Source organism: Rhodococcus sp. OK302, from assembly GCF_002245895.1.
GTDB lineage: Bacteria > Actinomycetota > Actinomycetes > Mycobacteriales > Mycobacteriaceae > Rhodococcus_F.
Genome location: NZ_NPJZ01000001.1, coordinates 1 through 56,759, shown reverse-complemented (window position 1 = coordinate 56,759; position 56,759 = coordinate 1). Strand labels below are relative to the sequence as shown.

Genomic DNA, 56,759 nt, shown 5'->3' with positions numbered 1-56,759 from the left:
ATGTGAAGCACGTTCGAGGAAGCCGAACGGATTTTGTGTCAGGTCGTACTTGGTGTCGGCTGTGATCAGCCCGGGTGCCTGAAGAAAGGTGAGAAGAAACGCTACAACGGAGGCGCCGAACAGCCACCGCTTGGACAGAGGCTCCGCCGACGGCACTGCGTCGGCGGAAGAACGGGAACTCGCGAGGCTTGCGCTCTCAGCGGCTGCCGTACTCAACCTGGTTCAGGATGGAAGAATTTGCGTTTCCGCTGCGGTCGATCTCGGGACGAGTGTTGTCCGAAGCTGCGGCCGTTGCGCCGAATATGGCGGCGGCACCCAGAACGACGCCGGCGACAGCGCTAACCACGCCGGGGACAAGGAACTTCGTCATCGCGGATCTCCCAATAGGTCGTGGGTCGGTCGGCCGGAACTTACCGGTCCGTACGAACTGTTCGGGTCAAGGTATCACCCGTTCTCGAGAATTCGGACGATTGGCCCCAGTACGTGTGGATTAGTTTGTTTTTCGAACACCAAGCGCGGTGAGTAGAGTCCGCAATTTCGTGGTTGTCTCGTCCAATTCGTCCTGGGGGTCCGATTCGGCGACGATTCCGCCGCCCGCGCTAGCCCAGGCAGTGAGCCCGTCGGCACTGATCTCGGCGCAGCGAATCGCAACCACCCAATCGCCGTCGCCGTCGCCGTCGCACCATCCGACGGCGCCGCCGTAGAACCGTCTCGGCTCTTCGATGTCCCGGATGACGTCCAAGGCAGCATCGGTGGGCGTTCCGCAGAGCGCGGGTGTCGGATGGAGGGCTATCGCAAGGCCGAGTGCGGAGGTGGTGGGGTCCCTCAGAATGCCGCGAATCGGGCTGGCAAGGTGCCAGACCTCATGGGTGCTGGTCAGCTCGGGCGTCGTCGGCACCGAAAGGTCGGAGCACAGCGGTTCCAGAATTTCCCGAATCCAAGCAGTGACAAACGCATGCTCGGCCAGGTTCTTCGTGGAATGCAGAAGGCTTGTGCCGGCGTCGCGATCAGACTCGGGTGACGTGCCTCTCCGCGCAGTCCCAGCGAGGGGGCGGCATGTCACGACCGTTCCCCGCCGACTCACCAACACTTCGGGGGTGGCGCCCACCAGGCTGTGTCCCACGAAACCGGCTCCCGCGGCGCTGAGATCAACGGAGAAAGTGGTGGCGGCGGGATTGAGCGCAGCCATCCGGGCAGCGAGTGCTGTTGGAGAGATGGGAGATTCGGCAAGAAGTTCGACGGTCCGGGCCGAGACCACCTTGTCGAGTTCACGGTTGCGTAGGCGATCGATCAGTTTTTCCACCCGCAGCAGATGCTCCGCCGACGACGGGATTTCGCGAACCGCCCGCGTGACCGGCAAGTCGCCGACGGTTTCCGGACTCCACGGACCGTTGGTGACGGTGGCGTGGGCAGGTTCGTACAGAGCCGTCGGCGCCGACGGGTCGAAGGGCAGTGCCCCGACGATCAGACGCGCAGAACCGTCCGACAACGCGTCGGCCGCTGCGCGTGCGCAGTCGAAGCTGCGTCGTACGCCGCGAGTGAGCACACTGTGATCGGGCCGAGAGAGAACAAAACCGTCCATGGTGGCTAACACATTAGTCGGCTACCCGGGCGGGTCACTTACCTGGAGGGACGATCAACACCGGTCGATGACTGTGACGCAGAACATGATCCGCGACGCTGCTCTGCAATAACGAGCGCAAACCGGTGGTGCCGCGTGTGCCCGTGACGATGATGTCGACATCCAACTCGTCAGCAGTTTCGACGATCGCCGACCAAATGGCCGACGTGCATTCGGCGCTACGACCTTCCACAGTTAAACCGGCGGCCTCAGCCAACGCGACGCCCTCGGCCAGCGTGCTCTTGGCATCGGTGTACGCGATGTCCTCGACGTCGTCGTCCGGTATCCACTCGGGTTGCATCACGCCCGAGAGGCCGGACATCCGGGCAGCTTGGCGAACCATCGGCTCCCACGCGGTGACAAGAATTGCGCGATTAGCGGCAAGAAAACGCCCCGCGTAGGTGATAGCGCGTCGAGCGTTGTCGGAACCGTCGTACGCGATGAGCATCAATCCTTGTGGCATCACGACCTCCTCGTTGGCGGGGAATCGGTTCACGTCCAGGCTACCGTCCCAAGGCGCCCGTGAGGGAGTGTAAGGGCATCGGGTCCGTTACGGTCGGAGTATGCGGATCAAGTTTGCAAAAACGGCGACCACCCTTGCGCTCTGCGGAGGGTTGGTAGCGGGATGCTCGACCGACGGCGGGGACGTCGCAGCGCCCGAGACGTCGACATCCTCGACCCTGGCGACCACTACATCCGAGATGGCGTCGGCGCCGGTGGCTTCCAGTACGGTGCCGGCACCGGCCACGTGCGGCAGCGATCTTCTCGCGTCCTTGTCGCTGCGGCAGAAGCTTGCGCAACTTCTCAACGTCGGAGTCACCGGAACCGCCGACGCCCGGGCGATCGTGGACAGCGAGCAGATCGGCGGCATCTTCGTCGGCAGTTGGACCGATCAGTCGATGTTGACCAACCATGAAGTACCGCAAGTAACTTCGGCGTCGAATCTGCCGTTGATGGTCACGATCGACGAGGAGGGTGGACGCGTTTCTCGGGTCGCGGGCATCCTCGGACCCGATCCGTCGGCACGGGAAACTGCCGAGACGATGACGGTGGAACAGACGTACCAAATGGCGCTCGAGCGTGGTCGCGGACTGAAGGACCTGGGAATCACGGTCAATTACGCACCTGACGTCGACGTGAGTTCTCAGCCCGCCGATTCGGTGATCGGCGATCGTTCGTACTCGGATGATCCCGAGGTCGTTGTCGCTTATGCCGGCGCCTACGCGCAGGGAATGCGTGATGCCGGCATTTTCCCGGTGATCAAACACTTCCCGGGCCACGGCAGTGCATCCGGAGATTCGCACACCGGCGCGGTCACGACGCCGCCAATCGAGAATCTCATCGCGTCGGATCTCATTCCCTTTCGTGAGTTGGCGAACACCGGCGTCGGCGTGATGATGGGCCATCTGGAGGTTCCGGGTCTGACCGAACCGGGCGTCCCGGCCAGTATCAGCCCGTCGGCGGTTGCGTTCTTGCGTGCCGGAACCGGTTACGGCGCAGCACCGTTCACGGGACCGGTCTTCACCGATGACCTCAGTGGCATGCAGGCCATCACCGACCGATACGATATTGCCGACGCCGTGCAGGCCGCACTGGTGGCAGGCGTGGACCAGGCTTTGTGGCTGACAACCAAGGACGTGCCGCGGGTGCTCGATCATCTCGAAGAGGCTGTTGCGTCAGGCGCTCTGCCGCAGTCTCGTGTTGACCAGGCCGTGGTGACTGTGGCGCAGACCAAGGGCGCAATCACCTGCTGAGTCGACGGTATATCTTACCGTAGAGTAAGATCGAAATTTACCCCTGTGGTTGGAGGAAGCATGGCCGGCGGCACAAAGCGACTGCCACGCGCGGTGCGTGAGCAGCAGATGCTCGACGCGGCCGTGGACGTGTTCTCGGACAGGGGATTCCACGAAACCTCGATGGATGCCATTGCAGCCAAAGCTGAGATCTCGAAGCCGATGCTGTACCTGTACTACGGCTCCAAAGAAGAACTCTTTGCCGCATGCATCCACCGTGAGGGTCTGCGCTTTCTCGAGGCACTTGCCCCGGCCGGTGCACCCAATCTGACACCGCGTGAGCAACTGCGCGCTGCCCTCGAAGGGTTCCTCGGATTCGTGGGGGCCAACCGAAAGTCGTGGATGGTGCTCTACCGTCAGGCCGTCGGGCAGCAGGCTTTTGCGGGAACCGTGCAGTCCAGTCGCGACAGGTTGATCGAACTGACCGCGCATCTGCTCGAGTCCAGCACCAAGGATCCGGATGCTGCCCACGACTACGGGATCATCGCAATTGCACTCGTCGGGGCCGGTGAGGCTGTTGCCGACCGTGTTGCCGGCGGCGAAATCGAAGTGGACGAGGCGGCGGATCTGCTCGAGTCCCTGGCGTGGCGCGGTCTGTCGGGCAAGAAAAAGCCCGAATAGTCCCACCCCCTCTCCCGGGTGAACGTATCGCTCCCCTTGTTGGATAAGGGAAGCGATACGTTCACGCGGTCCAGAGTGGGGGGAAACCAGCTCAGCGCAGCGTCGCAGTGACGTGCGGGTAGCCCTTCTTCGGGTGGCGCAGAGCCAAATCCCAACCGCCGTCGACGCGATCTGCGTAGGCGTTCAGTGTTGCCGGCAAGAGAATTGGCTTGCCGAAGCGCACGCTGTACGTGACCTTGTCGGCAATGGAACCTTCCACTGTCCGCAAGAGTGCTGCGGCGCTCCACATTCCGTGAGCGATGGTCTTCGGAAATCCGAAAGCCTTGGCACCCAAGGATGAAACGTGGATGGGATTGCGGTCGCCGGAGACGGCGGCGTATTTGCTGATCATGGTCTGGTCGACGCGGATGGTGCTCATCGGCATCGGTGGAACCTCGTCGGCCTTGGGTTCAGGCCGAACCTCACCCGACAGTGAGGTCTTCTGCTGGTTGAGGAACGACGACGTCTGTCGCCACACCAGCTCGCGCCCCACCCGAATTTCGGTGACGACGTCGATCAGCAGGCCCTTGCGATGCTCGCGCAGATTCTCGGCGTGAACCGAGAGATCCAGCGGTTCGCTGACCGAGATGGGGCGCAATGATTCGATGACGTTCTCGGCGTGCACGGAACCGACTGCGGGGAAGGGAAATTCCTTCGAGACCATCAGCTTCATCACGGTCGGGAATGCCAACGTGAACGGGTAGGTGATCGGCAGGGTATCGCCGAATCGGAGGCCCGTGACACGGCAGTACGCAGCCAGGTTGTCGGTGTCTACCTTCAGCCCGGTGAGGGTGTAGACGGTCGACGGTACCGAGCGTGAACCGGATTTGTTCCACGGCATCAGTCCCAGTACAGCTCGGGAGTAGATGTCGGCGGTCTTGGGCTGCTCGGTCAGGGCAACGGTTTTGGTTGCCATCATGCGCCCAGGAGGCTCTGGCCGCAGACGCGAACTACCTGCGCCGTAACAGCATTGGATGCGGGGCTGGCGAAGTAGGCGACGGTCTCGGCGACGTCGACGGTCTGGCCGCCCTGCAGGAGGGAGCTCATGCGGCGACCGGCTTCGCGGGTGGCGAAGGGGATGGCTGCAGTCATGGCGGTTTCGATGAAGCCCGGTGCGACGGCATTGATGGTGATGTTCTTCTTTGCCAGGACAGGGGCTTCGGCGTGGACGAGGCCGATGACGCCGGCCTTGGAGGTGCCGTAGTTCGTCTGGCCGCGGTTGCCCGCGATGCCGGCGATGGAGGACACGTCGACGACGCGGCCACCCTCCTTGAGGGCGCCCTTCTCGACGAGGTGTTCGGTGATCTTCTGCGGTGCAAGGAGATTGACGTTCATGACCATGTTCCAGCGGCCCTCGTCCATGTTGGCGAGAGTCTTGTCGCGGGTGATGCCGGCGTTGTGGACGATGATGTCTGCTCCGCCGTGACGCTCGAGCAGATGGGCAGCGAGAACCTCGGCTGCGTCGGCTGCAGTGACGTCGAGAGCCAGTGACGTGCCGCCGACTTTGTTGGCGGTAGCCGAAAGTTCTGCTCCCGCAGAGGGAATGTCGGCGCAGATCACATGTGCGCCGTCGCGGGCCAGAACCTCGGCGATGGTGGCGCCGATGCCGCGGGCTGCTCCGGTGACAACGGCGACCTTGCCGTCGAGGGGCTTGTCCCAGTTGGCCGGTGCTACGGAATCTTGCGCTCCGACGACGATGACCTGGCCGTCGACAAATGCCGACTTGGCCGAAAGAAGAAAGCGCAGAGTCGATTCGACGCCCGAGAGGCCGGTGGATGCATTGGCCGAGACGTAGACGAGCTGAGCAGTGGAGCCGCGCTTGATCTCCTTGCCGACGCTGCGGGTGAATCCTTCGAGAGCGCGCTGCGCAACATGCTCGTCGACGCTGGACGTCTCTTCGGGCGTCGTGCCGAGGACGACGACGCGAGCGGACGGTGCGAGGTTGCGGATCACGGGCTGGAAGAACTCGAACAGCTGCTCGAGTTCGGTGACCTGTGTGATTCCGGTGGCGTCGAATACCAGTCCGCCGAAGCTGGTGTCATGTGCCTGTGCGGCGGGGTAGTCGGAGAGCAGGACACGCAACGGTTCTGCGAGCCGGCCGTTGCCGCCGATGAGGATCGGTCCGGCGAGCGGGGGTTCGCCGGCCTTGTAACGGCGCAGGTTCTCGGGCCTGGGAAGGCCGGCCTTCGACGCGATGAACGCGCCGGGGGCGGACGAGAGGAACTGTGAATAGAGGTCGGGAGCTCCCTTGCTGGCTGCCACGGTCCTACCTTCTGTTGTGTTTCGGCATGTCGGGCACCGGGCGTTCGAATTGAACGCGGCGATAGACAAGTAACTTACTACTGAGTAAGAATAGTCTTCAACAGGTAATCGCACCATCCTTGGAGACGCAAGTGACCAGCAAAGCCCGTTCAAACGCAAAGCCCCGCGCGACTGGCGCCACAACCGCCGCGCCTTCCACCGCCGCTGCCAAGTCTGCAGGTCAGCGCCGCCGCGTCGCCATCGTCGGTGGCAATCGCATTCCTTTTGCCCGCTCGGACAGGGCATACGCGCAGGCGTCCAACCAAGACATGTTCACCGCTACGCTCGACGGCCTGGTGAGTCGCTTCAACTTGCAGGACGAGCAGCTCGGCCTGGTCGTCGGTGGCGCCGTTCTCAAGCACAGTCGTGATTTCAATCTCATCCGCGAGTCGGTTCTCGGTAGCGCACTGAGCCCGTACACGCCGGCCTACGACCTCCAGCAGGCCTGTGGAACCGGCTTGCAGTCGATCATCGCTGTCAGCGACGCCATTTCGGCGGGCCGCATCGATTCCGGTATCGGCGGCGGTACGGACACCACGTCGGACGCCCCCATCGGCGTCAACGACCAGGCTCGTGAGTTCCTGCTCTCCCTCAACCGTGCAAAGTCGACGGGCGATCGCATCAAGCTCCTCGGCAACGTCCGCGCGGGCATGCTCGGCCTCGAGATTCCGCGCAACGGCGAGCCTCGCACCGGCAAGTCGATGGGCGATCACGCTGCCATCACCGCCAAGGAATTCGGCGTCAAGCGCGAGGACCAGGACGAAATGGCCGCCGCCAGCCACAAGAACATGGCTGCCGCCTACGACCGCGGATTCTTCGACGACCTCGTCACGCCGTTCCTCGGTCTGACCCGCGACGACAACTTGCGTCCCGGTTCCACGGTGGAGAAGCTCTCCACCCTCAAGCCGGTATTCGGCACCAAGCTCGGCGACGCCACCATGACGGCCGGCAACTCGACGCCGCTCACCGACGGTGCGTCGGCGGTACTGCTCTCGACGGACGAGTGGGCTGCGGAACGCAATCTTCCGGTCCTCGCTCACCTGGTCGATTCCGAGACCGCAGCCGTCGATTACGTCCACGGCAAGGACGGTCTGTTGATGGCCCCGACGTACGCGATCCCGCGTTTGCTGGCACGCAACGGGCTCACGCTGCAGGACTTCGATTACTACGAGATTCACGAAGCATTTGCATCGGTTGTTCTCGCGACGTTGCAGGCCTTCGAGTCGGACGAGTACTGCAAGGAGCGTCTGGGTCTCGACGGCGCTCTCGGTTCGATCGATCGCAGCAAACTCAACGTCAACGGTTCGTCGTTGGCTGCAGGTCATCCGTTTGCTGCGACGGGTGGACGCATTGTGGCGTCACTCGCAAAGATGCTCGCGGAGAAGGGTTCAGGCCGCGGCCTTATCTCGATCTGCGCAGCCGGCGGACAGGGTGTCACCGCGATCATCGAGCGGTAAGGCTTGGGCGTTGAAAACTGTGCTCACCTGCAGTGATCATCGCCATTGGAGGAGATTTCGAGGATCCGGCGGCGAGGGGTGGTCGGATCCTCGAAATCTTTCACAAATATTTTTTGCCGCGGGTGTAACGCTGACGGATAGCTACCGATAATCAAGACAGCCCCGTGCTGCTGCCTGACCCCCGACCTGGCAGCAGCGCGGGGCTCTCGTATGTCCAGATAGTCTGTAAGGCAGTTGTCGGTATGCGCCGCAGCCCGGTCGATGCAGCGAGGAGTCAACGAGTGAGTGACACAGACGGTTCGCCACCCGAAGCAACAAACGGTGTGGACGGATCTGAAACAGGCTCTGACTCAACGGCAGATTCGCCGAATGCAGCCGGGGGTTCCGAGACTAGCTCCGCGGATGCCGCGGATGCCGCGGATGCCGCCGATGTCGCCGATGTCGCCGCGGAGGAGTCCGCCGATTTCACAGCGGACGAATCGGCCAACGAAATCACGACGGTCATCCCCGCGGTGCCGGCCTATGTTCAGCAGTTCGAGCCGACCGAGCAGTTCACCCCGACACAGCACTTCGAGCCGGTCGTTCGAGATCCTGAGCCCGTTCCCGAAACGCCGACGGCGCCCTCACGACCCTGGGTCAAACCGGCGCTGATCCTTGCCGGAATTTTTGCGATCGGTGTTCTTGCCTACGGGTTGGACGTGTTCACGTCTTCCGGAAATACGCCCCGGGGAACTCAGGTCGCCGGCATCGATATCGGTAACCTCTCGCCGGCCGATGCCGAGATCGTCCTGCGGTCTGAGCTCGGTCCACGACTCGTTGAACCGGTCGCGGTCAGTGCCGACGGTTCCGATTCCCAGATCATCCCGGCGTCGGCTGGAATCGACGTGGACTGGTCGGCGACGTTGGCGGGAGTGAATGCGCAACCACTCAATCCGATCACTCGGATCACGTCGTTCTTCACCTCGCGTGAGGTGCCGGTTGTTTCGACCGTCGACGAGGCGGCGTTGAATGCGTCGATGACTGTTGTTGCAGCTAACAGTGACCGGGCTCCGGTCGAAGGTGCGATTGTCATCTCCGACGGTCAGGCATCAGGCGTGTCGCCCGTGGTGGGCCGTGCACTCGATCTTCCGGGCGCGGCATCGACGTTCACGAAGGAATGGTCCGACGGCAGTATCGTCGTCTTGCCGGTCGATGACATTCCGGTGACGGTGACGCAGGCCGGCGTTGACAGCGCCCTCAAAGATGTTGCTCAGCCGGCAGTCTCCGGCGAGATCGTCGTCAATGGGCGCGACGGCAAGGAAGCGAGTATCGGCGTCGAGCAGATCGGCGAGATCCTGTCGTTCACTCCCGACGGTTCGGGAGGATTGACGCCGCAGTACAACACGGACGCGGCGATCAAGATCCTGGCGCCGCAGCTGGTGTCGACGGAAGTTCAGCCCAAGGATGCATCGATCACTCTCGCGGGCGGGAAGCCGACCGTTGTCCCCGGAGTTGTCGGTGACCTGATCAACTGGCCCGAAACCGTCAAGGACCTTCCGGTTCTCCTGAGCAGCACAGCTTCTCGGGCAACTCCGGCGGTGTACGGTGCGGTTCCGCCGGCTCTCACCACCGAGGCTGCAGAGGGTCTCGGTATCAAGGAAGTGATCAGTGAATACACCACTGGAGGCTTCGAATACGCGTCCGGTGTGAACATCGCTCTGGCGGCATCGGTCATCAACGGCGCGATAGTCAAGCCGGGAGACACGTTCTCGTTCAACGAGTTCACGGGTCCGCGCGGAGCAGCACAGGGATATGTGGAATCGGGCATCATCAACAACGGTCGCCCGGACAAGGCAGTCGGCGGCGGTATCAGCCAGCTGGCGACGACGCTCTACAACGCCACCTATTTTGCCGGGATGGACGATATCGCCCATACCGAGCACAGCTACTACATCTCGCGGTACCCGGCGGCGCGTGAGGCGACGATCTTCGACGGAGCCATCGATCTGCAGTTCCGCAATCCTTCGAAGACCGGTGTGATGATCGAAACCATCACGACGTCTTCGCAAGTGACGGTTCGGATCTGGGGAACCAAAACCGTCGACGTGGAGTCGATTACCGGTCCGCGTACGTCACCCACTTCACCGAACACCGTGGTGTTGCCCAAGGGGCCGGGGTGTGTGCCGTCCAGTGGCGCGCCCGGCTTCACGACGAGCGATACCCGTGTGATCACCGATCACGCCACCGGCGCAGAGATTTCCCGAAACACTCGCACCGTCAAATACGATCCGGTTCCGATCGTGAAGTGCGAGTAGGAAACTGCTACTTGCCCACTAGCGGTCCGAGCGTGCGGCCCGCGAGGTCCACGATGCCCGGCTCGTCGCCATTGGTGATGAGGTTGATGACGACGCCGTCGATGCCGTGGTCGAGGATGCGCGTCTGAACCTGCTCGGCAACGTCGTCGGGGCTGCCGACGAAGTGGCGTTCGGTGGCCTTCGCGACTACGTCCGCCGGCGCGGTCGTGATGTCGAGTCCGCGCTCGGCCATGAATGCGGCCTGCTGCGCGCGGGCCTTGTCGCCGTCCTCGTCGATCATCATGAAGGTCAGGAAGCTGGTTTCGAGGGTGGCGCGGTCGCGTCCCACCTCGTCGCATCGGGCCGCGAGGGCTTCCATCTTGCGAGGCAGTTCCGACGGATCACAAATGATGTTGAGGTGGTCAGCGAACCGCGCAGCCAAACCGAAGGTCTTCTTCTCACCGCCGCCGCCGAGCATGATCGGGAGGTCGTCGCGCACTCGTGGCTCGTTGATGGCGTCTTTGACGTGGTACCACTTGCCGTCGAAAGTGGGGCGTTGTCCGCGGAGCATCGGTTGAATGATCTGGAGAGCTTCGTCGAGTTTCTGGAAGCGTTCGGTGAAGGTGCCGAATTCGTAGCCGAAGGAGTTGTGCTCGAGTTCGAACCAGCCCGCGCCGATGCCGAGAATGGCGCGCCCGCCGCTCACCACGTCGAGAGTGGTGACGGTTTTTGCGAGCATCGGCGGGTTTCGGTAGGTATTGCCCGTGACCAGCGCGGACAGCTGAATCGTGTCGGTAGCCGTGGCCAATGCGGAGAGGGCCGAGTAGGCCTCGAGCATCGGGGCGTCGGGGGCACCGATTCCGGGGAGTTGGTAGAAGTGATCCATGACGAAGGCGGTGTCGAAACCTGCGGCTTCGGCTTCGCGGGCCTGCGCTATGACGGTGGGAAACAGGTCCTTGACCGATCCGCCGTAGCTGAAATTGGGCATCTGGTATCCGAGGCGTGTGCTCACCGGTTCGACGGTACTCGCGATCCCGTGACCTGGCACGACTTTACCAACTCTATGGATTCTGTTGTCCCGCCCGAACTTCGAGGTGAGCTCAGAGGACTTCCTCGGCCTCGTCGCGTCGTTTGCTGCGCTGCTGGCGATGCTTGACGGCCGCGATCGCCATACCAGCGCCGACGAGGCCACCGGCTAGTGCGCCGAGCCAGGTGGACGATTCCTGGAAGGTATCGAACTTCAGTTGCACCATAATTCCCACTACGGCGAGAAGATAAAGGGCCATGCTGAGCACGACTCGCGGGCGCTTGTAGTTGGACAGCAAGTATGCGTCGACGTCGCGACCGATTGCGTAGACGATCGTGAGCACCGAGCCGAATAGTGCAGTGATCAACAGTGCCAGTGAAATCCAGGCTCCGGTCTGGCCGGCAACCCAGGGGAGAATCGCTGAGCTCACAAAAACAGCCCAGAAGACACCTTGCAGCCCCACTGCGGACGCTTCGTTCCACACGTCGCGTTGGTGTTCGTCCTGGTAGAAGTCGTCATCCAAATCTCCGACGAATCGCATTGCCTTCATCATGGTGCTCACGCTGACTCCTCGACATGTTCCGGTAGCGGAAAGAGTGTTTCGACAGTTGTGCCCAGTGCTGAGGCCAGGCGTAGTGCCAGGTAGACGCTGGGTGCGTAGTCGCCACGTTCGACGGAGACGATGCTCTGCCGACTCACCTGCCCGGCCGTGGCTAGCTGCGCCTGTGTGAGTCCGACAAGGCGTCGGTGCTCACGAACTCGGTTGTCTCCGGCTTTCCCAGGCATGGGAAAAGTAAAGTTTACTTGTCATTTTTTGTCAAGGCGGCCTGATCGTGAAGGATTTCGCTCGCTGAGCGGACAAAATCCTTCACAATCGGAACCCTTAAACCTCGATCGGCGGGTGCAACCGGTCCATCGTCCACTGTCGATTACGCCGAGCGGCAAGGGAACTGACTGCCAGGGACGCAACCAGCAGTCCGCTGAGTACCGCTATTGACACCCAGAGTCTCGAGTCGATGCCGCCGACGGTGAGTTGCCGCAATCCGTTGACGGCGTAGGTCATCGGGTCGAATGGGTGGATTATCTGGAACGGTTTTGCGGTTGTTTCCACGGGATAGATGCCGCCCGCCGAAACCAGTTGCAGCATCAGGAATGCCAGGGTGACGACGCGTCCGACGGACACCCCGAAGATCGCGTTGAATGCTTGGATCAAGGCCATATAGGTGGCAGTGATCAAGATCAGGAAGCCGACGGTACCCGCCGTGTGGGTGGGGTGCAGGCCCACCCCGAAGTGCACGACCAAGTACATGACGAGCACCTGGCAGATGCCGATCAACAGTGCCGGCCAGTACGACGAGAGGACAACGCGCAGCGCGCCCAACCCGTTGGCGATGGGCCGGTTCTGCAGCGGTTTGAGGAGCATCCAGGTGATGATGCCGCCGACGAAGAGTGCGAGAGGTAGGAAGAACGGGGCAAACCCCGTACCGAATGTGCTGGCTCGGTTTTCGTAGGTTTCCTGCAATTCGACGGGGCTGGAGAGTGTTTGGGCTGTGGCGGTTCGCTGCTGATCGGTCCAATTGGGGATCTGTCCGGCGCCTTCGGTCAGCTTGCTTGCCAGTTCGGCGGAACCGGCCTGCAATTGTTGGGTGCCGCCTGCGAGTGTGGCTGCGCCGGCAGAGAGTTCGATGCTGCCGTCGGTGAGTTGAACCAGGCCGCTGCTGAGAGTTTGAGCTCCGGCATTGACCTCTCGGCCACCGTCGCGGAGTTGGACGAGCCCGTTGCGTAGTTCTCCGCCGCCGCCCACTGCGGCGTTCAAACCGGCGCGGAAGGTGCTCGACGGATCGCCGAGTTGGTAGGCGAGTTGTTGTGCGCCACCTTTGAGTTCGGCCAGTTGACCCATCGTGGCTTCGCCGAACCCTTGGTTGCGGAGGATGTCTTGCGCGGGAGCCAGGGCATTGGCGATCTGTTGGGAAAGGGGATCGGGGTTCATTCGTAGGGTGGCCACCGCTTGGTTGACCAGCTGGGTCGCCTGAGCTTGTGTGTTGCCCAGAACGCTGAGCTGATCGACAACTTGGGTGACACCACCACTGAGTTGTGTTGCACCGTCGCCCAGTTGGCCGGCACCGAGATTGAGCTGGCCCAATCCATCTGTCAGGGCGAGGATTCCGCCGGTGGCAGTGTCAATCCCTGCTGAGAGTTGAGCAGTGCCACCGGCCAGGGTGGCGGCGCCGTCTCTGGCGGTAACCATGTTGTCGGCCAAAGTCTTCGAGCCACTGGCAAGTTGGCCTGCCCCGTCATTGGCCGTCGTCATTCCGGTCGAGAGTTGCTGGGCTCCGTCGGCGGCCTGTTTCAACCCGGCACCGGCGTCGGTGAGTCCGAGAAGCACCGTTTCGACTGACTGGGCGCCGATCGTGGCGCCTACCTGATTGAGGATCTGCTGGGCAGCATTTTGGCCGATGATGGTGCCGAGATAGTTGTTCACGTCGTTGAATGCGAACTGCAACTGGGCTTTATGCGGATTGGCGGAAGTGGGAGACGCTACGGCTTCGCTGAAGTTCTCGGGCAGGGTCAGAGAGAAGTAGAAGGTGCCGTCCGAAACGCCTTGTGCTGCTTCCGTAGGGGAGACGAGGTGTAGGTCGAGTTCGCCGGAGTCCAGGAGCGCCTGGCTTACCTGGTCGCCGGCGTTGAGTTTCTGCCCTTGGACCATGGCGCCGCGGTCGATGTTTACCAAGGCGACCGGGACCTTGTTGACCTCACCGAACGGATTCCAGAACGCCCACAAGTACATTGCGCCGTAGAGAAGCGGCATCAGGATGATGGTGACGAGTGCGATTCGGGGCATGGCTCCCCGGGAGAACCGCTTGAGTTCGGTTCCGAGTGACATTCCTGCGAGCATCGCGGTTACCTCGCCCCTTCTTGTTCGGGATTGGTGACATCGTCGAGCAGCGTGACGGATTCGGCGGGTGATCCGTCGGGAAGGGGGTTCACGGTTGAGCAGACGATGGTCTGGTGTTGCCCTAGATCGGCGAGGCGTTCCAGCAGATAGGCGCGCTCGGAATCGCGCCGGACCTGTTCGAGGTCATCGATGACGAGTACCGCCGGCTTCTTGGTGTTCGCGACGGCGATGCGCAGCAGGGTGGCTTCGAGTTCGCCGAGGTCGCTGACGTACTGGCCGAGTCGAGGCAAGGGGTGATCACCGAACACCGGAGCGCACACTGCGGAGAGTTCCGGCTTGCCGGCGCGGCCCATCAGCTTGTACCAGGGTGCGTCCCAACGGATCTGCTCGGTGATGAGGTCGCGAACGGTGACGGATTCCGCCAGTTCGTCGATGCCCTCGAAACCGGCGATGGAGCAGATCTTGAAGATGTCACGAGGGCGGGTGCGTCCGAATACGTTGAGCGAACCGGAACTTGGCTTCAACCTGCCGCTGAGTGCAAGGAGCAGTGAGGTGCGTCCGGATCCGCTCGAGCCTTCGACGACAGTGACTCCGCCCGCTCCGATATCGAGATTGATCGGACCGAACACCGGGCCCCAGGGGCCGTCCAGCGTCAAGTCTCGTGCCACTAATGCCAAGCCGGGAGCGGTCACAGCGTTCACCTCGTCTGTCGGATTCGGCAACTTCGGTTCAGCCAACCACAATCAGCGGGACACGCGCCGATCGTGAAGGATTTCACTCGCTCAGCGAGCGAAATCCTTCACGATCAGGACGCAGAACAGGTCCGGCCGCTAAGGGGAACCCTCAGCGGCCGGACCTGTTCTGCAGAAACTCAGAACGCAGCTTCGTCGATCTCCATGATGTCGTTGTCCGTGTTCGCGATGATCTCGCGTGACGCGGTGAGCTCAGGCAGGACGTTCTTGGCGAAGAAGGACGCGATGGCGACCTTGCCCTCGTAGAACGCCTTGTCCTTGTCGGATGCTCCGTTGTCGAGAGCTGCGAGCGCAACCTCCGACTGGCGAAGCAGCTGCCAACCGATGATCAGGTCGCCCACGGACATCAGGAAGCGCACGGAGCCGAGGCCGACCTTGTACAGCTCGGACGGCTGTTCCTGGGCACCCATGAGGAACCCGGTGAGCGTGGCAGCCATGGCCTGGACATCTTCGAGGGCGGTGGCGAGCAGTGCGCGCTCCGCCTTGAGACGGCCGTTGCCGGCTTCGCTGTCGATGAAGGTCTTGACCTGTCCGGCAACGTGAGCGAGTGCGACGCCGCGGTCACGGGCGATCTTGCGGAAGAAGAAGTCCTGCGCCTGGATGGCGGTGGTGCCTTCGTACAGCGAGTCGATCTTGGAGTCGCGGATGTACTGCTCGATCGGGTAGTCCTGCAGGAAGCCGGAGCCGCCGAGGGTCTGCAGGCTGTCCGTCAGGTACTGGTACGCACGCTCGGAGCCGACGCCCTTGACGATGGGGAGCAACAGGTCGTTGACGCGGAACGCGGTGTCCTTGTCAGCGCCCGAAACGTGCTGGGCGACAACCTCGTCCTGGTGCGCTGCGGTGTAGAGGTATACAGCGCGCAGACCTTCGGCGTATGCCTTCTGCATTGCGAGGCTGCGACGCACGTCGGGGTGGTGCGTGATGGTGACGCGCGGTGCGGCCTTGTTGCTCATCTGGGTGAGATCGGCACCCTGGACGCGCTGCTTGGCGTAGTCGAGAGCATTGAGGTAACCGGTGGAGAGTGTGGAGATCGCCTTGGTGCCCACCATCATTCGAGCGTGCTCGATGACGTCGAACATCTGCGCGATGCCGTTGTGGACGTCGCCGACCAGCCAGCCCTGTGCGGGGATTCCGTGGCCACCGAAGGTGAGCTCACAGGTGGTGGACGCTTTGAGGCCCATCTTGTGCTCGACGTTGGTGACGAAGACGCCGTTGCGCTCGCCGAGTGTGTCGGTCTCGAAGTCGAAATGCGTCTTCGGGACGAAGAACAGGCTCAGGCCCTTGGTGCCCGGTCCGGCGCCTTCGGGGCGAGCGAGAACAAGGTGGAAGATGTTCTCGAACAGGTCGTCCGAGGTTGCGGAGGTGATGAAGCGCTTCACACCCTCGATGTGCCAGGAGCCGTCGTCCTGCGCGATGGCCTTGGTGCGGCCGGCGCCGACGTCGGAGCCGGCGTCGGGCTCGGTGAGGACCATGGTGGCGCCCCATCCGCGTTCGACAGCGGTGGCTGCCCACTTCTTCTGCTCTTCGGTGCCGTTGTTGAACATCACGTCAGCGAAGGAGGGGCCTGCCTGGTACATGAAGGCTGCAGGCTGTGCGCCGAGCATCATTTCTCCGATGGCCCAGACGACCGTGCGAGGGACGGGTACGCCGCCGATCTCTTCACTCAGCCCCATGCGGAACCATTCGGCGTCCCACATGGCTTTGAAGGACTTCTTGAACGACTCGGGCAGAGTCGCCTCGTGGGTCTCGGGGTCGAAGACAGGCGGGTTGCGGTCGGCGTCGGCAAATGCCTCGCCAAGGGGTCCCTCGGCCAGACGTGCGACCTCGGCCAGCATGTTGCGGACGGTGTCGGCATCCAGATCGCTCCAAGCGCCTTCGCCCAGTAGCTTTTCAAGTCCGAGTACCTCGAAGAGGTTGAACTCGAGGTCTCGAACGTTGCTCTTGTAATGGCCCATGTCTTCTGCTTCTCCCAGTGAGGTGGTGCGGTCCAGCACTCCTAGTACCGCCCGAAGTTTATTACTCGTCGGTAACTTAATACATGTTACTAGTCGTTCTTTCAACTGCCAACATCTAATTTTCGGCCGATGACAAGAGCGTCGATCGCGATTCCCGTTTCGGTGTGTCGGTGAGGATTTCCGGCGATCTCGAACTTCAGTCTCGGGCCGAATTCTTCCATCAAATCCTCTGGGGTATAAAGGATTTCGGTATTTTGTGGTCCGCCGACGCCGTAGTCGACGTTGCTTCGGTCGTGACCCAAAATCATGAGGATTCCATCAGGTTTCAGGGAATTTATGGCACGGTTCACAACCGAAATGAGCTCCGGGGCGGGGAGATGGAGGTAGAGAACGAGCGCGAGGTCGTATCCGGAGCCGTACTCGACGGTTCTGACATCACCGCATCGGTAGTCGAGTCGCTCCACTACCGAGCGTGGTGATCGGGCCGCGATCGCCCGTGCCTTCTCGATCGCAACGGGTGAGAAGTCGATGCCTGTCACCGCCCAGCCGCGCGTTGCCAGCCACAACGCATTGCGGCCCTCGCCGCATGCCAGGTCCAGAGCCTGGCCGTAGGGGAGGGCTGTCGCGTATTCCACCAGAAGTTCGTTGGGAGGAACGCCCCGGGCGAGTTCCGTTTGTTCGTATTTCTTGTCCCAGGCGGCGGCGTCCATGACTGAGAACGCTAGTGCCATTGCGTTCTCGGGCGCTCCGTCCGGCGGCTTCATTCGCACTCCGGCTCACGAGAGCCGGAGGTGTGGGGATTGATGGTGGAGTGCTTGGGAAATCGGTAAATCGTGCAAAACGCGCAACTAGTGGCTCTATTGTGATCAAGCGCATAGGAAATTTATTCGCAAACTCGGCCTGTCGACTTCCGGTGTCGGGCGTTTTCGTGTTCCTGCAGTTCCAGCTCATATTGCGGGAGTGAGACTGCATCTGGACGAATGACCTAACTGGAGCGTAATGTGAGCCAGCCTCATGTTGTTGTCGTGATCGAACGGTGACCTGAGAGGCGAGGGCCTGCGTCCGCTACGTAACGTGTGATGTCGGATACGAGTCATCACCAGAAACAACGAGGAGATCGATCAATGGGAAAGCCGATTGCCAGTGTGGCCGGAGGTCGGCAGTCCGTCCTCCTCGGGCTCGGCGTTCACCGCCCCGAGCGGGTTGTGACCAACGACGAGATCTGCGAGACGATCGATTCCACCGACGAGTGGATTCAGACTCGTACCGGCATCAAGTCGCGCCGTTTCGCCGGTGAAGGTGAAAGCGTCGTCGCGATGTCTCTCAATGCAGCACGTGGTGCATTGGCTGCCAGCGGTATCTCGCCCGAACAGGTCGGCGTTGTCATTATCGCCACCTCGACATACGAGCTGCAGACGCCGCAGGCCGCATCCGTAATTGCCCACGAACTCGGTATGAAAGGCCCGGCTGCCTTCGACCTGGCTGCTGGTTGTGCCGGATTCAGTACCGCTCTCGGCGTGGCAAGCGATCTGATCCGTGGCGGAACCGCCGATTACGCACTTGTTGTCGGCGTTGACCGCATGAGTGACACCACCGAGCCTACGGACCGCAGCGTGCGCTTCATCTTCGGTGACGGCGCCGGCGCAGTCATCGTCGGTGTGAGCGATACCGTCGGTGTTGGTCCCGTCGAGTGGGGTTCGGACGGAAGTCAGTCCGACGCCATCAAGCAGGAGCCGAGTTGGCTTGATTTCGTCGCCAATCCCGTCGGCGCTCGCCCGTGGATCAAAATGGCCGGAACATCCGTATTCCGTTGGGCTGCCTTCGAAATGGGCAAGGTTGCCACTCGCACCCTCGAAAAGTCCGGTTTGTCGATCGAAGACATCGACGCTTTTGTACCGCATCAGGCCAACCAGCGCATCAACGATGTCATCGCCCGCAGCATGAAGCTGCCCGAGGGCTTCCCGATCTCCGACGACATCGTCGAGACGGGTAACACGTCCGCTGCTTCGGTCCCGCTGGCGATGGAGCAGATGCTCCGTGACGGCCAGGCCAAGCCGGGTGACAAGGCTCTGCTGTTGGGCTTCGGTGCCGGTCTGTCCTATGCCGGTCAGGTAGTCATCCTGCCGCCGCTGGGAACAGCTGCCGCAGTCTGATCTTTCCCGATACGAGGGCCCGCGAACTTTTCACGTTCGTGGGCCCTCGCTCGTTACCGGTCGACCTAGTGCGGTTGTGACGAGAGCAATGGAACCATCAGTTCGTCCGACGTGAGTGCGCCGTGCTGGCCGGGTAGGCCGGACAGGCCCGATTCCACTGTTCGGCGAACCACCGCGATGTCGTCGGTGGCGATGGCGATCACATCGCCGATTCGCCCTTGGTAGGCGGAATGCACTGAGGGTCCGAACAATCCGGCCACTATGCCCTCGGCTCTGGTGCCGATCCACATCCGGTCGCCGAGTTCGGCGCGCCACCGCTCGGCCACGTCGGGTGCTGCGCCGTCGCGGGTGTGGATGTGCCGGCACCGCGGTTCGCCGGCGAGAGCCACGACGTCCTCGGACAGAATCGCCGAGTCGTCGTAGTCGATCTTGTTGGCATCGGCGATCTCGACCATCCCGTGGTCGGCGGTCACGATCAGCGTCACATCCGGTCCGAGTGCGGTGGCCAGTTGTTCAACAAGACGATCGACCAGCGCGAGTTGATGAAGCCACGGCTCGGATTCGGGTCCGTACACATGCCCGAGGGCGTCGATCTCACTGACGTAGCAGTAAGTGAACGTGCGCTCGGCGGATTTCGACGCTGCAACCGTGTGGGCGAGGAGATCACCGTACGCCTGGATGCCGGCAAAATTAGCTCCGCGCATACCGGCGCGGGTGAGTCCGCTGCCGTCGAACTTGGACGGGACAACCGTGGTGGCCGTGATACCGGCAGCCTGCGCCCGATCGAAAGTGGTGGGCTGAGGTTGGAGGATCTCGGGAACTATCGAATCGGCGTACGAATCCTTCTTGCCGCTGGGGTGCCAGCCGAGCCAGTTGAACACCGAATCGGCTTCTTCGACGTATGACTGGTAGCCGGTGATTCCGTGCGCGCCCGACGGTAGGCCTGTTCCCAAGGACACGATGCTGGTGGCTGTTGTGGTGGGAAAGCCGGCGCGAATGGGGGAGCCGACCAGTGAGTTCAGATACGGAGCATGCTCCACGTTGCGTGTGAGCAAGTTTGCCCCCATGCCATCTACCAGCAGAATCACTGTTCGTTTGCTGGGTGGCAGGTTCAGTCGATTGGCTTCGCCGTTTACCCCCAGTGACGCGAGAACTGACGGCGCAAGGGTCGACAGAGTTGGCTGCGAGTACACATCGAGGAGAGGTGCGGGGACGGGCATTCCATGAGATTAGGCGTTGGAAGGCCAAAACTGCACACCTTCTGGGCGAGCGTTCAGCTGATGGGAGCCGACGGACGGCACTTGAGCAGCAGTTCAGGTGCCTTCCGTCGGCGAATATTCATTCCATGATTGTCGATATCTGGAAGGTCGCGCCCAAGGGATCTGCGACGGATGCGAGGCGGCCGAACGGGGTGTCCTCCGGAGCCCGCAGGACGCTGCCACCGAACTCGACGATCTTGGCGACGGTGGCATCGGTGTCATCTGCCCCGAAATACACCTGCCAGAACGACGGCACCTCGGCGGGCAGGAATGAACTGGCGTCCATGATCCCGGCAACGGCGGTCTCGCCCAGCTTGGCCTGCGAATAGCGGAACTCGTCGGTGTCGCCCATCGCCTGGAACTCCCAGCCGAACACGTCCGAGTAGAACGGCAATACGGCGCCGTAGTTCTTGGACATGGTCTCGTGCCACACCGGTACATCGGCTTCGCCGACCAGTCCGAATCCCTGATGCTGGTCTGCCTGCCAGATGCCGATGACAGCGCCGGCGGGATCTCCGACGATTGCCATGCTGCCCTGCGGGCCGACCTGCATCGACGGCATCATGATCATGCCGCCGGCCGCTTCGGCTTTGGCTGCGGATGCAGCCGCGTCGGGGGAGGAGAGGTACGTGGTCCAGACGTTGCCGTAGGGATTTCCTTCTTGCTGCGGACCGAGGCCGGCGATGGGCTGACCGTCCTTACTGAAGATGGAGTATCCGCCGTACTGCGGATCGTCATTAGTGTCGGCCTGCCAGCCGAACACGTTGGCGTAGAAGTTCTTGGCGACGGCGGTGTCGGAACTGGTGAGGTCGATCCAACAGGGTGCTCCGTCGAGCGGGGTGCGTGCGGGCATCTGAAAACTCTCCTCCTGCAGATGTAACTGGTCGGTGCCTGGGGAACTGATGGCACGGCTCCAACCTACGCGTGACCGCCGACACATTCTCGGTTGTCAGGGACGCCGCAGAAGGCGGGCACGGAGATCGGAATCGCTCGCACAGTCGATGGCAGTCCAGGCCATTCCCAAAGCGCCGTCCAGGACGGCCTTGTCTCCGGTTTCGGATCGGCAGTACGGAGTGAACTCCGCTTGGTGATTGCCGGCGCCGTTGCATTCGATCCCGATGATGGGGTGGATCGTCGGGATGCGATGCGAGACGTTGCCCATGTCCGTGGAACCCGCGGCCGGGCCACCGTACTCGAAGAACGTACGACCGAGCGCTTCGACGTTCTCCTGGTACAGAACGCTCAATTGCGCGTCCCAACGTGATTCTGCGTAAGCGGGCGACGGCGACGTCATCGCGATATCGCAGCCAGTAGCAATCGCACCGGCGGTAAAGCACTGTTCCACTTTGGGTTTGGCAGCGATAACACCGTCGAGGGTTTCGGCTCGAACCGCGTATTCTCCGTGCGAACTGCCGGGAATGACATTTGGCGCGATTCCGGCGTTACTGACGTAGCCGTGCACCTGAACGTCCTTCGGAAGATGTTGCCGCAGTAGACCGATGCCCACCTGCGCGACGGTGAAGGCGTCGGCGGCATTGACGGCTCCCACAGCGAAGGACGCGTGCGAGGACACGCCCGTGTACTGGACGTCGAGGTGCGAGATGGCAAGCATGTTGGGTGATCGCAGATCGCCGGCACCGGGATGAACCATCATGGCGCAGTGCAGTGAATCGAAGATGCCCTCGTCGAGCATCACTACCTTGCCGCCGCCACCTTCTTCCGCCGGAGTGCCGAAGACAGCCACGGTGATGCCCAATTCGTCGGCCAACGGTGCGAGGAGGAGGCCCGCCGTCACCGCTGCCGACGCAATGATGTTGTGGCCGCACGCATGTCCGATGTCGGGTAACGCGTCGTACTCGGCAAACAGTCCGATCACCAGTTCGCCGGTGCCGTAGGTAGCGCTGAGTGCGGTCGGCAGTCCGGCGACACCGCGTTCGACGCTGAAGCCGGCACCTTCGAGCATGTCAGCGACGGCGGCCGACGCATTGTGCTCGGCAAACGCGAGTTCGGGGTCTTCGTGGATCTGGTGGCTCAGTGCGAGGGCGGCGTCGGAAATGGTGTCGAGATGCTTGGCAGCGCGTTCCTTCGTGGTCATTCTTCGAGGGTGCGTTCTCAATGGGATCGGCGACGCACAATGCAGCATTCATGCCGTAATTTACTGATCTATGCAGGAATCGACACACCTGGACGAGATCGATCTGCGAATCGTCCATGCCATGCAGGTCCAACCGCGTGCCTCGTGGGCGTTGATCGGTAGCGTCGTCGGGGTTGATCCGGTTACGGCCGCGCGTCGATGGAAAGCGTTGACCGACTCCGGCGCAGCGTGGATTGCTGCGTATCCGGCCGCCGACGCAGCGTCAGTGCTGGCTTTCCTCGATATCCGGTGTGAACCTCGGAAGAGGGCGAACATCGTCGCGCATCTGTCGGCGCAGCCTCACGTGATGAGTCTGAACGTTCATTCCGGAGGCTCCTCCGTAGTGGCCGAGGCACTGTTTGCCGGCCTCGACGCGTTGGCTCGGTACGTGCTCGACGAAATCCATCTGCTCGATGGGGTTATCGACATCGGGGTGCATCCTGTCACCAGGGTGTTCACCGAGGGAAGTCGTTGGCGGCTGGGAACTCTCGAACCGGCAGGTGTTCGGACGTTGCGTGAATCCGGGGTGGTCCCACCCCCGTTGGGTCGCCGGAATCCGCTGGATTCGAATACTGCTGCCGTGATCGATGTCCTCGGCCGGGTGCCGCGCATCTCGTTCACAGAATTGGCATACGAACTCGGAATCAGTGTCACAGCCGCACGTCGACGGCTCGGTAAGGCACTCTCGCATCACACCCTGTTGCGTTGCGAACTCGCAAGATTCGCAACCGGAAGGCCGATTCGGGTGCTGTTCTTCGCACAATGTCCGGTGCGGGACGTCGACAATGCAGCACGAATCTTGCGGGTACTACCGGAGATTCGCCTTGTGGCCACAGTGGCCGGCCCGGAAAACCTGTTTTTCTCGGGTTGGTTCCGATCGCTGTCCGATATTGCGGTGCTCGAATCGGAAGTGTCCGCGCGGGCGCCGACGATGCGCGTCGTCGATCGACGCATTGTCTTGGATACGCCGAAACTGATGGGGCACTTGCTTGATCGGGACGGGCGTTCGGTAGCTGTGATTCCGGTGCGCGTCAGTTCTTGATCAGATCCGTGTGCGAAAGCCAGGCCAGCGCATGACGGTTGAACTCGTCCGGCACCTCGAGCTGAGGGGTGTGCCCGGTATCGCCGAGAATGATCGTGGTCCAATGCGGATGGGATGCGGCGGCGCAGTGTGCTGCTGCAACGGATACCAGGCGGTCACGCTCTCCGTGTATCAGGAGAGTGGGAACTGTGATGTTGCGCAGCGCTTTTCGGTATTCGCGAGGGCGCGCCAGGGTGGTGAGCAAAGACCGTGCGGCTTGCAGGAACTCCGAATCCTGACCGGGAAAGTTACGCCGGATCGTCGACAGTGCGGCGCCGGCGGCCAGGACCTCGGTATCGGCTCGGGTGGGATCGGAGAAGCAGAGGTTTGTCATCTGTTCGGACAGTTCCTGATCCGTCATCGCGCGTCGGCCTAGTCTTAGTGCTTGTTCGCCGAGGTATGGCAGCGAGTAGACGAGGAACTGTGCTGCCACTACCGGATCCGGGATTCGAATCGGTAGCGGCAGTGCGGGGTCGACCAGCACCAGTCCGGCGACCGAATCGGGTCGCGCGTGCGTGGCGAGCGCCGACACCATCCCACCCATCGAATTACCGAACAGGATCACCGGTCTTCCCACAACCGTGTCGATAAACGCGTTCAGCAGCGCGGTATTGGCGGGAATGCCCGTGTGGCGGCCGTTGGCCTGAGTAAGTCCGAAACCTGCCAGATCCAGGGCGTAGACGCGTGTGTGCTGCGCGAGCAGTGGGGCTACCTGCACCCAATTCAGATGCGAACCACCGAGTCCGTGGACCAACACGATCGGTGTGGCATCTGCGGGTCCGCCGAAATCGACCCAGTGAACGTCTCCGTCGAGATCAGCGATATTGCTGGTTCCACCCCAGGGCGCGCTGAGTGAGCTACCGACTGATTCGAGAAGGGTACGAGGAGATTCCATCCCTCAAGGATGCACGGAATCGCACTGATCGGTGAGCATGATGTGCCCTCGATCACGTGGCGGGTTCGGAATTAGGGGACAAAAAGGGTCAGTTGAACTGCGGCAGAGAATGTTTCGCAGTTGTCCGGATTCTCCGGTTGAAAGGTCGACGCGTGCCGAAATAGTTGAGAGTTCAGGCATACTGGAGACCATGTGGTGGATGGTCGGACTAATCATTCTGGCTGCCCTGGGCCTGTCGTCCGCATTGGTGGCTTTTGTTTTCCGCCGATCAACGGCGGAGGACAGGACTTTGTTAGGTGAACGCAGCGATGGAACGGACCTGAACCGGCAATAGGCCCAGGTCCGCACACACGCATTCCCACCGAGCCCCTCTCAGCCCCAGCGTGACTGTCCGCCGTCGAGTGGAATGGTGGCACCGGTCAGGTAGCCGGCATCGGGTCCGACCAGAAATGCCACCGCGACGCCGATATCCGTTTCGCAATCGCCGACGCGGCGCAGGGGAATACCTGCCACGAACTCTGCAGCTTCTTCCGGGCGGGCATCTGCCCATCGCTGCAGTGCGGGCGAGGATGCGTGTGGCGCGACAGCGTTGACTCGGATGCCGTCGACGCCCCATTCGCAGGCTGCGGCGCGAGTGAGTGCTCGGACGCTCTCTTTGACGGCTGCGTAGCCGCCGTAGCCGCTGGCGTCCCACCGGACAGCTACGGAGCTGACCATGTTGATGATCGAGCCGCCTCCGCGAGCCTTCATCGACGGATAGCACGCCTGCATCGTGCGCAGCGTTGCCACCGGGCCGGATTCGAGGCCCTCGGACAAACGTTCAGGAGTCAAGTCCAGAATGTTCCCGAGAGGGTTGAGGCTGGCGTTATTGACCAGAATGTCAATTCCGCCGAACAGTTCGATGGTTCGTGCCACCGCTGCGGTAATGGACTCGCCGTCGCTGATATCGGCGAGTACGGCCTCGGCGCGGCCTCCACGATCAGCGATTTCTTTGCAGGTGTCGACGAGTTTCGACTCAGTGCGTCCGACGACGGCAATGGACGCACCTTCCTTGGCCAGGGCAAATGCGACACCCTGTCCGACCCCTTGGCCGGCGCCTGTGACGAGCGCCACCTTCTTGTCCAATTTGCCCATTGCTGTTCTCCTGCTCGTCATTTAATGGTTGCCAAATGGTTGTCCGCTACGTGAAGTATCTGTTTCAGCGTCCTGTTGGGCGGGATGTGATTTCCATCCCACTCAGTGGAACCATTTTTAAAAATGGGTGTCTTACAGATAATGTGAGCGCCGTTACATACCCGGCGCGAGGCACGCGCACACATTCCATGATGAGGAGATAGACATGGTTGGCAGCATTGACGCACCCACGATGAAGTTGCTCGGCGACCTGGCGAAGTTCGCTTCGCCCATCGCAGGCCTTATCGGCGGCATTGGCGCCATTATCGGAATCGCGGGACTGGTTAACGCCGGTACGGGCTCTGCATAACTGGTTCTGGCTTCTGACTCGCTTTCGCGTTCAGTAGTTCTTCCGGCCCGCGTTCTCGCATTCACTTGCTGAGGATGCGGGCCGGAGGTCTATCAAGACCGCGAATATCTGTGTCTGGCAGAAACATTCACTTCGATCTGCTGTCCGTAGGTCGGGGAACTTCCAGGCTGTCGTCGTGCGACTGCGGCCCGTAGTTGACTCTCGGGGTGAAATCGAGCGCCGCGCCATTGCCTCGGTAATGGTGGAACGAATAGAGAGCTCGATCCGGCCGTATCAAGGTGTCGGGTTCGGTGGTCTTCCAGAGCCAGTGGACATCGGCCCGCGAGGCCTCACGCAGCTTGATTATGTTTTTGCAACCATTCGTCTGAAGTCCAATGCATTTCAGCCTCTGAAGCTCCCGTGGCCGTCCGCTCGGTGTCCAACGCGATTCGTAGGCCAATGCGTCGAGGAGGACACGATGGCACTCCTGTTCCGCTGCTCGGTGCAGTAGGTCGTCCCAGTCCAATCCCGGTGCGCACTGCAGGTATTCGTCGGCGTCGATGAAAGCTGTCCACGTGACGGTGTCGCGGAATTTGGTGATGTAGTCGACGTAGGCCTCGACTTGGCCGTGCACGATGCGGCCCTCGCGGTCGCGCGGTTGCCACTCGAAGATGGTGACCGGTAAGTCCCTTAGTTCGTCGCGCAAGGCTTCTTGAACTTCGCGGTCGGTCAGCGTCTCCGTAAATTTGCCATAGGAATTGCCGCGCTTGTCCTCGTTGCGGCCATGCCAACGATTGAGACTGAAGGCGCTGGTTCGCCGAGTTGATCCGACCGACCCGGTGTTGTCATAGAGCGCAATTTCCCAGCCCTGTTTGATGTGGTGCAAGCACCAGTCGCGGATGAAGGGGAGATGTTCCCGGGGGAGTAGTACGGCGACTACTGTGCGTTTTCCTGCCGGAGTGGTGATCGGATCCGCGGTCATTCGAACACGATAGTGCCGGCGGCCACGTGAACCATTGACACATTGGCACTTTTGTCTCATAGTCGAGCCATGACTGCATCCGTGTCACATTCACCAGTGTTTGTCCCTTCGTCCGGGGAGTCGTGGCGCTCGCCCTGGGCCATGTACGACGCGTTGCGCGAGCACGATCCCGTACATCGTGTGGTTCCGGAGGAGGCGCCGGGCGACGACTACTGGGTCCTGACGCGCCATGAAGACGTGTACAACGCTGCCCGTGACTACGAGACTTTCTCGTCAGCCAAGGGGCTGACCACCGTCTACGGTGAGTTGGAACAAATCGGGATGCAGGACAATCCGCCGTTCGTGATGCAGGATCCGCCGGCGCAGTCGGAGTTCCGTCGCATGGTGTCCAAGGGGTTCACTCCGCGTCAGGTATCCGCGGTCGAGCCGATGGTCCGGGAGTTTGTCGTCGAGCGTCTCGAGGCATTGAAAGCGCGCGGTAGTGGTGACATCGTCGTAGAACTGTTCAAGCCGCTGCCTTCGATGGTTGTTGCGCATTATCTGGGTGTGCCGGAGTCGGATCGTGATCAGTTCGACGGCTGGACCGACGCGATTGTGTCCGCGAGCTCGGCGGGTGGTGTGGCCGCGGCTGCGACGACAGCGCAGGAGGCTACCGGCCAGCTGATGATGTATTTCGCTTCGCTGATCGAGCGTCGCAAGGTGGAGCCGGGCGACGATACGATCTCCCACCTTCTGGCTGCTGGTCTCGGCGAAGAGGGCGACATGACTGGGCTGTTGTCGATTCTCGGTTTTGCGTTCACCATGGTCGCCGGCGGAAACGACACCACGACAGGGATGTTGGGCGGTTCGGCGGCGATGCTGACCGAAAACCCGGACCAGCGTCAAATCCTCATCGATGATCCGGAATTGATCACCGACGCGGTCGACGAACTCCTGCGCCTCACGTCTCCGGTGCAAGGTTTGGCGCGCACCACGACGCGAGATGTGGAATTGGGCGGCAAGGTTATTCCCGCGGGACGCAAAGTGCGGCTGATGTACGGCGCCGCCAATCGTGATCCTGAAAAGTACGGTCCGGATGCCAACGAGTTGGATGTATTGCGCCATCCCCAGAAGATCCTGACGTTCAGTCACGGTGCCCATCACTGTCTGGGAGCGTCGGCTGCGCGTATGCAGGCGCGAGTTGCCTTGGAGGAGTTGCTGGCTCGTATTCCCGATTTTCACGTCGACGCCGATGCCATGGCGTGGGCGCCCGGAAATTACGTGCGCCGGCCGCTGAGCGCTCCGATGACGGTGAGCCGACCGTGAGTGGCGACTGGCTCGGTGACGGCCGTGCGTTGGCGGCGGCCGAGAAGATTCTCGACAGTGCGGCGCAGCTGTTTGTGGAGAAGGGTGTCAATGCTGTCGGGATGTCGGAAATAGCTTCTGCTGCAGGATGTTCCCGCGCCACCCTGTATCGGTATTTCGAGAACCGGCAAGCACTGCACATTGCGTTTGTCCACCGTGAAGCGCGCACGCTGGGTGCGGCCATCGCGGAATCTGTTGCGGCGATCAGTGATCCACGAGAACGGCTCGAAACTGCAATTCTGTCATCGATATCCACAGTGCGAAGTACTCCGACGCTCGCAGCGTGGTTTACTCCCGGGGACGCGAGTCTCGCTGGTGAGCTGGCTAATTCATCCGACGTCATCAACGGGTTGGGTACGGCGATGCTCGGAGAGGTCGACGGTGCCAGTGTCTCGCGGGCAAAGTGGATCGTCCGGGTGATCCTGTCGCTTCTCATGGTGCCCGGCGCCGACGAGAAGGACGAGCGCGCGTTGGTGCGGGAGTTCGTTACCGCAGTGTTGGCGCGTGACCCGGCTGGTTCGTCCTGACAGTTCGGGGATGGAGCAGCGCGGGCAGGACGATCGAGTCGATGAGATGCTCGACAAAACTGCGATCGACAGGCTGGGCCATGATCGAGATTCGGTGAAAGATGATGGCAGGTATGGCGGTTCCGACGAGTTCGAAGTCGGAGCCGCCGTCGATATCCCCGCGTCGCAGTGCTGCGTCGATCACCGCGTGGAACGCGGCACCGCGCGGAGCAGCCACTGCATCGAGGACTGCGACGCGTAAGGAGTCGTCGTGATTCATTGCGGTGAGAAGTCCGCTGACCACGCGGTCGCGTCGTGAATCGGGATCGAGCCAGGCTGCGGCCATGAGAATCAAGTCGTTTCGAAGATCTCCGGTGTCCGGAGCCTCGTCGACCTCGTGCAGTTGTGTGATAGCTGCAGTCACCAATTCGGCTTTGCCAGGCCATCTTCGGTACACCGTAGTTTTGGCTGCGCCGCATTTAGCGGCGACTGCATCGATGGTCAGGCGGTCGTAGCCAACCTCGGCCAGCAGGTCTTGCGTTGCGATCAACAGATCACGCTCACGAGTGATGCTGCGAGGGCGACCAGCCTTCGGTGTCGGCGTTGTCATGGTCTCCCTCGCAGCATCAGTAGTCTCAGATCTTTTCTCTATCTTGTCATTGCCACCTATCCGACGTGTACGGGCGCATCTTTGGCTGTGTGGGGTTTCGCGTTGATCGTGGTCATCGTGACTGCGGCGCCCACTATCAACAGTCCGGCCGCGACAACAAACGCGGAGGTGAATCCGTCGGTCATCGCTGCAGAAGCTTGCGTCAGCAGCGATTGATCGCCGGTGCCCAGCGCTTCGAAGTAGGCACTGTCGGCGTCCGGCAATGTGGAGTTTGCCGAGTTGGTCGCCACGGTTGACAGAATCGCCAATCCCATTGCGCCACCGATCTGTTGAGCGGTGCTGAGCAACGCTGACGCGATTCCGGCGTCGGAGTTGCTGACGCCGGAGACAGCGCCGAGTGTCATCGGCAGGAAGCTGATACCCAGACCGGCGGCGGTGACGAACATGGCCGGCATCAGGTGGGTGAGGTACGACGAATCAGGTTCGAGGAAAGCGAACCAGGTCATGCCTGCAGCGGCGACGATCATGCCGGGCCCGGCCAACATGCGAGGTGCGACGCGACCGGCGAGTGCTGAACCCAAACCTGTTGCGAGACCCATGCCGAGGCTGAACGGCAGGTAGGCGAGACCCGTCTGGATCGGTGAGAAGCCTAATACCTGCTGCATGAACAGTGAGAGGAAGTAGAACATCGCGAACATTGCCGCGCCGATGATCAACATCGATGCGTACGAACCGGATCGGTTGCGGTCGGCAAGAATTCGCAACGGCATCATCGGGTGATCCGATCGACGCTGCACTGCGATGAAGGCGATCAGAAGGGCCACGGCTAGTCCGAACCACATCAGTGTGGACGGGGTTGTCCAACCGTGTTCGCCGCCGCGGGTGATGCCGTAGACCAAGGACACCAGTCCGAGTGTTCCGGTGATTGCTCCGGGGATGTCGAGGCGTCCGCGGGCGCGTTCACCGGCGGGGAGAATCTTGGTGCCGATCAGCAGGGCGATGCCGATGGGGATGTTGACGAAGAAAATCCAGCGCCAGTCGAGGTAGTCGGTGAGGACGCCGCCCAGGAGGAGGCCGATCGTCGATCCGATACCCGACATTGCGGCGTAGACACCCATCGCTTTGTTGCGTGGTCCGCCCTCGGGGAAGGTGGTTGCAATCAGTGAGAGTGCAGTGGGTGCGGCGATGGCCGCGCCGACGCCTTGCAGGATGCGAGCTGCGATCAGCAGTTCAGCGTTGGGGGCCAGGCCGCCGAGCAGTGACGCGAGGGTAAAGATGGCGATGCCTACCCGGAACATCCGTCGTCGGCCGAAGAGGTCGCCGGAACGTCCGCCGAGGAGGAGTAATCCACCGAAGGCCAGTACGTAGGAATTGACGATCCAGGCCAGGCCGGAAGCAGATATGCCCAGGTCAGCTTGGATGCTGGGGAGTGCGATATTGGTGATCGTGCTGTCGAGGATCACCATCAGTTGGGCTGTCGCGATGACGACCAGGGCAAGTCCCAGCTTGGGTGGTGCCCCGGTTCCCTTCTGTACTTGGGCTGAACTGCGTGTCTCGGTCATGAGTCTGCCTTTGGCGTCGGGTGGGTGTCTCCCGCCGTTCTGACGAGATATAAATACGAAACGCAACGGTATCGTATCGTATTCCCGAAGGATCGTCATCCCTTCCGGGTGATGCCGCGAGAGCGGGGCACGACGCGCGCTTGCGTGGTCCGAAGTGTGTTTTATCGCGCGTCGTGAGGAGCATGAAGATGCCGACACCGGATTGATCATCGGCGACACTTTGATGTCTTCGGAGACAGCGGCCCGCGCGCTCGAGTTGTACTACGAGCACCGGCCGAAGTTGCCGGTCAAGAACATCATCTTCACCCATTCGCACGGCGATCACTTCGGCGGAGTCAAAGGATTTGCAACGGACGCGGAGATTGCATCCGGCGCCGTAAAAGTCTATGCGCCGGACAGTTTCACCGAAGAAGCGATTTCCGAGAACGTCCCGGCGGGCACAGCGATTACGCGTCGTGGCATGTACATGTACGGATCGTTCCTGAAGCCAGGCCCGCAGGGGCAGGTCTCGGGCGGACTCGGACTGTCCACCTCACACGGCACTTCGACGTTCGCTGTGCCGACAAACGTCATCACCGAACCGGTGCACGAAGAAGTGATCGACGGAGTGCGGGTCACGTTCATGCTCGCACCCGGTACCGAAGCTCCATCCGAAATGCTGTTCTATCTACCTGATTTCAAGGCACTCGGCTCAGCTGAGGACGTCACGCACACGATGCACAATCTGTACACGTTGCGCGGAGCCAAGACTCGCGACGCCAAAGCCTGGTCGCATTACGTGCGGCTCGCGATGGAACTTTTCCCCGACGTCGAAATCATCTTTGCGCAACATCATTGGCCGACGTGGGGCAATGACAAGATCCGCAAACTCATCTCGGATCAGGCGGATCTGTACAAATATCTGCACGATCAGACACTTCGCCTGGCAAACAAGGGACTTACGCCAGTCGAGATCGCGGACCAGATCGAGGTGCCCGACGCCATCGGAAAGCAGTGGTACAACCGCGGGTACTACGGCTCACTCAGTCATAACGTCAAGGCGATCTACACCTTCTACCTCGGTTGGTTCGACGGTGTTCCCGCACATCTGAATCCGCATCCTCCGGTCGAGAACGGGAAACGGTACGTGGAGGCGGTCGGCGGACCGGATGCCTTGTTGGACAAGGGACGGAAGGCGTTCGACGGCGGCGACTACCGCTGGGCTGCAGAGTTGGTGAACCACTTGGTCTTTGCCGATCCCACCAATCAGAAGGCGCGAGAGTTGTTGGCGGACACCTATGAACAACTCGGGTATCAAGCCGAGAACGGTACGTGGAGAAACTTCTACCTCGTCGGCGCGATGGAACTGCGGCACCCGCTGGCTCCGATGCCGTCCAACAATCCCACCGGTCCGGCCGTCGTCGCAGCTGCATTGACACTGACCTGACCCGGTCCGTGTTCAACGAGGTGTACTTGGGAACGACCTCACTTACCGAATCCATCACCGGAGGAACGGCATCGGCTGACGGCGATCAGTCCCAGCTCGAAACCTTCATCTCGCTACTCGAGGACTTCGATCTCTGGTTCGATATCGTCACCCCGTAACAGCTCACTCGAAACGCGAAGGGTCTCCGGCGCCGATACGAACCACTTCCGGTACCCCCGAGGAATAGTCGACGACGGTGGTCGGCTCGGTACCGCAGTCGCCCGAGTCGATGACGGCGTCGAGTTGGTTGTCGAGTTCTTCCTTGATGGACCAGCCGTCCGTCATCGGTTCTTCGGCGCCCGGCAGCAGCAGGGTGCTCGACAGGATCGGCTCACCCAACTCCTGCAGCAAAGCTCGGACAACGGGGTGGCTGGGGATACGCACGCCGACAGTCTTCTTCTTGGCATGCGCGAGGCGACGGGGAACTTCCTTCGTTGCCGGAAGGATGAATGTGTACTGCCCGGGGGTGGCGGCCTTCACGGCGCGAAATGCCGAATTGCTGACATGCACGAAGTGTCCGAGCTGCGCAAAATCCGCACACACCAACGTGAAATGGTGGTCCGATTTCAGGTGCCGGATATCGCGAATCCGGTCTGTCCCCGAGTGGTTTTCCATCCGGGAGCCCAGGGCGTAGCAGGAATCTGTGGGGTAGGCGATGACCGCGTCGTTCCGCAACATCTCCACGATCTGACTGATCGCGCGGGGCTGCGGGTTGTCAGGGTGTACGTCGAAGTATCGGGCCATACAGGCAAGCCTAGTTCAGGGGCGTGGTACCAGGTTTGTTACGGCCGCTGACTGTGCTCGGCGAGCAGTGCCGTCAACTCCTCGGCATACGTAAGTTGCCGGCGCAGATGCCGGCAGCTGTCCTCGGCGCGAGTGTGGCAGTCGGCGATGAATTCGGTTGCGGCCGTGTGCGATGAGTCGTCTGAGGCGTCGGCCAGGATTTCGAGGGAATCGAGGAGCCTCTTCATCTCTTCGAGAGTGAATCCCAGTGGTTTCATCCGCCGGATCACCAGAAGTCGACTGATATCGGATTCGGTGTAGAGGCGGAACCCACCGGTGCTGCGCGCCGACGGTGTCACCAGTCCTACGTCGTCGTAGTGACGAATGGTTTTGATCGACAACTCGGTGCGTTCGGCTACCTGGCCGATCTGCATGTGTTCATTCGCCATGTCAGCTGCCCGCCCCCATTTGGCCGGACAGTCGAACGTGGCGTTCGGCGGACGCCTTGTCCAGGCCGATGATCTCGACGTTCTTGCCTCGGGCTGCGTACTTCGTGGTGATCGCGTCCAAAGTTGCCACGGTGGAGGCATCCCAGATATGAGCGTCGGAGAGGTCGACAATCACGTTCTCCGGATCGCCGGCGTAGTCGAATTGGTAGATCAGATCATTGCTCGACGCGAAGAACAGTTCGCCGCGCACCGCATAGACGCGGGTGTTCTCGTCGGGATGCGCAATGTCGACCACTTCGGTCAGATGCGCTACGCGCCGGGCGAAGACGACCATCGCGGTGATAACTCCGACAATGACACCGTAGGCCAGGTTGTGCGTCGTCACGGTGACGACAACGGTCACGAGCGTGACCATCGTCTCGCCGAGTGGCATGCGACGCAAGGTTTTCGGGTTGATACTGTGCCAATCCAGTGTTCCGACGGACACCATGATCATGACTGCGACCAGCACGGCCATCGGGATTTTGGCGACGAGCCCGCCGAGACCGACAACCAGGATCAGTAGGAAAACTCCGGCCAGGAAGGTGGAGATGCGGGTGCGCGCGCCGGAAACCTTGACGTTGATCATCGTCTGGCCGATCATGGCGCAACCGCCCATGCCGCCGAAGAATCCGGTGACGAGATTCGCGACGCCCTGGCCCCAGCCTTCGCGAGTTTTGTTCGAGTGCGTGTCGGTGATGTCGTCGACAAGCTTTGCGGTCATAAGTGATTCGAGAAGTCCGACCAAAGCCATCGCCAACGCGAAGGGTGCAATGATCGACAGGGTGTGCATGTTCAGCGGGACGTCCGGGAACATCAAACTCGGCAGGCTTGACGGAAGTTCGCCCTCGTCACCGACATTGGGTACATCGAGAGCGAACACGATCGTTGCCGCGGTCAGCAAGACGATGGCGACGAGCGGTGCCGGGACGGCGGACGTCAACTTCGGTAGTAACACGAGAATCAGCAGTGACAGGACCAGTAGGGGATAGACCATCCACGGTACGTCGATCAGATGGGGGAGCTGGGTTATGAAAATCATGATGGCCAGTGCGTTGACGAATCCGACCATGACGCTCCGCGGGATGAACCTCATCAGTTTTGCCACACCGAGCAGACTCAACACGATCTGCAGAACACCGGCGAGTAGAACGGTGGCGATCAGGTAATCGATGCCGTAGTCGCGGGTCAACGGTGCAACGACCAGCGCGACTGCGCCAGTTGCTGCCGAGATCATGGCTGGGCGGCCACCGACGATCGCGATGGTGACCGCCATCGTGAATGACGCGAACAATCCCACCCGCGGATCCACGCCGGCGATGATCGAGAACGAGATTGCCTCGGGGATCAGCGCCAAGGCAACGACGAGACCGCCCAGCACTTCGGTCTTCAGAAGTCGGGGCGAACGTAGCGCGGCAAGCACGCTGGTGTGGTCGAGCGTGCCTGTGGCCATCAGAGTTCCATCCTCACGAGATCGGCCAAACCCTACCCTCCCGTAAGGGTAGGGTTCGAATTTGGTGGTGAGATCCCTGGTCACTATGCGAGCATCGGACGATGAGCACTGGAACTGTCTCGATCTGGCATGGCGAAGAGGGTTGGGGCGTCATCGAATCCGCCGATACTCCCGGCGGATGCTGGGCCTTCTACAGTCATATCTGGGCCGATGCGTTACCGGAGTTGAAGCCGGGGCATTCCCGGACGATCAGGGGTGGTTACCGGGAGCTGATCGTCGGTGAGAGCGTCGACTTCACTTGGGAATCAGTGGAGCAGGACGGTTACTCCTATCGCGCGATCAGCGTGACACCGGGGCGGGAACATCCGCAGTGGACGATCGAGGACAGTCCCGCCTGAGGTGTCTACTTCTCGCAGGCGACACCGTCTCCGTCACCGTCGAGGTGCGGGCCGTAGCCCGGATCGCCGATACGAACCGGTGCTGCGCCCGCAGCCTTGGCAGCCGCGCAGTTCTTGAACGGTGCCGACACCGGCGCCGGAGCAGACGTGACCACAGGCTTGGACGTCACGATGGGAGCCGACGTAGCGACCGGCTGCTGGGTCGGTGCAGTTCCACCACAATCCTGGAGGACTCCCGCGATGGCGTCGTGCTCGGCCTGCGTCACCCACAGTCCGTAAGTAGCTTTCACGTCTACCTGCGCCGTGACGTACTGGCAGCGGTAGCCCTTGTTGGGCGGCAACCACGATGCGGCGTCGGAATCGGATTTCTGCTGGTTGGCGGGACCGTCGGAGGCCAGGAGATTACGCGGATCGTTGGCAAAATTGGTGCGGGTCTGGGTGTCGAGTTGCTGAGCGCCCTTCTGCCAAGCATCGGACAGTGCTACGACGTGGTCGATCTGGACTGCCGACGACGTGTCCTGCCCGCGAGTGAAGGCGATGGTCTTGCTGGTGTACGGATCATTCAATGTTCCGGTCTGAATCGTGCACCGGTTGCCGTCCTTGAACGTGAGGTCGGTGAGATCGCGGCGCAAGATGTCATTGCGCGTGTCGCAGCCGTTGCGGCCGAACTCGACGTCGACGTCGTCGGTCCACGCGACGCCGAACAGTGCACGGTCGTAGCCGGTTTTCGGGGCACGTCCCTTGATCGGAATTTGAGCCAGCTGTGTCAGTGCGGACGACGTCGCGGCGAGGTCGATATTTGCTTGCGGGGATGACGTTGTCGTGATGCCGGAACCGATACCTGAACCAGCACTGTTTGTTTCGATTTCGGCGGCTACTGAACTGGAGCAACCTCCGAGGACCAGTGCGGCGGCGAAGCCGATCGATACAGCAGCTACGCTGCGCCTACTGATTGTCGTGCTTGCCATGTGCGAGAGTCCATTTCCATCCGAGATAAACCACAAGTATGTCATTTGCGGCAAACCCGACTGAATCGGCGGTGAACTCTCAGGCCTGGCCGGGTGGGCGCCATCCGCCCATTGCGCGTTCGAGTTCGAGGGCCACGCGAATTGTCACGTGATCGTTTCCGGCTGCACCGGCAACCTGAATTCCTAGAGGCAACCCACGTGTGTCCAGTCCGAGTGGAACTTGCGTCACCGGCAGGCCGAGCAGATTGAAGATTGCGGCACCTCCGAAAAGCCAAGGCCTCGCAAGAGTTCCGTTGTGGAGTGGTGCTGTACGAGGGAAGGCGGGGTGCAGGATCACGCCGTCGCCCATTGCTGCATGGACTTCAGCGGCGAGTGCCTCGCCGGCGTCGGTGATCTTACGACGTGCCGACGCGGGGAGCAGCCCGGGGAGTTTGTCGCCGATGATGGTCAATGTCATCTGGAGACTGCCGGTTCGGGACCATGACGGCCGTCGGGATTGTGCCGGGGCTTCCCCGAAGAAATCGAACAGGTTGGAGACTGACGTGCCCGCATGCTCGCGGAGGGCGATCAAATAGAACTGTGCGGAGCGACGCAGAGCTGTCAGTTGAACTCGCTGCACATTCGCGCCCGCCTCCGAGAGTGCTTGCGCTGCAGCATCTTGCGCCGTTTTCATCTCCGGAGACAGTGGTCGGAAATAGGTAGTTCCTTCGGGGATGATGACGGAAAGGCCCTCGAGGTTTACGGATTCTGTTGTGGGTAAATCGCTTTCGGACAGGATGCGGAGCAGTGGCATTAGGTCCTCGGCTCGACGCGCGAGGGTGCCGATGGATTCCATTGCGTCCACCTCGGTGCCCGAGTAGGCGGTGAGTGAGGGGATCTGCTCGGAACTGGGTACAAGGCCCGGCGACGGCTTGTGTCCGAAGACGCCGCAGAAGAACGCCGGCAGCCTGATCGACCCGCCGGTATCGGCGCCGAGCCCGAAGGGGGCACCTCCCGATCCGACTGCTGCGCCTTCTCCACCGGACGACCCGCCGGCGGTTCGGCGTGGGTCGTACGGGTTGCGAGTGCGTCCGTACACGCTGTTGTAACTCTCGATTCCGAGGCACAACTCCGACGTGTTCGTTACTCCCATGACAATCGCTCCGGCGCCTTTGAGTCGATCGACGGCGCGAGCGTCCGTGGTGGAGATGGTCCCCCGTCGGGTCGCCATACCGGCAGTGAACGGCATGCCGGCAACAGGAATGGCTTCTTTCACGGTGAAGGGGACGCCCAGTAGCGGGGGTAGATCGTCGTCGGCAGAACTCGCAGCGATCAAGCGGTCTGCTGCATCGGCCTCGTCCTGCGCTTGGGTGAAACGGTTGGCCACGATGGCTCCGAGGTCGTGACCTGCGCGGAGAACGGCAATGTGGGCATCCACAACCTGCCTCGATGTGACAGCGCCGGTGCGGATCGATCGAGCCAGCTCCATCGCAGATGCAGTGGTGACGGAAATTTGCGCTGCAGTCGAGGTCGCATCGTTACATTTGGCCATGATATGTAACAGGGTATCGAAATTTGTACAGCTTGGGTGAAAATGCGGCGAATCGGATCTGTCATGCTGGTCTGATGAAGAAGACAATCACCGGGATTATCGGAGCATTCTCACTGTTGGCGTTGGTCGCTTGTGGATCCGACGGCGGTGAGCCTACGTCGATTGCAACGGTGACGTCATCTGCGGCAGCCGAGCAGAGTGCCACACCCGGCACTCCCGCGCCCGCCGAGGATTCCGCGAATTATGGTGGCGGAGCAGCGATTTCGCGTAACTATACTCAGACATGCGCTGACGTCCTCGTGTTCATCGACGGATACGAGAAGACCCTCGAAGAGTCCGGTGACACCAGCGGGACGACTCGCGAATCGGTTGCGGCCGAACTTCAGACATCGATCGAGGCGTACCCGGCGTGGACCCAGATGTCCGCCGACGAGCAGGCGGAGGTAACTCGCGGAATCAGTGCGGCGGCCGCCGGCAGCTGCTGACGTAGGTCGTCCGCTCCGAATTTCATCGACCCGCAAGTTGGGTGCCTTCACTGAATGCACCCAACTTGCGGGTCGATTTTGCTTTCTCCCGATGCATCTGTCCGGGTCGTGCTCACCCCGGGGTTTCGTCGACGTTGCGAGAGGCGTCCTGAGTCCGCCAAAAGTAATTCGCAATTCACCAGTGACATTCACTTCTTTTGGTGGCTGTGAGGTAGCTCTCCAAAAAGTGGGCTTAGTGGATCATTGTTCGAGGAAATTTCCCCTCCGCCAGGTCTAGTCAACCCGCATCTTGTCCGTTAGTGTATCCCCATTCACTAAGGGTGAATGGTGTTCTTGGCCATCGCCCTGCTGGACACCTCGAGACGAAAGGGCGTGGGGATGCCCGTAATCAAGTCAGAAATTGATACGTCATCAACGACGTATCAAGAGAATCGCGTAGTCCAACTTGCCGCTGTTGCGGCACTTGACGAGCAGCTCGAACTGGTTGCGGCGGGCGGTGGAGCGCGCTACGTCCAGCGTCACCACGACCGTGGCAGGTTGCTCGCTCGGGAACGGATCGAACTCCTCCTCGACCGTGACGCCCCGTTCATGGAACTGTCGGCACTGGCGGCGTGGGGCACGCAGTTCAACGTCGGCGCAGCCATCGTCACCGGAGTGGGCGTAGTTTCGGGTATCGAGTGCATGATCATTGCGCACGATCCGACGGTGCGCGGCGGCACTATGAACCCCTACACCTTGCGAAAGAACCTCCGAGCGTTGGAGATTGCACGCACCAACCGGCTACCCGTGGTCTACCTGGTGGAATCGGGTGGCGCAGACTTGCCGACCCAGTCGGATCTGTTTGTCTCCGCCGGCAAGATATTTCACGATCTCACCGAGATGTCGTCGATGGGTATACCGACGATCGCGCTGGTCTTCGGTAACTCCACGGCAGGCGGCGCGTACGTGCCGGGCATGTGCGACTACGCGGTTCTCGTAGACAAACAAGCCAAGGTTTTTCTCGGCGGCCCTCCGTTGGTCAAGATGGCCACCGGAGAGGAAGCCGATGACGAAGCTCTCGGTGGCGCTGACATGCATTCGCGCATATCAGGTTTGGCGGATCACTTCGCCGTGGACGAGGCCGATTGCATCCGTATCGGCCGTGACATCCTCGAGCACCTCAACTGGAGCAAGCTCGGTCCCGGCCCGAGCTTGCCCGCCGACCAGCCGCTCTACGACGCGGCTGAACTCCTCGGCGTTGCGTCGGGCGACCCGCGCACGCCCTTCGATCCCCGCGATGTCATCGCTCGGGTGGCAGACGGTTCCAGGTTCTCGGAGTACAAACCTCGATGGGGTACCAGCCTCGTCACCGGGTGGGCTTCCATACATGGATTTCCCGTCGGAATCCTCGCGAACGCTCGCGGAGTTCTGTTCAGCGAGGAGGCCAAGAAGGCCACCGAGTTCATTCTGCTGGCCAACCAGACCGACACGCCACTGATCTTCTTGCAGAACACAACCGGCTACATGGTCGGTACGGAATATGAGCAGGGCGGCATCATCAAGGACGGCTCCAAGATGATCAACGCCGTCACGAACAGCACGGTCCCTCACATCACTGTCAACATGGGCGGGTCTTTCGGCGCGGGCAACTACGGAATGTCCGGGCGTGCATTCGATCCACGATTCATGTTCACCTGGGTCAACGCGAAACTCGCGGTCATGGGTGCGCCGCAGTTGGCGGGCGTCATGTCGATCGTTGCCAAAGCCTCGGCGGAGTCGGCCGGCCGTGAGTTCGATGTAGAGGCGGACGCGAAGCGCACCGCCGAGATCGAGCGGCAGATCGAGGACGAGTCGCACCCCTTCTTCGTCTCGGCGCGGGTATATGACGATGGCGTCATAGATCCGCGGGATACCCGGTCGGTGCTGGGGTTAGCGCTGTCCGCTGCCCATTCCAATCAGGTCGCCGGCCGTCGCGGCTACGGCGTTTTCAGGATGTGAGAATTCGATGACGACAATCACCAAACTGCTGATCGCAAATCGCGGAGAGATCGCGTCGCGCATCATTCGCACCGCCCGGCAGATGAATATCGGCACGGTGGCTCTGTATTCGGATGCAGACCAGAATGCGCCCTATGTTCAGGAAGCCGACGAGTCGGTGCATCTGAAAGGGACGGCCCCCGCCGACACCTATCTGCGCGGAGACCTGGTTCTCGCGGCGGCAGAGCGAACCGGTGCCGACGCGATCCATCCTGGCTACGGGTTCCTTTCGGAGAATGAGGGTTTCGCTCGCTCCTGTGCTGCGGCCGGCATCATCTTTGTCGGCCCCAGTCCGGAGGCCATTGCGGCGATGGGCTCGAAGATCGAGGCCAAGCGCATCATGGAAGACGCCGGCGTTCCGGTGTTGCCGGGAATCACTATCGACAGTGACGACAGCGCGGACCCGCAGGCACTCATCGAGGCTGCCCGGCGTATCGGCTTCCCCGTCCTGGTCAAGGCAGCTTTCGGTGGCGGTGGACGCGGTATGCGCATGGTCATTGACGAGTCAGAACTGGTCGAGGCGGTGCAGAGCGCTCGACGAGAGGCTGCGTCTGCTTTCGGAAACGGAACGGTCTTCCTCGAAAAGTTTGTCGAATCGCCGCGCCATATCGAGATGCAAATCTTCGGCGACAGTCACGGAACCCTTGTGCACCTGGGCGAGCGGGAATGTTCCATCCAGCGTCGGTACCAGAAGATCATCGAGGAATCGCCGTCGACTGCGGTGGATGCGGAACTGCGCGCCGAACTTGGGCGGGCGGCGGTCACTGCCGGCAAGGCATTGGCCTACGAAGGCGCCGGCACAGTGGAATTCGTGATGGCGCCCGACGGGTCGTTCTACTTTCTCGAGGTCAATACCCGCTTGCAGGTAGAGCATCCGGTCACTGAAATGGTCACCGGTATCGACCTGGTTCGTGGACAGTTGCTCGTTGCGTCCGGTGCGCCGTTGCCGGAAGAGATGCTCGATGTGACGCCGCGTGGGCACGCCATCGAGGTTCGTCTGTATGCCGAAGACGTGGCTGCGGGGTTCATCCCGGTTTCCGGGACGCTGACTACCTTGGAATTTCCCGAATTCCCCGGTCTCCGAATCGATGCGGGCTTTCGATCCGGATCTGAGGTCACTACGTTCTACGACCCGATGCTCGCGAAGGTGATCGGATACGGGCGTGACCGCGAGGAAGCGCGCAACCTCGTGGCGCGCGCACTGGCGGAGACAACCGTGCACGGCGTGACCACCAACCGGGATTTGCTTGTCGGAATCTTGTGCGAATCCGAGTTCCGGGAAGGCAAGACCGACACCGGCTATCTCGCTCGTCACGATGCGGCTGAGCTGATGCTCAGGCGAGATGCCGATCAGGCGAGGAAGATTCATGCTCTCGTCGCTGCATTGGCCGCGCAGGCAGGCCGCCGGACAAGCACTCCGGTCCTGCCCGGACTGCCCTCCGGATTCCGCACTCTGGTCAGTGGGCCACAATCCGTCACCTATCGGTGCTGTGACGATGAAATAGACGTGAGTTACCGCTTCGGCCGCGACGGCGTCACGGCGCAGAGCGGCGACTGGAAGCCTGAGTCGGTCGAGCTGATCGAGGTGTCGTGTTCGCTGGTGGACGCAGCGATCGACGGTGTTCGTCGGCGCTACCGGGTGACCCGGTCCGGTGCTGCTCACTATGTCGACAGCGCGCTCGGGTCGACGGAATTGATTGAGGTGGAACGGTTTACCGATCCGAGTACGGTAGGTGAGCCGGGTTCGTTGATGGCGCCGATGCCAGGCACGGTAGTCCGGATCGAAGTGAGCGAGGGACAGGAGGTCGCGTTGGGCGATCCCGTTCTGGTCCTCGAGGCGATGAAGATGGAGCACACCGTGCGTGCCCCTTCGTCCGGGATCGTCGCGACGCTTCCCGTGGCCGTCGGCATGCAGGTGGAGGCCGGTCAGGTGCTGATGATCATTGCGGACGAGGCCGAGGTGGGCATCGAATGACCGATGAAGTTATCTACGACGTTCGGAATTCGATTGCCTGGCTGACCATCAATCGCCCGGATGCTCGCAACAGTCTCAACAAGGCGGTGCGCGACGGACTCTTCGACGGGGTCCGCCGCTTCAACACGGATGACACGGCCAAAGTCCTTGTCATCACCGGCACCGGAGAGAAGGCGTTCTGTGCGGGCGGTGATCTCAAGGAGATGTCGGACGCAAAGCTGACGGTGCCACCGGTCGATTTTGTTCCCCAGTTCGGTCGCAACATCATGGTGGACAAGCCGACCATCGCGGCTGTGAACGGGGTGGCCTTCGGTGGAGGCTTCCTGCTGGCGCAGACAACCGACCTGTGCGTTGCGTCCACAACAGCTCGATTCGCAATTACAGAAGCGAAAATCGGTCGGGGATCACCCTGGGCTGCACCGCTTTCGCGAATGATTCCGCCCCGACTTGCCATGGAAGTGGTCCTCACCGGCGCCCCGCTGACGGCGCAACGGGCGTACGACGTCGGCTTTGTCAATCAACTCGCGGAGCCTGACGAACTGCACGAGCGGACACAGGAACTCGCTGAATTGATTGCGGCCAATGCGCCGCTCTCTGTCGCGGCCGGGAAGAAAACTACCGCGTTGACCGCGGAGTATCCGCTCAGTGAATCGTTTGATCGAGCCGAACAAATATGGGAGCCAGTCTATTTGAGCGAGGATGCCCAAGAAGGCATGCTGTCGTTCAAGGAGAAGCGCACCCCACAGTGGAAAGGGAAGTAATGGCAGTCGACTACCCAGCCCTATTGCACGACTTGCGCGGCGAATCGGACGCGATCCGCGATGTGCTGACTGACTTGGAACCTCCGCAGTGGGAGACCCCGACACCAGCCGAAGGCTGGTCCATCCGGGACCAGGTCTCACATTTGGCGTACTTCGACGATGCTGCGGTCACCGCGATGTCGGATGCCGACACGTTCCGGCGCGAGGCAACTGCGCTCATGGCGCGTGGAGAAAACTTTCCCGACCTGGTCGCGGAGGAATATCGACACCTGACTGTGGGGGACCTCCTGACGTGGTTCTCCGAATCCCGAGCTGGGCTCTTGGACGCCTTCGCTGCCAACGACTCTCGGAAACGGATTCCTTGGTACGGGCCCGAGATGAGCGTCGCGTCGTCGGCCACTGCCAGGCTGATGGAAACCTGGGCTCACGGTCAGGACATCTTCGACACGCTGGGAGTGATTCATCCGCCGAGCGCCGGACTACGCAGCATCGCCCACTTAGGTGTGAGCACTTTCGCCTTCTCCCACACTCTCAACGACCGGGCGGTACCGGCCGAACCGGTACGTGTCGAATTACAGGCACCGGACTCTTCGGAGATTTGGAGTTGGGGGCCCGAGACTGCTGAGCATCGCGTAACCGGACCGGCCGCCGACTTCGTACTTGTCGTCACCCAGCGCCGCAATTTCTCCGATACCGCTCTCGAAGCGGAAGGTGTTGTGGCACAGTCCTGGATGGGAATCGCCCAGGCCTACGCCGGCGCACCCGGGCCTGGCCGATCTCGCAGTTCCGCAGCGATTGCGACGGGAGAAAACTCATGACCGAATCCGCAGTTCACCGCAGACCCGTACGAATCGGGAATGTGTCGGGATTTTACGGCGACCGCTTCGATGCGTTCAAGGAGATGGTCGAGGGCTCCCTAGCGGATCCCGCCGGAGTGGTCGATGTCGTCACCGGAGACTACTTGGCCGAACTCACCATGCTCATACTGTGGAAGTCGAAGAAGAAGGATCCGAGCACCGGATACGCGAAGACATTCCTCGAGCAGTTCCGGGCGGTCGTGAATACCTGCGCAGACAAGGGAATCAAGGTCGTGGTCAATGCGGGCGGCTTGAACCCCGCCGGCTTGGCCGAGCAGATCCGGGCAGTCGCAGCCGACGCCGGAGTGAACCTCTCCGTCGCCCACATCGAAGGGGATGACTTACGGCCTCGACTTGAAGTGCTGCAGGCCGCGGGCCATCAGTTCCGGCATCTGGACAAGGACATCACCTTGGCCGAGTCCGGTGCTGATCCCGTATCCGCGAATGCCTACCTCGGCGGCTGGGGTATCGCGTCGGCGCTACAGCGCGGGGCCGATGTCGTGATCTGCCCACGGGTCACCGATGCGGCTCTGGTGGTCGGCGTCGGGGCCTGGTGGCACGGGTGGGACCGCACGGACTTCGACGCATTGGCCGGCGCTGTTGCGGCGGGCCACGTGATCGAATGCGGCCCGCAGGCGTGCGGCGGAAACTACTCGCAGATTGCGGAGATCGTCGATCGTCGATACCCGGGATCGCCGATCGCCGAACTCGCGCACGACGGCAGTTTTGTCATCACCAAGCTGGACGGCACCGGCGGACTCGTCTCGCCGGGCACTGTCACCGCTCAGTTGCTTTACGAAGTTGATGCGCCCGCGTACCTGAATCCCGATGTGATTGCCCATTTCGACACCCTGACCATCACGTCCGAGGGAGACAACCGGGTCAGAGTGTGCGGCACGCGCGGTTCGGCCCCACCGCCGACATTGAAGGTGGCGATGAATTACATCGGCGGCTACCGCAACACCATGACGTTGGTGCTCACCGGCCTCGATATCGCAGAGAAGGCGCAGTGGGCACAGGAGGAACTTTTCGAGATCCTCGGTGGCCGAGACGCTTTCGATGAGACCGATGTGCAACTGCTTCGTTACGACGTCGAGGACCCGTCGACGATGGCGCAGGCTGTTGCGCACCTACGGGTAACAGTGAAGGACCGCGACCGTACCAAGGTCGACCGGGCCTTCTCCAATGCAGTTGTCGAACTGTCGCTTGCCGGCTACGCGGGATTCCACACCACGACGCCTCCGTCGTCAGCATCGGAATTCGGTGTGTACTGGCCGGCGCTGATTCCCGCGGACGAGGTCGAGCAGGTGGTCTGCCATGCCGACGGTACGCGTGAGACGATTCCGCACAGTGCACTCGTTGCCGAGTCGACGCAACAGATCGACACCAATGAGTCTGTTGCAGCGACACTTCCGAGAGTCACGTCCCGTCGAGCGCTCGGAACCGTTGCTGCGGCCCGATCCGGAGACAAGGGCGGTAAGGCCAATGTCGGAGTATGGACCGACACCGCCGAACGCTGGGACTGGCTGCGCGCTCACCTGACCGTGGATCAATTTCGCAAACTGGTTCCCGAGGCCGAGGGGCTGGTGGTGCACCGATACGAGTTCCCGAACTTGCGGGCACTCAACTTCGTGGTCGTCGGATTTCTCGGAGATGGCGTCGCGTCGTCGACCCGCTCCGATCCGCAAGCGAAAGGCCTCGGCGAGTATCTCCGCGCCCGGCACACTGACATTCCCGACGAGCTGATTGGTTGACACACATGAACTTCGAAGAATCTGTAGAGCATCAGGACCTTCGCCGAGCAATCGGCGCTATCACCGACAAGTACGGACCCGAGTACTACGCCGAGCGCGCCGCCGCTCATGAGCCGACTCACGAACTGTGGAAAGATCTCGCGGATCACGGTTTCATCGGCATCAACCTGCCCGAGGAATACGGCGGCGGCGGAGCCGGTATGACAGAACTGGCGATCGTGTGTGAGGAAACCGCTGCGCACGGCTGTCCGCAGCTGCTGCTTTTGGTATCCAGCGCAATCTCCGGCGAACTGATCACCAAGTACGGAACGGAGGACCAGCGTCAGAACTGGTTGCCGCGCATGGCCTCCGGTGACGCAAAGGTGGTCTTCGCCATCACCGAGCCCGATGCGGGATCGAATTCACACAGTATCTCCACCTCTGCGGTCCGCGACGGTGACGACTATGTGCTCAACGGAACCAAGTACTACATTTCCGGAGTCGATGAAGCCGAAGCGCTTGTCGTAGTGACACGTTCCGGCACTGATGCCCAAGGCCGGCCCACGATGTCGCTGTTCCTGGTACCGACCGACGCTCCCGGTCTGGTGAAGAACCTGCTCCCGGTCGGTGTGAGCCTGCCGGAAAAGCAGTTCACATTGCACTTCGACAACGTACGTGTTCCTGCCGCTAATTTGCTCGGAACCGAGCATGACGGGTTCCGTCAGGTTTTCGACGGACTGAATCCCGAGCGCATCACCGGCGCGGCACTGTGCGTCGGCGTCGGCCGCTACGTCGTCGAACGGGCCGCGGACTATGCGCGTACCCGCACTGTCTGGGGACCGTCGATCGGTACTTACCAAGGTGTTTCGCATCCGCTTGCGAAAGCGAAGATCGAAGTAGAACTCGCTGCGATGATGACCGCCAAAGCTGCGTGGCTCTACGAGAACGGCAAGCCTGCGGGTGAGGCGGCGAATATAGCGAAGTACGCCGCTGCCGAGGCTGCCGTCGGTGCGGCCGATACCGCGATTCAGATCCACGGCGGAAATGGTTTCAGTACCGAGTTCGGATTGATTCCCCAGTGGTCGATCGCACGCCTCTTGCGCGTGGCCCCGGTCAGTCGCGAAATGATCCTCAACTACGTCGCACAGCATAGCCTCAAACTTCCGAAGTCATACTGACAAACCATATTTCGCGACAGACTAGGCCTTCCTGACAATACGACTTATCCGACAATACGTCTTTCCGAGAAGAGGACGCTGTGCCAATCAACGTAAACGACTTCGTCAACCGTCGCGCGGACAACCGGTGGGATCGAACTGCCGTGGGCGATCTGCTGGAACGCATGACGTGGAGCAAGCCGGACAAGACGGCAATTGTCGGTTGGGATGGTGCCTACGCGAGTGAGAAGTTCGAGCGGTTGACGTATGCACAGGCCAATGCGTTGGCGAATCAATTTGCCAACGGGCTGATAGATCGCGGGCTCCAGCGCGGTGATGTAGTCATGCTCTACTGTGACAACTCCGTCGAGGCGTGGCTGGCGAAGTTCGGCATCGCGAAGGCGGGTTTGGTCTGCGCTCCTGCCAATACCCTTATGGCGCCGGACGTGGTCGACGGTTTGATCGAGCTCACCGATCCCAAGTTTCTCGTGGTAGATGCAGACCTGTGGGATCGGGTAGCCACGTCGTTCGAAGGTCGGGGAGTTCGCGCGGGTGTCAGCATTCCCTTCGGTGATGTGTCGGTGGCCGGAAGCGAGACTTTCGAAGATTTCTGCGCTGCGCAGCCTACGACGGAGCCGGATGTCGTTATCCACGGCGACGACATCTGGGAGATTCTGTTTACGTCCGGTACTACCGCGGCGCCGAAGGGGGTGATGTTGTCCCACAACGCTTGTTACTTTGCCGCATACAGTTTTGCGCTGTCACTGACGCGCGGATTGCGGTTCGAGTCGGACTTGGTTCAGTGCAGTTTCCTCCCCCTCATTTATCACATCGGCGACAACCTGTTCAGTATGTCCACGATTCTCAGCGGCGGAACGCTGGTGATGGGACGCAAACCTGATCCGGCTCAAATCTGCCGTGCGATCGACCGCGAAAAAGTGACATCGCTGTTTACCGGATCTCCGGCGATGACCGCAGCCGTGGACAAGACCCTCACGGAAAATCGAGAGTTCGACGCCTCCAGTTTGACCAACATCACCTACGGCTGGGCTGCACTGCCACCGACCGTTCTCGCCTCGTTGAAACGACACTGCGGCAACGATTTGAATGTCTTCGCGATCTTCGGACAGACCGAGGCGATCGCTTGTCACCGTTTCTGGCCTGACGAGTGGTCCGACCTCTATGCCAGGACCGCCCCGAACGAGAACTATGTGGGAGTGCCCAGTCCCATCTTGGCGTCGAAGGTGGTCGATCCCGCGGGCGGCGATATCGTCGACCCCGCAGATGGTCCGGGTGAGGCCGTGTACCGTTCGCCGGTGGTGTGCTCGGGCTACTACCGTGATGAGCAGGCAACGCGAGAAGCGTTTGCCGATGGGTGGTTTCACTCCGGCGATAGTTGTGCCATCGGTGAGAGTGGCCACCGCATCATGGTCGATCGCTACAAGGACATCGTCAAGACGGGCGGTGAGAATGTCGCGACAATTCGCGTCGAAGCCGTCCTTGCTCAACACCCGGCGGTGACCCGTGCGACGGTTGTCGGACTGCCACATGAGCGATGGGGTGAGGCCGTCACTGCCTTGGTGATCACCGAGGACGGGTCGCAGGTGTCGTCGGGCGAACTGCTGGCGTATTGCCGCGCCAACCTGGCTGGATTCGAATCGCCGAAGGGTCTCGTTTTCGTTGAATCATTCCCGGAGACCGTGGGCGGAAAAGTCCTGAAATACAAGCTTCGGCAAGAGTATGCAGACTTCTACAGCAGCTGATTCTCCGGCAATACCCACACAACGCAGAAGGTGGAAGAAATGACTGTCAGCGATACCGCTCTGAATCTGATTCATCGTGTCAATGTCGGCGACACTCTGACCAGAGTCGCGTGGAGAGCGCCCCAATCGGTGGCGATTGTCGATCACGGCGAGACGTTTACTTACGGCGAACTCAACAGTTGGGTCAACCGCACCGCACATGGCCTGCTGGCACGCGGGTACGAACGCGGCGACGCATTGGCCTTGGCGTCGGGCAACAGCGTCGAGTTCCTCGTGACGTACTACGCCTGCGCCAAGATCGGGGTTGTGTGTGTACCGTTGAATCTCGGATGGAAGTCTCACGAAATGGCATACGTACTAGGCCATTCGAAGGCTCGCGGAATTGTCGTGGAGAACCAGCTTGCCGACGCGATTGCGGGTGCGATTGCCGGAGTCCCTGCCGTCGCCGATGTCATCATGGCACCGGGCACAGTGGAATTTACGGGTGTCATTGCAGAGGGTCGTTTGCAGTTGACGTTTGCCGAACTCTCCGAGCAGGAGTCCAGCGCCGAACCCGAGGTCTTTGTCGACGACCGTGACGCGATCACGTACCTCTACACCAGCGGCACCACGGCCGCACCGAAAGGCGTCGTAGGCAACCACACTGCCGTTTATCTCGAGTCGCTTTCCATGGCGCTCGAAGGACAGTTCAATGCGAACGACAAATTTGTTGCAATGATGCCGATGTTCCACACGGCGCAACTGAACTGCCACTGCACCACCGCAATTGCAGTCGGCGCAACGATGTATATCCGCCGCAATTTCGAGGCGGGAGCGCTTCTACAGCAGATCGAAAGTGAGGGAATTACACAGATATTCGGTCTGCCGATGATGTACCGCGAGATGCTCGAACATCCGGCGATCGAGAGTACGGATCTGTCGAGTCTGCGACGGGCTCTGTACGCCATGGCGCCCATGCCCGAGCGCCAACTGCGAAGGTGCATCGAGGTTTTCGACTGCGACTTCTACCTTCTCTTCGGTCAGACCGAGATGAGCCCGACGGCAACCATTTTCAGACCGGAGCATCAGTTGACCCACAACGGTGCCGCCGGCAGTCCGGTGGCCAACGTCCAGGTAGCCATCATGGCGCCCGACGGCACGCTGGTACCACAGGGCGACGAAGGTGAAATTGTCTACCGCGGACCGCACGTGATGACCGAGTACCTCGACAACCCGCAGGCCACCGAGACAGCCTTCGAGTACGGCTGGTTCCACTCAGGGGACCTCGGCCACTTCGATACCGACGGGATCCTGTGGTTCACAGACCGCAGCAAGGACATGATCAAGACCGGCGGCGAGAACGTCTCCTCGATGGAAGTCGAGAAGGCAGTCATGCACGTAGCGCCGGGTATTCTCGAGGCCGTCGTGGTTGGACTCCCTCACCCTCGGTGGAGTGAGGCGATTACGGTCGTTGCAGTGCGCAAGGCCGGCGCCGATGTGGACGAGGGGACACTGATCGAATCTGTGAAGGACCATATCGATCGGTACAAGGCGCCGAAGTCGGTGATCTTCGTCGATGAGTTGCCTCGGACCTCGACCGGTAAGATCCAGAAGAATGTGGTCAGGGAAAGGTTTACCGGACACTATGACAGCAGTCCTGCGTAGATGGCAACGGGGGTCGCTGTGACAGAACCAGGTTCGCCGGGTCGGACACGGGATCCGGCGCGCCGCGACAAGATTCTGGCATCAGCCGCAGATTTGGTGGCTCGCAATGGGTTTCACTCGGTCTCCATGGCCGATATCGGAGCCGCAGCCGGAATCACCGGATCCGGAATCTACCGACACTTCGACAGCAAGTCCGCCGTGCTCGTCGAACTCTTCGACGGAGTCATCGACGCATTGCTTGCCGACGCAGAAACGATCGTCTCGGAGGTTTCCGACCTTCGGCAGGCGTTGAAGGACCTTATCGACGGGCAGATCGAATTTGTTGTCGGCAAACGTGAATTGGCGCAGGTTTATCACAACGAGATTCACAACCTCCCTGACGGTGATCGGAGGCGTCTACGTCGCAAACAGCGCCTCTATCTCGAGGAATGGGTCCACCTGGTCGACGAACTCCGTGACGACCTGGACGACGCCGAGTCACGTGCCGTCGTCCATGCCTCGATTGGCGCAATCCAGTCCACGCTGTTTCAGAGTGGCGGACTCACGCCTGATCGGATGCGGCAGTTACTAGCCGACTGCGCTGCCGCGGTACTCCGTATCTAGCGACGCAGTACTCCGTATCTAGCGGTCAGAACAGCGATTCTTGGATCGCGACACCGGGTGAGTCGAAATTGCCCACCGTAATCGTGCGTCCGACCAAGGCTGAGATGTCTGCGACAAAGCGAGGGGAGTCCGGGTCGGTGTCGGTGCGGAAGAGCGCCACCGGCCCGGTCAGCCCTTCGAGATAGAGCGAGTGCTCGCCCGTCTCGAAGGTGTGGGGATAGACCATCGCGGGTGTGGCGTCGAAAACCATCTGCGAGCAGGCCGGCGGCGTCCAGGTTTCGGGTTGCTCGAAGATCTCGATACCGTCGACGCCGGATCCGATGTGGGCCAACTCTTCTCGGTTCGACAAGACGAACTGTGCCAGCTCGTCGCGTAGCGAGACGGTATCGACTCGGTTGGTCAAGGCGTCGAGTTTGCGCGACGTACGGATAGCCTGACTGAGGTGAAACTGCTGGGAGACTTCAGCTTCGAGAGCGCGAATGCTGTAGCCGTCAGTGGAGCCGGCAACATAGACAGCCGCCGCGGCCCCTTGTTCCGCGACGCGCGGATACTTGCGGAACTGCGACGCCGTCCCCACCTTCATTCGCCCGCCGGCGAAGATGTCGATGTAGAGCCATTGCGGCTGCGTGAGGTAGGTGCGCACATTCGGATGAATGTGCGCACCACTCACATGGGCCTGGTGCACGGTGGTGAAGCCCTCACGATTTCGGCAACGATCACACTGACGCCCGCTGGTCACCTTTGCGTTTCGATCACACGGAGAGTGCCCGGGTCCGTCGGCCGTCATATCGCGCCATCCGAGGCACCGACGTCCACGCTTTTCGTCGACCGAGAAACGCAGCACCGACGTGTGTGTGAAGAAGGTGGTCTCGCCGGTACCGTCGTCGACGACGCGGATACGTGGGGCCGCCGGATCAGACCATTCGATACCGCGCACGAGCAAAGTCATGATGTGAGGTGCCGGTTCCTTCGATCGAGTGTGGGAACCACCGATTCTAGTGCGTCAGCTGCCGGGCAACCCGGGGTAGTAGGTTCCGGCCGACCAACCGCCGTCGACGGCAATCTCAGCTCCGGACATGTAACTTGCGTCGTCGCTGGCTACGAAGGCTGTTACACGTGCAACCTCGTCGGGGAGCCCGATCCGGCGCAGCGGAACCGCGCCATACGGCTTCTGGAGTTCGTCACCCGTCTTGCCGGCTGCGTTGCCCAACATTGTGTCGACTCCACCGGGGTGTACCGAGCACACGCGGATGCCCGAGGGGCCGAGTTCGAGAGCCTGCGTCTTGGTGAGCCCGCGAACAGCCCATTTACTCGCGGTGTACGCGCTCAGCCCGTTCACGCCGCGCAGACCGTCGACGGACGAGATGTTGACGATCACGCCGCGCGCAGCCTTCTTCATGACGGGAACCACGGTCTTGGCTCCCAGCATTGCGCCGATGATGTTGACGGAGAACAACTTTTCGACCTGAGCGACGTCGATGTCCTCGACCGCGGCAAACGCGAGCATGCCCGCGTTATTGATCAGGACGTCCACGGTGCCGAACTGGGAGACTGTCGCGTCGACGAGGTTCGCCCAGTCGGATTCGCTACTGACGTCGAGATGGTGGAAGACGCCGCCGATCTCGGCCGCCACAGCGGCGCCCTTCTCGTCGAGAACGTCGCCGATGACGACCGTCGCGCCTTCGTACGCCAACAGACGTGCGGTCGACTCGCCCATACCCTGTGAACCGCCGGTGACAATGGCAACTTTTCCTGTGAATCTGCTCATTCTTCGATTCTGTGTGTGATCCACCCCTCGAGTGTTCGTGTGTCTCGCTGGCTGGAATTGTCCACTTTGAAGCGCGACTGACCTCGGGCTTGGCCCTGATCGCCTAGTCTCGTGGAATGGCTATTGTCTGGACAGTTCCGCGCGGTATCAGCCCCACCCTGCTCGTTGCGCCGTTGATCAAAGAGTTTCTCGCCGAGGGCGAAGGAACTCTCGACGCACGACTGAGCGCAGTCGGCACCATCTGCGCTTCGCTCGAGAAGCAGGTGGGTCGTACTTTCACATCGATCAGCGCGGCGTCGGCAGCTATCTTCTCCGGTGCGGCAGGTGCGGCAACTGTGCCGGATGCCCTCCGTCTCGCAGTGATGCGGACTCTGTCCACCGAAGTGATCGTCCGCAAGCCTGCGCCGCAACCGTTCTCCGAGAAGGTTGGAAAGCGTTTGGGAGAGTATCTATTTGCTTTGCGTGACCCGCGTAACGATCAGGTATTCCACGTCGGTCACGGCACCGGAAACCAGGTTTTCGCTTCGGTTTTCGAGGCGCTCGGTGAGCTCGAAAATCTGGAAGGTGCCGACGGTCCCGCCGAAGCAAATCCGGCTGTCACCGCAGCCAAGATTTCTCGGATCCGTGAGATCTACGATGCCGGGTCCGCAGTCGAGCACTATGTTCTCGTGCGTGCACTGGGAACGTCGGGCACGGCGGATATCGCTGTTCACGCCGTCGTCGAGGCACTGCGCATCAGCGAGGTCGGCGGTGGATTGACCAATCTTGCCGGCGACGCTACCGACAAGGATCTGCGGGCAACCCGCGTCGAAGAGCTGGCCCTGCGGTACTCCGCTGATCCGGCACCCGAATTGCCGACGCCCAGTGTTGTCCTGCACGTTCCGGGTTCGGCTCGCGCCGGAGCCACCGCCGAAGAGATCTACGAACTTGCGCGGCAAGAATGGTCAGCCGGCGCAGCAGTGCGGGCTGAGGCCGGAATTCCCGTACTCGTGTTCGCAGACAGCATTATTCGTGGCGCCTTCCGGGCACAGTCGTGGGACGTGTCCACGCGTAACGCCGACGGCAGTATGTTGTGGCGCTGGAGCGGCGACGTCGACGAGGATCTCGCGGCAAAGTACGTCGGCACCGAAATCACCCCGCACAACGTCGGACTCAAGAAGTGGCCGGTCAGCGGTTGGGTTACCCGCTTGACCACCGCTCGTCCGGGCGCGGCAATGCCGGGACCGCGCAAGAAGTAAGAAGCATGTACCAAGGTGGGCTCCGGAATTGTTGTTCCGAAGCCCACCTTTTTACTTCAGTAATCCACTGCCGAGGTAGTCGTCCTTTTCGCAGCCGGGTGGAATCAGATAAACCGCCGAACCGATGGGCGTCGTCCACTCGTTGAGCGCGTCGAAGTCGCTCAACCGCTGCTGCACTGGCAGATACTGCGCCGCGATGTTCCGCTGGAATGCCGCGAAGATCAGTCCCGAGTTGGAGGTCTGCTCGCCTTCGGGGGATCGTCGTAGTTGTATGCACGACGGAAGAACTGTTCCTTCTCGTGAGTGCGGTGGGCTCGGGCTATATGTGATCCCGGCGGAATCACCGGGATACCGAACTTGTCGGTCGCGGTGAAATCGGCCTCGTCGAACTCGTCGGTGCCGGTCAACGGAGCACCGTTGGACAATGTTCGACCCATCGTCAGTTCGCGTCCCGGTCGATCAAGTTCGTCCCAAGTATCCATCTCCATGCGAATTCTGCGCAGTACCAACGATGTTCCGCCCGCTAGCCAGGGTTGATCGGTGCCGTTGTCCCACACCAGGGAATCAAAATCCGTAGTTCGGGGCGCAGGATTGACCGTTCCGTCCACCTGACCCATGAGATTGCGCATGGTCGTGCCCTCGGGCGTGGTTCCCCGAGCGTTGCGAAACCCCTTCTGGGTCCAGCGAATTGTGGCCAACGAGCGCACATTCTTGGTCAGTACTCGCACAGTGTGGGCGATGGTAACCGGATCGTCGGCACAGATCTGGAGTAGAAGATCGGTGCCGCCCCAACGATCTTCGAGTCGGTCGATCGAGTACGACGGTAGGGGAGTAAACCAGTCCGGTTGCCGCTCTTGTAATCCCAGCTTGGTGAACAGTCCGGGGCCGTAGCCGACGGTGACCGTCAACCCGGCGGGATCGAGCGCCAGTTCCTTCTCGGTGTCGGCCAGGGCGGGTGCGCCGGCAGTGAGACGGGACGCGTCGGCCGACCACATTTTCATGATGCCGACGACAGCGCTGCGTTCCACCCCCGGTCGCAGATCGAAGCCGATGAAGGTGGCGTGCGCCTGCGGTGGTGTGGCGATCCCGGCTTGATGGACGCCGTGGAACGGAACCGTCCTCTTGCCGGCCGGCGTTTCCTCCGCCCGCGCCAGTGACGTTGCACCCCAAGTGGTTCCCGCGACAGCGAGCGCGGCGGCGCCTCCTCCGAGAAGGCGCCGCCGGCTCAGTCGCAGGTTACTGTTCTCAGCCACCGTGATTGGGGTCGTAGTTCTCCTGGTTACCGGAGAAATCGCGGATCTGGGCATTGAATGTGGTGCTCGAACCGTCGTCGAAGACCAAAGTGACGTCGGTTTCGGTGCCGGGCAACAGTGGCGCTGCAAGTTCCATGAACATCAGGTGGTCTGCGCCGGGTGCCAGCGAGGCAGTGCCGTGGGCGGGGATCAGGAGTCCACCGTCCTTAGGGCGCATGGTCATCGTTCCGCCGTCCCCGGAAACCACTTCGTGGAGTTCCACGCGGGCGGATGCCGGACTGGTTGCCGCAACCAGCCGGACGTCGGTGTCGCCGGTATTGGTGAGTTCTGCAAATCCGGAACTCATCATCTCGGGTGCGGCCTTGATCCATTGGTCCTGGACCGTGATGGATTGTGCTGCCTCGGTTTTTTTTTCGGAGTTCGAAGAGCAACCGGTCAAGGTCAGGGCTGCGGACAATGCGGCAACTACGAATACCTTGGTTCGAACAGACATGTGTATCTCCGTACTTTCAGGAAGGGTCAGATGGTCGCGCGACGTTTGAATGCCGCAACAGATGTGTCGATCAACAGGAAGGCCAGCAGGCTGATCCCTAGTAATGGGACGAACCAGCCGATCAGTGCGGTGAGTGCCGTCAGGGCAACAATGCTGAACGGCGACAGGTTGCGGATACCGCCGCGAGCGGGTGCGCTACCCACGGCCCAGTCGGACCCGCGGGTGGGGCGTCGGCGCCACCACATCACGTAACCCCGAATTACGACGCTCACCAGTGCAAGAGCCAATGCCGCCAAGGCGATTTGGTTGGCGAGGCCGAACAACAGCCCCATGTGTAGTTGGATTCCCCAGGCCGAGAGTTTTGCTGCCAGAGGCCAATCCGAGAACCACAGTTCGTCGGTAACCTTCTGAGTTGCCCCGTCGATTGCGATGGTGTTGTTGCTGAACACCCAAGGCTGACGAGTTTGGGTGACGGTGAAGGCAGTCTCGGCGTTGGCGGGGATCGACACTTCGACGGGGCCGGTGATGCCGTGGTATCTCGCGATACCGAGAACGGTGTCGACGCGACCGACGTTGGTATCGGTCATCATTCCGGCGGCAGCGGGAGCGGTGCCGTGGCCTTCGTGCCCACCCGTAGCCGGTGGGGGAGCGTCGCCAAGGGTCTTGGCTACCGAGGGAGTGGTCCAACTCAGGGCTGTCCGTAGGTTGGTCACGTTTTCGCCGGCATAGGTCGACCACGTGAGACCGGTTGCCGAGAGAAAGACCAAGGCAACGGCTATCCAGATGCCGACGACGCCATGCCAGTTCAGGGTTCGCCTGCGCCCGGTGGACGTTCGATCCATTGTGAGGAGTCGCGCGTTGCGGGCGGTGCGGTACCGACGGAACCAGAGGTAGACACCGCCGAGGGCGACGACCCACATCCATGACGCAGCCAACTCGCTGTAGAGGCGACCGGGTTCGCCGAGATGAAGATTGCGATGGAGTTGTGAAATCCACGTGCGGACCGGCAGCGAACTGCTGCTTCCGTACACAGCCAACTCGCCGACGGGCTTGGCCATCACCGGGTCGACGAAGACTGCGAGCCTTTCGGATTCGCCGAGTGACGGATCCGTGAACAGGACCCGCGTTGTCTCTCCGGGTTCAGTGGCAGGGCGCACCGCCGAGACCGTGAGGTCAGGGCGGTACTGCTGAGCGGAACGGATCTGGTTGTTCAACGACGCGATCTGTCCCGTGCTGTCGGTCTGGAGGTAGTCGCTGTAGACGA

The 56,759-nt window shown here is 61.4% G+C and carries 53 protein-coding genes and 1 pseudogene (1 of these 54 running past the window's edge); 23 read left to right on the top strand and 31 right to left on the bottom strand.

Annotated features, from left to right (window positions below; all coding sequences use genetic code 11):
* The 4 genes from BDB13_RS00265 to BDB13_RS00250 form a co-directional block, all read right to left on the bottom strand.
* Window positions 1-156: the start of an alpha-(1->3)-arabinofuranosyltransferase gene (locus tag BDB13_RS00265; RefSeq protein WP_254922983.1), read on the bottom strand. It extends 4,200 nt beyond the left edge of the window; only the first 156 of its 4,356 coding nucleotides appear in the window; the start codon lies at window positions 154-156; its stop codon lies off the left edge, out of view.
* A 40-nt stretch (window positions 157-196) separates the two neighbouring features.
* Complete coding sequence (locus BDB13_RS00260; RefSeq protein WP_094269883.1) at window positions 197-370, bottom strand: DUF2613 domain-containing protein; 174 nt, start codon at window positions 368-370, stop codon at window positions 197-199.
* A gap of 120 nt (window positions 371-490) precedes the next feature.
* Window positions 491-1,582, bottom strand: a complete 1,092-nt coding sequence (locus BDB13_RS00255; protein ID WP_094269882.1) for an isochorismate synthase — start codon at window positions 1,580-1,582, stop codon at window positions 491-493.
* A gap of 34 nt (window positions 1,583-1,616) precedes the next feature.
* Complete coding sequence (locus tag BDB13_RS00250) at window positions 1,617-2,084, bottom strand: universal stress protein (protein WP_094274558.1); 468 nt, start codon at window positions 2,082-2,084, stop codon at window positions 1,617-1,619.
* A gap of 100 nt (window positions 2,085-2,184) precedes the next feature.
* Here BDB13_RS00250 and BDB13_RS00245 point away from each other — a divergent pair, with 100 nt between their 5' ends.
* Both BDB13_RS00245 and BDB13_RS00240 read left to right on the top strand, forming a co-directional pair.
* Entirely contained in the window at window positions 2,185-3,375 is a 1,191-nt protein-coding gene (locus BDB13_RS00245; protein WP_094269881.1) for a glycoside hydrolase family 3 N-terminal domain-containing protein, read from the top strand.
* 60 nt (window positions 3,376-3,435) lie between these two features.
* Window positions 3,436-4,035: a TetR/AcrR family transcriptional regulator gene (locus BDB13_RS00240; RefSeq protein ID WP_094269880.1), complete on the top strand. Its 600-nt coding sequence runs from the start codon at window positions 3,436-3,438 to the stop codon at window positions 4,033-4,035.
* A 91-nt stretch (window positions 4,036-4,126) separates the two neighbouring features.
* Here BDB13_RS00240 and BDB13_RS00235 read toward each other — a convergent pair whose 3' ends face one another.
* The gene (locus BDB13_RS00235) at window positions 4,127-4,990 is read right to left on the bottom strand and encodes a MaoC/PaaZ C-terminal domain-containing protein (RefSeq protein WP_176459684.1); all 864 of its coding nucleotides are present in this window, start codon (window positions 4,988-4,990) and stop codon (window positions 4,127-4,129) included.
* Window positions 4,990-6,336 carry a 3-oxoacyl-ACP reductase gene (locus tag BDB13_RS00230; RefSeq protein WP_094269878.1) on the bottom strand — a complete coding sequence of 449 codons (1,347 nt, stop codon included), beginning with the start codon at window positions 6,334-6,336 and terminating at the stop codon, window positions 4,990-4,992. The genes BDB13_RS00235 and BDB13_RS00230 overlap by 1 nt, the downstream gene beginning before the upstream one ends.
* A 131-nt stretch (window positions 6,337-6,467) precedes the next feature.
* Here BDB13_RS00230 and BDB13_RS00225 point away from each other — a divergent pair, with 131 nt between their 5' ends.
* The gene (locus BDB13_RS00225) at window positions 6,468-7,832 is read left to right on the top strand and encodes an acetyl-CoA C-acetyltransferase (RefSeq protein WP_094269877.1); all 1,365 of its coding nucleotides are present in this window, start codon (window positions 6,468-6,470) and stop codon (window positions 7,830-7,832) included.
* A gap of 281 nt (window positions 7,833-8,113) precedes the next feature.
* Window positions 8,114-10,126: a VanW family protein gene (locus BDB13_RS00220; RefSeq protein ID WP_254922647.1), complete on the top strand. Its 2,013-nt coding sequence runs from the start codon at window positions 8,114-8,116 to the stop codon at window positions 10,124-10,126.
* 7 nt (window positions 10,127-10,133) lie between these two features.
* Here the strand turns inward: BDB13_RS00220 and BDB13_RS00215 are convergent, their stop codons facing one another.
* The 7 genes from BDB13_RS00215 to BDB13_RS00185 all read right to left on the bottom strand — a co-directional run bounded on the left by BDB13_RS00215 (window position 10,134) and on the right by BDB13_RS00185 (window position 17,445).
* A complete protein-coding gene (locus BDB13_RS00215; protein ID WP_176459487.1) occupies window positions 10,134-11,117 on the bottom strand; it encodes an LLM class F420-dependent oxidoreductase in 984 nt (327 codons plus the stop codon).
* A gap of 88 nt (window positions 11,118-11,205) precedes the next feature.
* Window positions 11,206-11,685 carry a hypothetical protein gene (locus tag BDB13_RS00210; RefSeq protein ID WP_206041308.1) on the bottom strand — a complete coding sequence of 160 codons (480 nt, stop codon included), beginning with the start codon at window positions 11,683-11,685 and terminating at the stop codon, window positions 11,206-11,208.
* A 5-nt stretch (window positions 11,686-11,690) separates the two neighbouring features.
* Window positions 11,691-11,918 carry a helix-turn-helix transcriptional regulator gene (locus BDB13_RS00205; protein ID WP_094269875.1) on the bottom strand — a complete coding sequence of 76 codons (228 nt, stop codon included), beginning with the start codon at window positions 11,916-11,918 and terminating at the stop codon, window positions 11,691-11,693.
* Between the two features lie 97 nt (window positions 11,919-12,015).
* Complete coding sequence (locus BDB13_RS00200; protein WP_094269874.1) at window positions 12,016-14,028, bottom strand: YhgE/Pip domain-containing protein; 2,013 nt, start codon at window positions 14,026-14,028, stop codon at window positions 12,016-12,018.
* Between the two features lie 5 nt (window positions 14,029-14,033).
* Entirely contained in the window at window positions 14,034-14,720 is a 687-nt protein-coding gene (locus tag BDB13_RS00195; RefSeq protein ID WP_254922646.1) for an ATP-binding cassette domain-containing protein, read from the bottom strand.
* Between the two features lie 179 nt (window positions 14,721-14,899).
* Entirely contained in the window at window positions 14,900-16,735 is a 1,836-nt protein-coding gene (locus BDB13_RS00190) for an acyl-CoA dehydrogenase (RefSeq protein WP_094274555.1), read from the bottom strand.
* Between the two features lie 101 nt (window positions 16,736-16,836).
* Entirely contained in the window at window positions 16,837-17,445 is a 609-nt protein-coding gene (locus tag BDB13_RS00185; protein WP_094274554.1) for a class I SAM-dependent methyltransferase, read from the bottom strand.
* A 414-nt stretch (window positions 17,446-17,859) separates the two neighbouring features.
* On the opposite strand from BDB13_RS00185, the gene BDB13_RS00180 reads away from it, so the two are divergent.
* On the top strand, window positions 17,860-18,888 hold the full coding sequence (locus tag BDB13_RS00180; RefSeq protein ID WP_094269873.1) for a beta-ketoacyl-ACP synthase III: 1,029 nt from the start codon (window positions 17,860-17,862) through the stop codon (window positions 18,886-18,888).
* A gap of 65 nt (window positions 18,889-18,953) precedes the next feature.
* Here the strand turns inward: BDB13_RS00180 and BDB13_RS00175 are convergent, their stop codons facing one another.
* The 3 genes from BDB13_RS00175 to BDB13_RS00165 all read right to left on the bottom strand — a co-directional run bounded on the left by BDB13_RS00175 (window position 18,954) and on the right by BDB13_RS00165 (window position 22,242).
* Entirely contained in the window at window positions 18,954-20,108 is a 1,155-nt protein-coding gene (locus BDB13_RS00175) for an alkaline phosphatase family protein (protein WP_094269872.1), read from the bottom strand.
* Window positions 20,109-20,226: 118 nt separating this feature from the next.
* Window positions 20,227-21,000 carry a VOC family protein gene (locus tag BDB13_RS00170; RefSeq protein ID WP_094269871.1) on the bottom strand — a complete coding sequence of 258 codons (774 nt, stop codon included), beginning with the start codon at window positions 20,998-21,000 and terminating at the stop codon, window positions 20,227-20,229.
* A 96-nt stretch (window positions 21,001-21,096) separates the two neighbouring features.
* Window positions 21,097-22,242: a M20 family metallopeptidase gene (locus BDB13_RS00165; RefSeq protein ID WP_094269870.1), complete on the bottom strand. Its 1,146-nt coding sequence runs from the start codon at window positions 22,240-22,242 to the stop codon at window positions 21,097-21,099.
* 70 nt (window positions 22,243-22,312) lie between these two features.
* Between BDB13_RS00165 and BDB13_RS00160 the strand changes: the two genes are divergently transcribed.
* Window positions 22,313-23,323: an Lrp/AsnC family transcriptional regulator gene (locus tag BDB13_RS00160; RefSeq protein ID WP_094269869.1), complete on the top strand. Its 1,011-nt coding sequence runs from the start codon at window positions 22,313-22,315 to the stop codon at window positions 23,321-23,323.
* Here the strand turns inward: BDB13_RS00160 and BDB13_RS00155 are convergent.
* Both BDB13_RS00155 and BDB13_RS00145 read right to left on the bottom strand, forming a co-directional pair.
* On the bottom strand, window positions 23,313-24,257 hold the full coding sequence (locus BDB13_RS00155) for an alpha/beta fold hydrolase (RefSeq protein WP_094269868.1): 945 nt from the start codon (window positions 24,255-24,257) through the stop codon (window positions 23,313-23,315). The two genes, BDB13_RS00160 and BDB13_RS00155, sit on opposite strands and share 11 nt — an antisense overlap.
* 372 nt (window positions 24,258-24,629) lie before the next feature.
* Window positions 24,630-25,391: an SDR family NAD(P)-dependent oxidoreductase gene (locus BDB13_RS00145; RefSeq protein ID WP_094269866.1), complete on the bottom strand. Its 762-nt coding sequence runs from the start codon at window positions 25,389-25,391 to the stop codon at window positions 24,630-24,632.
* 205 nt (window positions 25,392-25,596) lie between these two features.
* Between BDB13_RS00145 and BDB13_RS32010 the strand changes: the two genes are divergently transcribed.
* Window positions 25,597-25,740, top strand: coding sequence for a hypothetical protein (locus BDB13_RS32010; RefSeq protein WP_169632996.1), 144 nt, complete (start codon window positions 25,597-25,599; stop codon window positions 25,738-25,740).
* Window positions 25,741-25,867: 127 nt separating this feature from the next.
* Here the strand turns inward: BDB13_RS32010 and BDB13_RS00140 are convergent, their stop codons facing one another.
* Entirely contained in the window at window positions 25,868-26,701 is an 834-nt protein-coding gene (locus BDB13_RS00140; protein ID WP_094269865.1) for a glycosyltransferase family 92 protein, read from the bottom strand.
* Window positions 26,702-26,770: 69 nt separating this feature from the next.
* On the opposite strand from BDB13_RS00140, the gene BDB13_RS00135 reads away from it, so the two are divergent.
* The gene (locus BDB13_RS00135) at window positions 26,771-28,006 is read left to right on the top strand and encodes a cytochrome P450 (protein WP_094269864.1); all 1,236 of its coding nucleotides are present in this window, start codon (window positions 26,771-26,773) and stop codon (window positions 28,004-28,006) included.
* Window positions 28,003-28,572, top strand: a complete 570-nt coding sequence (locus tag BDB13_RS00130) for a TetR/AcrR family transcriptional regulator (protein WP_094269863.1) — start codon at window positions 28,003-28,005, stop codon at window positions 28,570-28,572. Before BDB13_RS00135 ends, BDB13_RS00130 begins: the two co-directional genes overlap by 4 nt.
* Here BDB13_RS00130 and BDB13_RS00125 read toward each other — a convergent pair.
* On the bottom strand, window positions 28,532-29,161 hold the full coding sequence (locus BDB13_RS00125; RefSeq protein ID WP_094269862.1) for a TetR/AcrR family transcriptional regulator: 630 nt from the start codon (window positions 29,159-29,161) through the stop codon (window positions 28,532-28,534). The two genes, BDB13_RS00130 and BDB13_RS00125, sit on opposite strands and share 41 nt — an antisense overlap.
* Window positions 29,162-29,217: 56 nt before the next feature.
* Window positions 29,218-30,723 (bottom strand): MFS transporter, encoded by a 1,506-nt coding sequence (locus BDB13_RS00120; protein ID WP_094269861.1) that lies wholly within the window; start codon window positions 30,721-30,723, stop codon window positions 29,218-29,220.
* Window positions 30,724-30,877: 154 nt separating this feature from the next.
* On the opposite strand from BDB13_RS00120, the gene BDB13_RS00115 reads away from it, so the two are divergent.
* Together BDB13_RS00115 and BDB13_RS32685 are read left to right on the top strand one after the other, a co-directional pair.
* A complete protein-coding gene (locus BDB13_RS00115) occupies window positions 30,878-32,149 on the top strand; it encodes an alkyl/aryl-sulfatase (RefSeq protein ID WP_254922645.1) in 1,272 nt (423 codons plus the stop codon).
* A gap of 26 nt (window positions 32,150-32,175) precedes the next feature.
* Complete coding sequence (locus BDB13_RS32685; protein ID WP_254922644.1) at window positions 32,176-32,307, top strand: alkyl sulfatase C-terminal domain-containing protein; 132 nt, start codon at window positions 32,176-32,178, stop codon at window positions 32,305-32,307.
* A 4-nt stretch (window positions 32,308-32,311) separates the two neighbouring features.
* On the opposite strand, the gene BDB13_RS00110 is transcribed toward BDB13_RS32685, so the two are convergent.
* From BDB13_RS00110 to BDB13_RS00100, 3 genes are read right to left on the bottom strand one after another with little or no spacing between them, the layout of a single operon-like run.
* On the bottom strand, window positions 32,312-32,932 hold the full coding sequence (locus BDB13_RS00110; RefSeq protein ID WP_094269860.1) for an L-threonylcarbamoyladenylate synthase: 621 nt from the start codon (window positions 32,930-32,932) through the stop codon (window positions 32,312-32,314).
* A 38-nt stretch (window positions 32,933-32,970) separates the two neighbouring features.
* Complete coding sequence (locus BDB13_RS00105) at window positions 32,971-33,360, bottom strand: MerR family transcriptional regulator (protein ID WP_094269859.1); 390 nt, start codon at window positions 33,358-33,360, stop codon at window positions 32,971-32,973.
* Between the two features lies 1 nt (window position 33,361).
* Complete coding sequence (locus tag BDB13_RS00100) at window positions 33,362-34,852, bottom strand: SulP family inorganic anion transporter (protein WP_094269858.1); 1,491 nt, start codon at window positions 34,850-34,852, stop codon at window positions 33,362-33,364.
* Between the two features lie 101 nt (window positions 34,853-34,953).
* On the opposite strand from BDB13_RS00100, the gene BDB13_RS00095 reads away from it, so the two are divergent.
* Complete coding sequence (locus tag BDB13_RS00095) at window positions 34,954-35,250, top strand: hypothetical protein (protein WP_094269857.1); 297 nt, start codon at window positions 34,954-34,956, stop codon at window positions 35,248-35,250.
* A gap of 5 nt (window positions 35,251-35,255) precedes the next feature.
* On the opposite strand, the gene BDB13_RS00090 is transcribed toward BDB13_RS00095, so the two are convergent.
* Both BDB13_RS00090 and BDB13_RS00085 read right to left on the bottom strand, forming a co-directional pair.
* Entirely contained in the window at window positions 35,256-36,218 is a 963-nt protein-coding gene (locus BDB13_RS00090; RefSeq protein WP_094269856.1) for a GmrSD restriction endonuclease domain-containing protein, read from the bottom strand.
* Window positions 36,219-36,297: 79 nt separating this feature from the next.
* Window positions 36,298-37,749 carry an amidase gene (locus BDB13_RS00085; RefSeq protein WP_094269855.1) on the bottom strand — a complete coding sequence of 484 codons (1,452 nt, stop codon included), beginning with the start codon at window positions 37,747-37,749 and terminating at the stop codon, window positions 36,298-36,300.
* A 74-nt stretch (window positions 37,750-37,823) separates the two neighbouring features.
* Here BDB13_RS00085 and BDB13_RS00080 point away from each other — a divergent pair, with 74 nt between their 5' ends.
* The 10 genes from BDB13_RS00080 to BDB13_RS00035 all read left to right on the top strand — a co-directional run bounded on the left by BDB13_RS00080 (window position 37,824) and on the right by BDB13_RS00035 (window position 50,743).
* Complete coding sequence (locus BDB13_RS00080; RefSeq protein ID WP_094269854.1) at window positions 37,824-38,234, top strand: hypothetical protein; 411 nt, start codon at window positions 37,824-37,826, stop codon at window positions 38,232-38,234.
* Window positions 38,235-38,612: 378 nt separating this feature from the next.
* A complete protein-coding gene (locus tag BDB13_RS00075) occupies window positions 38,613-40,211 on the top strand; it encodes an acyl-CoA carboxylase subunit beta (RefSeq protein WP_094274553.1) in 1,599 nt (532 codons plus the stop codon).
* A gap of 7 nt (window positions 40,212-40,218) precedes the next feature.
* On the top strand, window positions 40,219-42,225 hold the full coding sequence (locus BDB13_RS00070; RefSeq protein ID WP_094269853.1) for an acetyl/propionyl/methylcrotonyl-CoA carboxylase subunit alpha: 2,007 nt from the start codon (window positions 40,219-40,221) through the stop codon (window positions 42,223-42,225).
* Window positions 42,222-42,986, top strand: coding sequence for an enoyl-CoA hydratase/isomerase family protein (locus BDB13_RS00065; protein WP_094269852.1), 765 nt, complete (start codon window positions 42,222-42,224; stop codon window positions 42,984-42,986). Before BDB13_RS00070 ends, BDB13_RS00065 begins: the two co-directional genes overlap by 4 nt.
* Window positions 42,986-43,804 carry a TIGR03084 family metal-binding protein gene (locus BDB13_RS00060; protein WP_094269851.1) on the top strand — a complete coding sequence of 273 codons (819 nt, stop codon included), beginning with the start codon at window positions 42,986-42,988 and terminating at the stop codon, window positions 43,802-43,804. The genes BDB13_RS00065 and BDB13_RS00060 overlap by 1 nt, the downstream gene beginning before the upstream one ends.
* Window positions 43,801-45,597 carry an acyclic terpene utilization AtuA family protein gene (locus BDB13_RS00055; RefSeq protein ID WP_094269850.1) on the top strand — a complete coding sequence of 599 codons (1,797 nt, stop codon included), beginning with the start codon at window positions 43,801-43,803 and terminating at the stop codon, window positions 45,595-45,597. Before BDB13_RS00060 ends, BDB13_RS00055 begins: the two co-directional genes overlap by 4 nt.
* Before the next feature lie 5 nt (window positions 45,598-45,602).
* A complete protein-coding gene (locus tag BDB13_RS00050; protein ID WP_094269849.1) occupies window positions 45,603-46,754 on the top strand; it encodes an acyl-CoA dehydrogenase family protein in 1,152 nt (383 codons plus the stop codon).
* 80 nt (window positions 46,755-46,834) lie between these two features.
* Window positions 46,835-48,496 (top strand): AMP-binding protein, encoded by a 1,662-nt coding sequence (locus tag BDB13_RS00045; protein WP_217902112.1) that lies wholly within the window; start codon window positions 46,835-46,837, stop codon window positions 48,494-48,496.
* A gap of 39 nt (window positions 48,497-48,535) precedes the next feature.
* Complete coding sequence (locus BDB13_RS00040) at window positions 48,536-50,140, top strand: AMP-binding protein (protein WP_094274551.1); 1,605 nt, start codon at window positions 48,536-48,538, stop codon at window positions 50,138-50,140.
* Complete coding sequence (locus BDB13_RS00035) at window positions 50,141-50,743, top strand: TetR/AcrR family transcriptional regulator (RefSeq protein ID WP_094269848.1); 603 nt, start codon at window positions 50,141-50,143, stop codon at window positions 50,741-50,743.
* Window positions 50,744-50,768: 25 nt separating this feature from the next.
* On the opposite strand, the gene BDB13_RS00030 is transcribed toward BDB13_RS00035, so the two are convergent.
* Together BDB13_RS00030 and BDB13_RS00025 are read right to left on the bottom strand one after the other, a co-directional pair.
* The gene (locus tag BDB13_RS00030) at window positions 50,769-51,692 is read right to left on the bottom strand and encodes a DUF2797 domain-containing protein (protein WP_094269847.1); all 924 of its coding nucleotides are present in this window, start codon (window positions 51,690-51,692) and stop codon (window positions 50,769-50,771) included.
* Between the two features lie 54 nt (window positions 51,693-51,746).
* Window positions 51,747-52,511 (bottom strand): SDR family NAD(P)-dependent oxidoreductase, encoded by a 765-nt coding sequence (locus tag BDB13_RS00025; protein ID WP_094269846.1) that lies wholly within the window; start codon window positions 52,509-52,511, stop codon window positions 51,747-51,749.
* 116 nt (window positions 52,512-52,627) lie between these two features.
* Between BDB13_RS00025 and BDB13_RS00020 the strand changes: the two genes are divergently transcribed.
* Window positions 52,628-53,749 carry a GIY-YIG nuclease family protein gene (locus BDB13_RS00020; protein WP_094269845.1) on the top strand — a complete coding sequence of 374 codons (1,122 nt, stop codon included), beginning with the start codon at window positions 52,628-52,630 and terminating at the stop codon, window positions 53,747-53,749.
* Between the two features lie 51 nt (window positions 53,750-53,800).
* On the opposite strand, the pseudogene BDB13_RS00015 reads toward BDB13_RS00020, so the two are convergent.
* From BDB13_RS00015 to BDB13_RS00005, 3 genes and pseudogenes are all read right to left on the bottom strand, one after another.
* A pseudogene (locus BDB13_RS00015) lies at window positions 53,801-55,002 on the bottom strand (Dyp-type peroxidase).
* Window positions 54,995-55,495, bottom strand: coding sequence for a copper chaperone PCu(A)C (locus BDB13_RS00010; protein WP_094269844.1), 501 nt, complete (start codon window positions 55,493-55,495; stop codon window positions 54,995-54,997). The pseudogene BDB13_RS00015 and the gene BDB13_RS00010 overlap by 8 nt, the downstream one beginning before the upstream one ends.
* Window positions 55,496-55,521: 26 nt before the next feature.
* On the bottom strand, window positions 55,522-56,759 hold a 1,238-nt coding region (locus BDB13_RS00005), incomplete at its 5' end, for a PepSY-associated TM helix domain-containing protein (RefSeq protein WP_094269843.1).

Excerpts from the sequence above, each read along its gene's own strand:
- BDB13_RS00260 (WP_094269883.1), bottom strand. The coding sequence starts at position 370 with ATGACGAAGTTCCTTGTCCCCGGCGTGGTTAGCGCTGTCGCCGGCGTC.
- BDB13_RS00255 (WP_094269882.1), bottom strand. The coding sequence starts at position 1,582 with ATGGACGGTTTTGTTCTCTCTCGGCCCGATCACAGTGTGCTCACTCGC.
- BDB13_RS00250 (WP_094274558.1), bottom strand. The coding sequence starts at position 2,084 with ATGCCACAAGGATTGATGCTCATCGCGTACGACGGTTCCGACAACGCT.
- BDB13_RS00245 (WP_094269881.1), top strand. The coding sequence starts at position 2,185 with ATGCGGATCAAGTTTGCAAAAACGGCGACCACCCTTGCGCTCTGCGGA.
- BDB13_RS00240 (WP_094269880.1), top strand. The coding sequence starts at position 3,436 with ATGGCCGGCGGCACAAAGCGACTGCCACGCGCGGTGCGTGAGCAGCAG.
- BDB13_RS00235 (WP_176459684.1), bottom strand. The coding sequence starts at position 4,990 with ATGGCAACCAAAACCGTTGCCCTGACCGAGCAGCCCAAGACCGCCGAC.
- BDB13_RS00210 (WP_206041308.1), bottom strand. The coding sequence starts at position 11,685 with ATGATGAAGGCAATGCGATTCGTCGGAGATTTGGATGACGACTTCTAC.
- BDB13_RS00205 (WP_094269875.1), bottom strand. The coding sequence starts at position 11,918 with ATGCCTGGGAAAGCCGGAGACAACCGAGTTCGTGAGCACCGACGCCTT.
- BDB13_RS00200 (WP_094269874.1), bottom strand. The coding sequence starts at position 14,028 with ATGCTCGCAGGAATGTCACTCGGAACCGAACTCAAGCGGTTCTCCCGG.
- BDB13_RS00190 (WP_094274555.1), bottom strand. The coding sequence starts at position 16,735 with ATGGGCCATTACAAGAGCAACGTTCGAGACCTCGAGTTCAACCTCTTC.
- BDB13_RS00185 (WP_094274554.1), bottom strand. The coding sequence starts at position 17,445 with ATGGACGCCGCCGCCTGGGACAAGAAATACGAACAAACGGAACTCGCC.
- BDB13_RS00180 (WP_094269873.1), top strand. The coding sequence starts at position 17,860 with ATGGGAAAGCCGATTGCCAGTGTGGCCGGAGGTCGGCAGTCCGTCCTC.
- BDB13_RS00175 (WP_094269872.1), bottom strand. The coding sequence starts at position 20,108 with ATGCCCGTCCCCGCACCTCTCCTCGATGTGTACTCGCAGCCAACTCTG.
- BDB13_RS00170 (WP_094269871.1), bottom strand. The coding sequence starts at position 21,000 with ATGCCCGCACGCACCCCGCTCGACGGAGCACCCTGTTGGATCGACCTC.
- BDB13_RS00165 (WP_094269870.1), bottom strand. The coding sequence starts at position 22,242 with ATGACCACGAAGGAACGCGCTGCCAAGCATCTCGACACCATTTCCGAC.
- BDB13_RS00160 (WP_094269869.1), top strand. The coding sequence starts at position 22,313 with ATGCAGGAATCGACACACCTGGACGAGATCGATCTGCGAATCGTCCAT.
- BDB13_RS00155 (WP_094269868.1), bottom strand. The coding sequence starts at position 24,257 with ATGGAATCTCCTCGTACCCTTCTCGAATCAGTCGGTAGCTCACTCAGC.
- BDB13_RS00145 (WP_094269866.1), bottom strand. The coding sequence starts at position 25,391 with ATGGGCAAATTGGACAAGAAGGTGGCGCTCGTCACAGGCGCCGGCCAA.
- BDB13_RS32010 (WP_169632996.1), top strand. The coding sequence starts at position 25,597 with ATGGTTGGCAGCATTGACGCACCCACGATGAAGTTGCTCGGCGACCTG.
- BDB13_RS00140 (WP_094269865.1), bottom strand. The coding sequence starts at position 26,701 with ATGACCGCGGATCCGATCACCACTCCGGCAGGAAAACGCACAGTAGTC.
- BDB13_RS00135 (WP_094269864.1), top strand. The coding sequence starts at position 26,771 with ATGACTGCATCCGTGTCACATTCACCAGTGTTTGTCCCTTCGTCCGGG.
- BDB13_RS00125 (WP_094269862.1), bottom strand. The coding sequence starts at position 29,161 with ATGACAACGCCGACACCGAAGGCTGGTCGCCCTCGCAGCATCACTCGT.
- BDB13_RS00120 (WP_094269861.1), bottom strand. The coding sequence starts at position 30,723 with ATGACCGAGACACGCAGTTCAGCCCAAGTACAGAAGGGAACCGGGGCA.
- BDB13_RS00110 (WP_094269860.1), bottom strand. The coding sequence starts at position 32,932 with ATGGCCCGATACTTCGACGTACACCCTGACAACCCGCAGCCCCGCGCG.
- BDB13_RS00105 (WP_094269859.1), bottom strand. The coding sequence starts at position 33,360 with ATGGCGAATGAACACATGCAGATCGGCCAGGTAGCCGAACGCACCGAG.
- BDB13_RS00100 (WP_094269858.1), bottom strand. The coding sequence starts at position 34,852 with ATGGCCACAGGCACGCTCGACCACACCAGCGTGCTTGCCGCGCTACGT.
- BDB13_RS00095 (WP_094269857.1), top strand. The coding sequence starts at position 34,954 with ATGAGCACTGGAACTGTCTCGATCTGGCATGGCGAAGAGGGTTGGGGC.
- BDB13_RS00090 (WP_094269856.1), bottom strand. The coding sequence starts at position 36,218 with ATGGCAAGCACGACAATCAGTAGGCGCAGCGTAGCTGCTGTATCGATC.
- BDB13_RS00085 (WP_094269855.1), bottom strand. The coding sequence starts at position 37,749 with ATGGCCAAATGTAACGATGCGACCTCGACTGCAGCGCAAATTTCCGTC.
- BDB13_RS00080 (WP_094269854.1), top strand. The coding sequence starts at position 37,824 with ATGAAGAAGACAATCACCGGGATTATCGGAGCATTCTCACTGTTGGCG.
- BDB13_RS00075 (WP_094274553.1), top strand. The coding sequence starts at position 38,613 with ATGCCCGTAATCAAGTCAGAAATTGATACGTCATCAACGACGTATCAA.
- BDB13_RS00070 (WP_094269853.1), top strand. The coding sequence starts at position 40,219 with ATGACGACAATCACCAAACTGCTGATCGCAAATCGCGGAGAGATCGCG.
- BDB13_RS00065 (WP_094269852.1), top strand. The coding sequence starts at position 42,222 with ATGACCGATGAAGTTATCTACGACGTTCGGAATTCGATTGCCTGGCTG.
- BDB13_RS00060 (WP_094269851.1), top strand. The coding sequence starts at position 42,986 with ATGGCAGTCGACTACCCAGCCCTATTGCACGACTTGCGCGGCGAATCG.
- BDB13_RS00055 (WP_094269850.1), top strand. The coding sequence starts at position 43,801 with ATGACCGAATCCGCAGTTCACCGCAGACCCGTACGAATCGGGAATGTG.
- BDB13_RS00050 (WP_094269849.1), top strand. The coding sequence starts at position 45,603 with ATGAACTTCGAAGAATCTGTAGAGCATCAGGACCTTCGCCGAGCAATC.
- BDB13_RS00040 (WP_094274551.1), top strand. The coding sequence starts at position 48,536 with ATGACTGTCAGCGATACCGCTCTGAATCTGATTCATCGTGTCAATGTC.
- BDB13_RS00035 (WP_094269848.1), top strand. The coding sequence starts at position 50,141 with ATGGCAACGGGGGTCGCTGTGACAGAACCAGGTTCGCCGGGTCGGACA.
- BDB13_RS00030 (WP_094269847.1), bottom strand. The coding sequence starts at position 51,692 with ATGACTTTGCTCGTGCGCGGTATCGAATGGTCTGATCCGGCGGCCCCA.
- BDB13_RS00025 (WP_094269846.1), bottom strand. The coding sequence starts at position 52,511 with ATGAGCAGATTCACAGGAAAAGTTGCCATTGTCACCGGCGGTTCACAG.
- BDB13_RS00020 (WP_094269845.1), top strand. The coding sequence starts at position 52,628 with ATGGCTATTGTCTGGACAGTTCCGCGCGGTATCAGCCCCACCCTGCTC.
- BDB13_RS00010 (WP_094269844.1), bottom strand. The coding sequence starts at position 55,495 with ATGTCTGTTCGAACCAAGGTATTCGTAGTTGCCGCATTGTCCGCAGCC.